A 56237-nucleotide genomic window follows, 5' to 3' on the forward strand; every position below is an offset into this window, starting at 1 on the left:
AGGTTTTTCTTTGCTCGCCACCGATCCAGTATCGCAGCCAGTTCTTCGACCGACAGAAAGCACCCATCGGCGATGATCTGATCGATTGTATAGGACGGGGTGGCCTCCTCCGTGACTTCTTCCGCATCCTCAATGGAAGCGGCTTCGTTCTCGCTATGCGCAGCAACAAGGCCGACGCGATCGCCGTACTTCTCTTTCCAGTAAGGCTGGGCCAGGAACGATGCGTAGTCCTGTGCGGCCCCCTTGAACGTAAACTCGATCAGGCGGCGTCCGTTCTCTACTTCGAGATCGACTTGGGCAATTGTGTTGCGGTACGTGTAAAAGAACCAGTCACGCGGCGCGCTCACCGGGTCCCAGGCTACACGGACCGTGCGGCCGTCGCCCATATTTTCCAGAACGGTGCCCGTGGCCTTGATCCGCATCGCCGATACGGACTTGCCTCCGACATCAAATGGTAAGCGCCGCTTCTGGACAAAGGCGGCCTTGATGGCGATTTGGTCACCCGGCCTGATTCTGCGAACCTGATCGAGGAATTGATCTGTGTATCCGTTTTGCCAGATACTCTCGCTCAGGAAACGTTGGAGTTGATCATCCTCCCATCGCGCCCCGACAAACCAGTAAGCCTTGCTGTCCTCCGAATCTTCCCCAAGATCAGGGGCGGAAACCTCATCTTCAGGAGCTGCATTTCCAGGGCGGTTCGCATCGCGGATACGAACGTATAGATCCCATGTCTCGTCGGGCGTCAATTGGGTGCCACGACCTTCGGGCGTCAGCGCCCAGACACCGCGTTTTGCATTGCTGATGAGCCCACCCTTCACGAGGTAGAAACGAGTCCAATGCACATCGTTTTCGAATATTGACTGGCCACTACCTTGAATATGGCGAGCCAGATCCTCCTCAGCGACGACACCCTGCGCTCGAATCCAGGCCAGCGCTTCGGCTGGACGCATTGGATTCGGATCAACCGACCGCAACGCATCCAGCAATAGCGGAAAGTATTTCGTAAAGCGATTCTTTCTTTCTTCTGTAGCGGTCGTCACAAATTAACCCCGTATGGTCGCACTAAATCGGCGCCCCCATCTTCAGTCCCGTACGATGGCGGCGCGACTGCAATCACCGCGCACTAATACGCCCAGTCCTCGTGCCTGACTGGCAATCGGTTCACCTCGTCGCGCATCTGCCGCCACTGCGGCATGAACCGATCCATCAACGACTGGAACCGCGCGTTATGGGTCGGCTCCATCAAGTGCAGCAGCTCATGCACGAGGATGTATTCCAAGCATTCTGATGGTTTACGTGCCAGGTCCGTATTCAGGCGAATATTGCCGGTCACCGGGTTACAACTTCCCCACTTCGTCTTCATGTGCTGAACGAGGATACGTCGGGCCTTGATGCCCAATATCGGCTCCCACTTTTCCAGCAAAGTGGGCACAGCGGCCCGGAGTTGCTCCCGATACCATGCTTCAAGCATCTCGTGGCGCTTGTTTGCGTCACTACCGGGGCGCAAACCTAGCTCCAGCGTAGAGTGCTTCAGCTTCACCGTCGGTGCTGCGTCGACTTCCACGATACGCAACAGGTAACGCTTCCCCCAGACGTAGTGGCTCTCGCGGTCCAGATATTCACGGGCCGTCTCCCGTTCCTGCGAAAGCAGCTTGCGCTGCTGTCGTCTGATCCAGTCCAGCCGGGTGATGGCATAGACACGGATGACGTCCGGCGCCATGTGCAGGGGTGCGGAAATACGGACATGGCCGTCTGGCGGATACACGCTCAAATGGACATGCTTGATGTCCTTCCTGACCACATCGACGTGAAGGTCGCCCAAGTCGATGCTACTGCGCAACTCCACGGTCAATACTCCTGCTTCTGGGCTTCGATGATCAGGAAGATACGCTCAACCTCCTCATCATTCTTGAGAATGTCCCACAAGGCCTGTTTTATAACATTCTCGCGCGGCAGCACACCACGCCAGCCGTCCGGACGCACGCGCTTGACGGCCGCATCCAGTTCGAGTGACAGCGCCAGCGCCTGTTCTGGAGAATGACCGTTGGCAACTGTCAGGTTATTGAACAACGCGCGCTTGCCAGCCGTGTCCAGGGCCACTGGCGTATCTTCCGACTTACCCGCCTGCACCTTGGTCGCGAGGTCGGCCATCTGCTTCAGGTATTCCTCGTAGTCAACGGCCTTTTCCTTGCGCTTCTTGATGATCTCATCGAGCAGCGCGGACATCTTTTCAAAGTACGCCGGATCGGTCAGGTGATCCTTGACGATCTTGCTGCGGACGTTATTCTCGATGGTCTCGGCAACGGATTGCCGATCTTTCATCTCGCTGAGCTTCTTCGCGATTGCATCGGCAATTCCGGTCTTCACGATCAGGTCGAGCAAGCCGATATTCTCAAATTCGGAAATCTTGCGCGGCTCACTGGCCTGGATGTACGTGTCAATCAGGTGGCGCATGTCCGCCTCATACGGCTTGAGATCCAGCGTCTCGCCGCTCGCGAGGCGGATCGTCTCGCGCAGCTTCACGTACTGCTCCAGTTTCTGCCGGATCGACGCCTGTTGCGCGGTGCTGTAGCCGGCTTCATCCAGCTCATCGGCAATACAGGCATAGGCGCGGAGCAAGCCTACCACTCCGGTATAAAAGGCGACCCGCTGCGGCTCGCGGGCTTTCAAGTCGTCCGCGATTTCGGTGTTTCCGCAGAAGTAGTGGATGTATTCCAGCTCGCCCTTGGGTGGTTCCACCTTCTCTACCAGCAGCGCCAGGGCTTCCAGTGCAGCGTCCAGACGCTCCCGGCCTTTCTGGACCCGACTCTCGAGCAGGACTTCCGGTTCGACGCCGCCCGCGCTGTGGTCAAGCTCAGACGAATACACGGCGATGGCGTTTTCTACCTTCTTGAATAGGTCCTTGTAGTCAACGATGTAGCCGAAATCCTTGTCATCTGTATCCAGCCGATTGGTGCGACAGATGGCCTGAAACAGGCCGTGATCCTGCATGGACTTGTCGATATAGAGGTAGGTGCAGGGTGGAGCGTCGAATCCGGTCAGCAGCTTGTCCACGACGATCAGCAGCTTCATGTTGGCCGGTTCCTTGATGAACCTAGCCTTGGCCTGATCCTCGTACGTCTCGGTTTTGGACATGCCCGCCTTCGGCTGCACGTCTTTCAGAAGTTCGGTGTACGTGTTGTAGATGAACTGCTTGTCGGTTTCGGTATTCGCCCCGGTCTCTTCAAGAGTCACATCTTTCGCCAGCGGGTTGTACGAAGTGACAACCGCGCACTTGCCCTTGAATGGGGTTTTCTGGAACAACGCGAAATATTTACACGCCTCGTAGATACTCGATGCCACAAGCATCGCATTGCCGCGTTCGTCGGATATCCGAGGCTTGGTGCTGAAGTCGTAAATAATGTCTTCGACAACGCGATCCATGCGCGAGCGCGAACTGAGCACGTGCTGCATCGTGCCCCACTGCTTCTTCAGTTCGTTTTTCTGCCAGTCGTTTAAGCCCTTGGTTTTGGCTTCGAACCACGTATCAATCTTGTCTTGAGAGCCGAGAGTCTGGTCAATGTCCCGCGCCTCATAGACCAGATCGAGCACAACACCGTCCTCGACAGCCTCGCTGAATTTGTAGGTGTGGATGTAGCTGCCGAACACCTCCAGGCTGGTCGCTGCGTCCCGCTTCAGCAACGGCGTGCCGGTGAAGCCGATGAACACGGCAGACGGCATCATCGCTTTCATCACGCGGTTGAGGCGGCCGCCCTGGGTGCGATGGCACTCATCCACGAACACAAAGAGGTCACCCACCGTCTTGCCGGGCTGGGCTTCGAGCTCCTTGATGAAAGCATCGAAATCGCCATCGCCGAGCCCCTTGCCGGCGCCGAACTTATGCACCAGCGAACACAGCAGGCGCGGTGTCGGTTCGCTCAACCGGGTCATCAGGTCACGTCCGCTACTTGTACGGTGGATCTTTTCCCCGCTGCTCTCGAAAACACGCTTGATCTGTTTGTCCAGTTCGTCGCGATCGGTGATCACGACGACACGAGCGTGCGAGTTGTTTTCCAGAATCCACTTGGCCAGCAGTACCATCAGGATGCTCTTGCCCGCCCCCTGCGTGTGCCAGATGATCCCGCCCTGACGTTTGCGCACGTGTTCCTGCGCAGCCTTAATGCCGAAATACTGGTGCACGCGCGGCAGTTTCTTGATGCCACCGTCGAACAGGATGAAGTCGTGCATCAGCTCGATGAGTCGAGATTTCTCGCACATCTTCAACAGATACTTGTCCAGCTTGTAGCCGCCGTTATCCGCCTCGTTCTCTTTCCACTGGAGGAAGAATTTTTCCTGCGTGCCTGTCGTGCCGTATTGCAACCCCTCCGAGTCGTTCCCGGCGAAGACGAACTGCACGGTACTGAAAAACCATGCGTTGAACTCGGGCAGCTGGTTAGACAGGTTCTGCCGAATGCCATTGCCGATACTGACCCGGCTGTTTTTCAGTTCCAGCACGCCGATGGCGATGCCGTTGACGTAAAGAACGATGTCAGGACGGCGCTCGTGCCCGCCTTTCAGGGTGACTTCCTCGGCAACGGCGAAGTGGTTTCTGGCCGGCTGCTCCCAGTTGATGAGCCACACGGTTTCCGCCACCTTGTCGCCTTCGACCTTTACCGAAATGCCGTAGCGGAGCAGCTGGTAGACCGCCTCGTTGTTGGCGTTCAGTTCGCGCTGCGGATGGTTTGCCTCGGTCTTCAGTTTGTAGATCGCCTGGCTGATCTGGGCAGGGCGATAACCAGCCTCAATCAGGTAGGCTGTCAGCAGACTATCATCGATGTTGCTGTTGCTGGTGCGATCCGTCCAGTCACCGAGATAGGCATAGCCTAACTGCTCAGTGAACAGCTTGATGACGCGGTTCTGCGTCGCCTTTTCTGATTTGCCGATCTCGTCTGTCATTGGAGTCCCTTACACCAGCCGCGTCTTGCCGGTCAGCAGTTCGTGCATCATGCCCTGTTTCAGCAGATGGGTCTTGTCGCGCCGCGCCTCCAGCGCTGCGAGTTCGGCGTCCATGTCGGAGAGTACTTCGGCGATGGCAGTCTGCTCTTCAATCGTTGGTGGTACTGCGATCATGAAAGCTTTAAGCCATCGAAACTCAATACTTTCCACTGTCGTTCCGGCCTTCAAACAGGTTGCAAGTATTCTGCGACCACTACCAATCAATGAGTGAAGGAGAAAGGATGCGCAAAACCCGCACGATGGCATCAACGCCTTAATATCTTGGTTGATTGCCATAGGAACAACGTTCATCGCCACAGGCAGGTACTTTCTGAGAATTCCACTTCTAGCAACAACAATAATAGATTTCTCGGGAAGCAAAGTAGTCGCCCCGTGGCTTATGGCTGCGGATGTGATCGAGAATCCTGTTTTATCAAGAAGCACAGTCTTCACATCTCCAGATGAAATCCACGGCACGTCCCCATTCTCCCAATAAATGGGATTCTGCATCGAGGGAGTCATACCTCCCTTCCATACGCCTAATTCATCAAGCCTCTTCATAACCCACTCCCCACCAAACCCAGGCAGCCGCGTCTTCCCCGTAAGCAACTGCTGCATGGCAGCCTGCTTGAGGTCGCGCTTCTTGGCGATGAGCTTGTCCAGGCCGGACAGCAGGTCGTCTACATCGCTCAGGGCTTCGGCAATGGCAGATTGTTCCGGAAGAGGCGGAACAACTATCAAGTACCCCCCTATTTGCGGTGCTGTAAGTTGCGGAACGCCCGTGCTCTCAATGGCGAACTCCACTTGGCCATTGATGTACTCCGCAAAGAAAGAACCTACGCATTCGCGCTTTGGCTCAAGCACTAGGACGCGACCAATCGCAGTGTATTTCTGGCCACGGTACGTTGCGACGCCTAGCGTTCCACGTGCAGTGACAGTTATCGACTTCGCCGGATGATCGGCATATGAACAATACCCGTAAAGCCCCGCATCAGTTAACGAATTGGAATAGATTGGAAAACAATGAGCCTCGTCCTGGTATGAGGATGAGAGTTTTTGGTTTACGTCACCGCCCGCGGAAATACTGAACTGTTCCTTGAACGTAACAACATCCCAATCCTCCGGGATAACGCCCACTTCTGTTTGCTTATATCCCGGCTTCAGCTCCATGCCACCCCCATATTCGCCAGATGCGCTTTCACCTTCTCCGAAAATGCGGCGACTTCATCAACCAACACTGGCAATGGGGCTTCGTAGCGCGATGCCAAGTCGCGCACACGGCTGGTGAGCGTTTGCGATACACGCTCCAGTTCACCAGAGACGGTCGCAGACAAAGCCGCGAGCCACTTGTCTTCCACAACCAGTGCCTTGATTTCGTCGACGGTGAGCTTGGGGTATTGCGCGTAAGCCTTGGCATCCAGCTCGACCTCCAGCGTCTTGAGCGTCTTCTTCAGCCCGGCTTCCTTATCGGACAATGACTTCCATTGCTTCAACACCGCGAGTTCTTCGGCAGCGTCTTCGTCTTTGCCAATCTCTTTGATACGTTCCTTCACTGCCGCCGCATTGATTTTGTCGAAGCCGCTGAACGCAGCATCTTCGCCGCTGTGCTCTTCTTCGAGTTCGGCGAGAGCGCTGCTGGCCGCTTCGAGCGCGGCGCTGGTTTCATCTATCGCCTTCTGCTCGTTGGCGAAATAACGCGCCACAATGTATTGCTTCGGCACCAGATCGCAGGCCCAACCCTTGTCCTTCTCGACCACCTTGGCGTTATCGCCCTTGCCTTTCTTGGTCTTTTCGATGACGCGATAGGTCTGCGCCACCCAACCGTCGGCTGCCAGCAGGTAGGCATCATCCTGCATGGTTTCCGCCCAGTAATCCATCAGGTGCTGGTACACGTCGTAGGCGTCGATCAGCGGCTTTCCTTCGTAGTGGTTCAGCAGGCCATCGGCCAACTCCACAACGAGCTGCTTCGGGTGAAAGCCCTTGTCCAGCGCCTTCAGTTTGGGAATGGCCTGTGTCCGCCAAGCATCGAAGTGTTGCCCCATGTTTTCGAGGTAAGCAGCGAACTGCGGGTGCTGGAAGATGGTGAGCTTGATCGCGGCCTTGTCCACGGCCAGCGTGACATAGCCTTCCCGCAGCGGCTTGAACAGTGCGTCTCTCAACTGCGGGCAGACCGCCCAATAGTCGCCCAGTGCTTCCACGTCTGCCAGAGGGATGCCACCTTGCAGGTGGCCGTGAATGTCCTGAATATCCTCGGCCACGCTGCTGTCGATATAGCGTGGCAGGTTGAGGTTGAAGTCGTTCTTCTCGATCTCGTCCAGACCCACCATACGGGCGAAGCGCGGATCGCTCTCGTCCTGGCGATTGAACACGTCGACGATGCGATGGATGTCCTGCTCGCGCAAGCGGTTCTTGGGACCGTCCTTGATAAATCCCTGGCTGGCATCGACCATGAAGATACCCTTGCGTGCCTGGGCGTTTTCCTTGTCGATGACGATGATGCAGGCGGGAATGCCCGTGCCGTAGAACAGGTTGGCCGGCAGACCGATGATGCCCTTGATGTAGCCGTGGCGAATCAGGTTCTTGCGAATTTCCGCCTCTGCGTTTCCACGGAACAGCACGCCGTGCGGCAAGATGCAGGCACCTTTGCCCGTGCTCTTGAGTGAGCGAACGATATGCAGCAGGTAAGCGTAATCGCCTTGCTTCGCCGGTGGCACGCCGAACGTATCGAAACGGCCATAAGGGTCGTTGAGCGGATCAAGGCCCGTGCTCCAGCGCTTGTCAGAGAACGGCGGATTGGCGACCACGAAATCGAACGTCTTGAGCCCATCGCCATCCGTGAACTTCGGATCGGTCAGCGTATTGCCCTGGGCAATCAACGCTGTGGGGTTGTCGTGCAGGATCATGTTCATGCGCGCCAGACCACTGGTCGCTGAATCCTTTTCCTGCCCGTACAGGGTGACGGCCGTTTGAGCCGAGTCGCCCACCTTCAACAATAGGGAACCGGAACCGCAGGTGGGATCGTAGACCGTGGTATCGGTGCTTGTCTGGGCGCTGCCAATGCCAATGACCACCGCCAGAATGCGACTGACTTCGGCCGGCGTATAGAACTGCCCCTTACTCTTGCCACTTTCCGTTGCGAAGTGGCGCATCAGGTACTCGTAGGCGTCACCGAGGATGTCATCGCCGTCGGCGCGATTCTTCGAGAAATCCAGATCCGGGTTCTCGAACACGGCGATCAGGTCGGTCAGACGCTTGACCATCTCCGCACCGGTGCCGAGCTTGCCGGTATCGTTAAAATCCGGCATGTCCGACAGCTTATTGGCGGCTGCCAGCGGTCCGACAATCTTCTTGTTGATCTGATCACCAATGTCCGGCTTGCCTTTCAAGGCAACCATGTCGGCGAAGCTAGCGCCTTCGGGAATGGTGATCGGGGCGTACTTCTTACCCGCGTACTTGTCGCTGACGTACTTGATGAACAACAGGACCAGCACATAGTCCTTGTACTGGCTCGCGTCCATCCCTCCGCGCAGCAGGTCGCAGGATTCCCAGAGGGAAGAGTAAAGCTCTGATTTCTTGATTGCCATTGGCTCGTATGGGAACGTCGTCTGATATCGGCCTGACAGATCAGGCGGTGGATTGCTCCAGATTTTAAGACATGGCAACCCTGCAGCGCTTCCCCAATAGCTTGATTGCTCTCTGGGCGGTCCGCACAACGTTGCGAAGCACATGGGGTGTGCTCCAAAAAATTTCAGTCACATATCACATTGTTGATGCAGGAAAGTGCGGCCCAACCCTGGCCGCTCAACGACATTCAACAAGGAGATTCCGTGACTATTCCCTGCCCTCGCTGTCGGTCCATCGGGACTGAACCCCTCAACCACGCAACCCGGATCGGCGGTGCAGCGGGCACCGTCGCCGGCGCGGCCGGCGGCGTTGCCATGACGCTGGCTGGCGCCGAAACCGGTGCTGCCATCGGCATGCTGGCCGGCCCGATCGGCTCTGCGCTCGGTGGACTGACCGGCGCCATCCTCGCTGGCCTGATCGGCGGTACGACCGGCTGTGCGGCTGGCGCAGCGCTCGGCGAAGCCGTTGATACGCACGTGCTCGACAACACCCGTTGCCTCCATTGCGGGCACACGTTCAGCCAGCGCTGATTCCGTCTTTCCCTCTGCCTTCAACCTCCATAGCGCCCGGTCACGCACCGGGCTGTATGCCGTTTACATACAGGAGATTCACATGCACCTCGTCAACACCATGGCCTACGTCGGCCAACAACCTTGGCATGGCCTAGGCAACCAGCTTTCCCCGAAGCAACCGATCGAAGTGTGGGCCAAACAAGCCGGCATGGATTGGCAAATCGAAGAAACCGAAGTCCGGTTCGTCTCCGGCAGCGCAGGTTCCAATCTCGGCTCGATCCATTCGTTTCCGGAACAGAAGGTGCTGTACCGATCGGATACGAAGGCACCGCTGTCCGTCGTGTCCTCGCGTTATCAGGTCGTGCAGCCGCGCGAAATCCTCGAGTTCTACCGTGACCTGACTGACGTTGGCGGCTTCGAGCTGGAAACGGCGGGCGTCCTCAAGGACGGCAAGAAACTGTGGGCGCTCGCCCGTACCGGCCAATCCACCGCGCTCAAGGGCAAGGACACGGTGAACGGCTACCTGCTATTGGCGACTGCCTGCGATGGGACGCTCGCGACCACCGCGCAATTCACATCGGTTCGGGTCGTGTGCAACAACACGCTCGCGATTGCGCTGAACGATGGCGCGGGTGCGGTCAAAGTGCCGCACCGTAGTCAGTTCGACGCCCAGGCCGTAAAGCGCCAACTGGGCATCGCCATCTCGTCGTGGGATGGATTCATGGCGAGGATGAAAGCGCTGGCCGACTGCAAGGTGAACGACACGGCGGCCGAAGCCTTCTTCCGTCGGGTGTTGACGTATCCGACCGGCTCCAGTCAACCGGTGCAAGCAATCAACGACAGCGCAATCAAAGCCGTGCAATCCCTGTACGCCGGTCGCGGCATGGGTGCCACGCTGGCCTCCGCTTCTGGCACGGCCTGGGGATTGCTGAACAGCGTGACCGAGTTCGTCGATCACCAGCGTCGTGCGCGCAGCGACGATCACCGGCGCGATGCCGCCTGGTTTGGCACGGGCGCAGCGCTCAAGCAAAAGGCATGGGACGAAGCGATGAAGCTGGTCGCATGAGTCCATTTCTTTACGGCATATCAGCCCGGTCGGGATTGCTCCCACCGGGCATTTTCATTTCTGGAGGTTGCGATGGCGTTACCGGAATCCATCAGGGAGAGTCGGCATCGACCGGCGCTGCGGCTCGTGGAGACGAAATCCCTCTCGCGTGACGAGTGGCTTGAGGTGAGGAAAAACGGCATCGGCGGATCGGATGCGGCCGCTGCGGTGGGGCTCAATCCTTACATGAGCGCACTGGAACTCTGGCTTATCAAGACCCGCCGTGATGCGAATCTGCCGAAGCCGGATGCCGACGACATGACCGAGCCGGTGTACTGGGGCACGCTGCTGGAGCCGATTGTCGCCGCCTCGTACACGACGCAGACCGGCAACCGGGTACGACGCGTGAATGCCGTGCTTCAGCATCCCACCATTCCGTTCATGCTCGCGAACATCGATCGTGAAGTCGTCGGCAATCGAGAGGTGCAGCTTCTCGAATGCAAGACGGCAGGCGAATTCGGTGCGCGACTCTGGCGGGACGGTGTGCCGGAATACGTCCAGCTTCAGGTTCAGCATCAGCTCGCGGTGACCGGCAAACAGGCGGCGGATGTGGCCGTGCTGCTCTGCGGGCAGAAGCTGGAAGTGCATCGGGTCGTTCGCGATGATGCGCTGATCGCCCGCCTGATCGAACTCGAAGCGGCGTTCTGGCGCTATGTCGAAACCGATACGCCACCGCCAGCGGATGGTTCGGAATCGGCGGACCGTGCGCTGCGCTGTTTATATCCGGGTGCGGGCGGCACGGTCGACTTCACCGGCGACCGAAACCTGTCGGCGGCGTTTGCCGATCTGGTGGCGGTACGAGCCGAGATCAATGCTCGCCAGCAGGTCGAGGCCAAGCTGAAACAGTCGATTCAACAGGCCATGGGCGAGGCTGACCGGGCGATGTTCGAGACCGGCGAGGTTTCGTTCAAGCGCAGCAAAGACAGCGCTGGCGTCGATCTGAAACGACTGCTTGCCGATCACCCCCATCTTGCCGCGCAGTACGCCGTCACAAAACCGGGTTCTCGCCGGTTTCTCGTCTCGACCTGACTGCGGTGTTTCCGGTCGCCCGCGCGGTTCCCATTGCAGTTCCGTTCCTTCGATTTACTCCCTCTGTTTATGTATCCAGGAGAAGCGTCATGCTGAAAGGCCTGAGCATTACCCCGCCCGTCGTCGGACGGATTTCGATCGGCCGCGTGGTCGAGAAGAACGGGAAGCGTCTGCCCGAGAAAGACGACCAATTCACGATCACCACGCAGGTGCAGAACCGCGACGGCTGGCTGCTCCATCCACTCAACGAGGAACTGCGCAAGCTGACCCCTGGCAAGCTGCGCTCGATTCCGGTCCGCTTCCTGTTCAATGATCCGGATTTGAATCTCCGCGCCGAGTATTCGTGCTTCGACCGCAACAATGGACGCCCCGTCTGCGTCGGCAACGGCGCGACTTGCCGCCGTGTGGGTAACGCCGGTATCGAAGAGCTGCCGTGCCCGTCGCCCGATGGCTGCACCTTGGGTCAGGGCGGTGCCTGCAAGCCCTACGGACGGTTGAATGTGCTGATCGGCGATGAAGACGAGATGGGCTCGTTCATCTTCCGCACGACTTCGTATAACTCGATCCGGACGCTCGCCGCTAGGCTGCACTATTTCAGTGCAGTGTCTGGCAACCTGCTTGCCTGCCTGCCTCTCGAACTGAAGCTGCGCGGCAAGAGCACCACGCAGAGCTACCGGTCAGCCATCTACTACGTCGATATCGGCGTGCGATCCGGCGGTTCGCTCGAAGAAGCCATCGTGCAGGCGCGTGAGTTGGATGCGCGTCGTCGGGCAGCAGGTTTCGACCAAGTGGCGCTCGATGCCGCGGCGCGTACTGGGTTCGGCAACGGCGCGTTCGAGGAGAGTGACGAGGATGCTGCTGCGGTCGTGGACGAGTTCTTCCCGGCTGAGTCGGGTGACGAGGAAAGTCACGGCGAAACCCGCGCCGAAGTCACGCCCAGTCTGAAAGACCGTCTGGATCAGCGTGCCGCGTTACTCGGTGGGGAAGCGGCATGACGAAGCTCCGTCCCGTCCTGTTTCTGGCGATTACGGCGACGGGAACGTCGGTGTGCATGTCGGTGCTCGCCGGCTGGCAACGCGGCGGGTGGTTGTCGGAACGGCTGGTGTGGATCGCAACGGGTGTCGTGCTGGTCGCTGGTGCGCACCTGTTGCCCGCCCTATGCCGTTCGGTTCCGCCCGCGATCCGCCTTGTCGGGGGGCTGCTGTGGTGGGCCTGCATGGCCGCTACGGCCTACGGACATGGCGTGTTCTTCCTGTTCGCGCAGCAACACGCGGCGGCTGTCCGGCAAGCGTCGGTCCCGGTTGTTTCCGTCCCGGTGCACCGCGCTCTGCCGGTCGTCATGGGGGAGCGGGCAGACGTCGTGGCGTCTCTGGCGACTGCCAATGCCCGCCGATGTGTCGGCAACTGCGCAACGCTGCAAATCCGGCGCACGTCTCTGACAGCAAGGCTCGATGCGCTCGATGCCGAAGCAGCTCAGGTGCGGCGGTATCAGGCCATCGAGGACCGTAACGTCGCGCACCGTGACTCGGCACGTGACGATCCGGTCACGACGCGACTCGCTGCCGTCATCGGCTCGACACAAGCCAAGCTCGATCTGCTCGCCGGGCTGATGTTCGCTACCGTGCTGGAATGCGTGGCGTGCCTGTTGTGGTGGCTTGCCTTGGTGCCGAGGGAGCACAAGCCCCGAATCGCGGATCGTCGAAAAGCAACTCCGCCCGTCACTGCAACACCGCTGGTCACGAAACCTGCGCCGACCTACGTTCCAGAGCCTGAAAGCGAAGTCACGAAGCTGAAGCGTGACATCGAGGCCGGGATCGTGAAACCCACTGTCGTCAACATCCGCCAACACCTCGGCTGCTCCCAGGCGAAAGCCGCTGCACTTCGCAAGCAGGTCATCCAACTGTCGTAACCGGGCGCGTTCTGCGCTCGACACGCCCATCAGATCATGAGTGACGCATCCGGTTCGCCGGAGGTCGACGCTCGTCTATACGTCGGAGAACAAGATGCACTCAAGTACCCGCCTGAAACCGCTGTTCCATCCAGGAAAGTTGCTGGTCACACCGGACGCAATGGAAACGCTGCGAACGAACAAGATTCCGGTCATCAGCGTCATGCTTCGCCATATCGCTGGCGACTGGGGCTGCGTCTCGGATGACGACGCGCGGCAAAACGATCTGTCGATTGCTGCCGGCTTGCGTCTGCTGTCGATCTATCCCCTGCCGGATCGCACACGGATCATCGTCGTAACGGAATGGGATCGTTCGCAGACCACCATCGAACTGCTGGGTCAGGTCGTGTTCGGAGGCAAGCAATGCCAGACTGACACGACGGAGCGCGTGCAGTATCCGGCGTGGCGCGTCATCGACGGTTAGCGTGGACCGCCGCCAGACAGAGCAACAGTTCTCTATTACGTTTCAGTTCGCGACTACCGCCGAATGTACCGCAAGGTACATTCGGCCTCTTCATCCTGTTCTTTCTTTGCTTGTCTGCAGCGACGGACTCAAAACGACCTTCTGCCGTCATTCGGGTCGCCTCGACGGCTACGGCCGCTCACGCGAGGTCGCCTGCGGCTTGTCACACTTAGCGGACGGTTACAACGGTCACCTAACCTGTTGCCAGTGACTCCCTTGAATCTGACCCAGTGGAGTCATATTAAAGATAGCAAATGGGTAATTCCAAGGCAGGGGACTCGCTCAGGTCTCCACGACCTCATCGATAATTTTGCCTGTGATGAAGATGTCACGTGCGGTATTGCCAATCATGTTGGTCACCGTCGCATCAAACGCCCCGCCGATCACGCCCCCGACGAACGGCACCATCTTCGTCAGATTGACGACGCCTTGGCTGCCCGCTTTCGTCACAAGCCGGAACCCGATCGCCTGGTTGATCTTCGTGATCACGGCACCGCTGATCTTGTTGATCGCCAGCTGCACGGCCTTCTTCCCGACCTGAACACCCACGTCTCGCAGAATTTCCATCGTTGCATCGCCTGCGAGACACGCGAGTACTAACGTGCGGACCTTGTCACTCCTGAGATCATGTCCGCCCATCTTTGCGATGGCCGCGATCATCCGAATCTGCAAATACAGCACGGAAACAAGATTAGCCGGGATCGCTACCGGCAACGTGGTGAATCCACCCAATCCCGTGACAAACCCCGCAGCCCCCGCTTTCGTGTTCTGCCAGCGGATCAGCGAATTCACCTTCTCGACGAGGGTTCCGTCCTGCTTCATGTACTCCGCGGCCATTTCGTTGGCTGAATCGGTACCCATCGCACCGCCCACGGCCTTGTCATAGGACCAGTGCAGCACTTCGATGATTTTCTCTTTTGTTATCAGGTCGCCCATACTCATTCCCATTATCTTTCGATTATTAAGGTAGACGGATTCCGCTGTCCGTCGCTCTCATGTACCACTAGCGGCCCCAGTCGACGCGAAATCTTGCAGACTCATCGCATCAAAGGGAAAAACCTCGATCACACTTCGGCAGCGGCATTACAGCCGTGCTTGCTCAAGCATTCTGCGCCTCATGCCGTACCGAATCAATGTACTTGCCCGCCGCTACCGTCATCCGTTCTGCGGCATGTTGTTCGCCACCCCAAACGGCACATGCACCATCGGAATATCACCGGCCGGCGATTGCAAATGACCAAGCTGGTCGTCAAAAAACATATGCGGCCTGAGTATCGACAGAATACGCGCCTTATCCATCCCGCCCAGAAAGAAAGACTCATCCGGCGACACACCCCAGTCCTTGAGTGTGGTCACCACACGCTCGTAGGCGGGTGTATCGCGCGCTGTCACAATCGCGGTCCGGATAATTTTCTGGTACCCCGGCTCGCGAACCGCCTTCTGCTCCTCCAGACGCCGCAGCAGCGAGAGTTTGCGGAACAGATCGGCCAGTAGTCCGGGCCGATGCGGTATCGCGCGCTTCTCGGTTTCGTGTGCACGAAACTCTTCCAGATTGTGGTTGCGCTTATAGACAGCTTCAGCTTCGTCATCTGCGATAACGCCGTCAAAGTCGAAGGCAACGCGTAGCTCGTGGTCGGACTCATCGTCACACACTTGCGAAGGCAGCACCGCACCGGCCGGATAGTTCTCGTCTATCGCGCGGCGCACGTCACGCTGATTCGCGCTCAGGAACAGCGAGGCATTGAACGCGGGCAGATATTCGTGAGGCGAACGCCCCGTCAAGAACGCGGCCCGCGTCAAATCCAGCCCGTAATGCTGAATTGACCGGAACACACGCAAACCGGTCTCCGGTGAATTCCTCGAGAGCAACACGACCTCCACCGGCTTCTCGTCGGGAAAGGCCCCGTTGATCGATAGAAAACGGCGGACAAACGGAAAGGCGACGCCCTTTGGAAACGGTAAGTCGAGATTCTGCTCCTGATGAAGACGGTATTGCTCCACCCCTTGCGTCTCGTAAACACTGTGCGATTCCGCGAGATCGAACAATGCGCTCGATGCCACGCCAATCACCAGCTTGTCCTCTATCGGAAATCCCATGCCTCTCTCAATTCGTCATTGTCTACGCCCCCCATGGGCGTGGCACTTCCATCACGTGCGCAGCCAGACCTCTCTTAACCGGGCGGAAACCAGCTCGATCAGATTCGGCCGCAACCGAGCCAACACATATGCACCACACCGTGGGCAATGGGAACGGATATCCACGTTCGGAATCAGAACATCGCTACGCGGGGCAAATGTATGCTTCCACCCACATTGACTACATTTCAACGTAACGGGTGCTGGGTGTACTGGCATATCGCTTCCGTCTGCTTGTTCGTCATACGGGGCGGGTTTGAAATAGCCCGCCACCCTATACAAGTCGATTTATCCCTGCTGCGCATCAGACTTGACCGAATCGGCATACGCTCCAACTGCCACTGTCCCCACCACGGCAACCACAAACACAATCGCAAACGCAGCCAGATGTTGCAGGGGAGAGGAATTACAATTCGTGTACATTGTTTCTCCTGTCAGAGGGTGCAATAGGACGGCATCAACATGCCGCCCTCTCAAGATAACCGCCCTTTCAGTCAAACCATGTCCGAGCACCCTCAACAGACATCGGTCAAAGCTCCCTACTCTTCGTAAATCGCAGCCATTGCCCGGGCCTCGGCCGCCAGCTCCGAGCGCAGGCTTTCCGGGCCCAGCACCTCGACGTTTGGCCCGAACGCCCTCAACCACCACCGCAGTCGCTGGCTCAACAGCACCGTTCCGCGCACATCAAGCGTGTCGTCGCCCTGTCTGACCTGCTGATCGTCGGACAGCGGCGCTTCGAGCAGGTGGTTCCCTGCTCCGTTCCTGAAACGCAGCCTCAGGTCAATCTCGCCCTCGACCATGAAATCGAACTGACGCTGCTTCCGCACGTACTCTGAGAGCCGGAACCCGCGCGGGTAGCCAAACGACTCGGGTAACATGGTCCCGCGTGCGAGACGGTCCAGCCGGTACATCGCCGGATTCGGATGGCGAGGCATCGCCGCCACGAGATAAACTAGCCCGCCCACTTCAACCAACCCAAGCGGGTGGACGACCTTTGCATCGGTGTTATCGACCTTTGTACGTGGCTGGTAAACGATTTCAAGTTGCTGCTCGTAAAAGAGCGCTTGTGAAACTTGAGCGAAGACGTCGGAATCGACCTCAGGATATTGCAGCGCGAAGCTGCCGACCTCGACCTCGATCTTGTCGATCCATTTGCGGTAGCGCCGCTCATGTTCGCTGTTGACAGCAGCCAGCCGCTTGCCGGCTACATCGAACAGCGGGGCTAACGTGTCAGCTACCAACGTCGGAATACGCCAAGTGGAAAAACGACGTAACGTCTGGAGCGCCAGCGCCTCGTCGTGTGTCATGATGCCGGCTGCCTTCGCTGCGAGGCCACTCGCTCCTGCAACCTTGCGCCAATACTTGGTCCGCCCGCGCCGCTCCATTACGACGAGCCCGCTTTCGAACATAACTTCCAGCCAGCGCTGCACCGTCTTCACAACCGGAGGATCAATCAGCGTGGCGCTGAGCTTGCGGTGTACATCCGGCGTGGAAAGTGGTTCTTCGTCTCTGCCTGCATCGGGCAGAACCTGCATGATTTCTCGATCCAGCATATCGGGATATGGAATCAGGGGAAATGGCTCACGGCCCCATCGTTTTATCTAACGACATTTTTTGGTGATTCTTGACTGCTACCTACGAGATATTATTCGAGGGACGCGTAGTCGTCTGCCAAAATATTGCTAACGCTCGGGAGCAGGACCGTGCAAAGAGTGCGGCAACACGGGCGCCTCTTTTTTGTCACCGCATTCGATGTCAGCAACCGGGGGCCCTTCAATCGGAAACCCTTGATGGCATAGTCGCCGCATCAAGGCGACGATGGGCAAGCGAAGCCAATGTCAACAGATCTTCAGCGTCGCCTTGCGAAAGGCCCAGGCACTTGACTGTAACAATCGCGAGACGTTGGCCATCGGTCTCAAAATAGTTGTTCTTCAGGAAATCGGCCAATGACCGGCACGACCGAACTGCTGACGGCTGATGTGAGCGTTTTGTCGGCGGTTTTCAAGGGCTGAACTGTCATTCGAATGACTCGGCCGGCGCAAGGCCGAAGGTCCCCTCGTGGTTGATCTGCGACATCCGGCGACCGTCCGGCGACAAGAACTTGGGGGCGGGGTTAAGGGTGGGGAAATCCGAACCAAAGCGTCGAGCGCTCCGCTCCACCGCGCAAGCCTCGCCACCCACTCGAATTTAAACAGCCCCTTTCTACTACTCCCAGGGAAGTCGCTCCGCACATTGCACCTCCCCGGCTCTATTAGCCGGATTAGCAACGTTGCCAGCACACGCTGTAGATGTGCGAGGGCGACCCGATGCCAGCCTCTTCGGAACCTGACTCGTGCCAAAGACGCGAACGTTCACATTGCCCTTTTCGAGCAGGTATTGATCGGCCTTGGCAAGGTACTCGATGTTCTTGCGCAGCGAAATTTGCTCCGGTGATCCATCATTGATCTGACCTGTTCCTACGCCGTGACCATGCTTACGGTGAAAGTCTTTCTGCGCATTGCTGTTCCAGTACGATCCGATGCCCTTCGTCACCCCATGCTCCCAATACTCGCCAAGCATCCTTGCGAAGTAAATATCGCACCGTGATGCGGACGTGTAGAAGATGATGACGTGCATGTGCAACCCGGAAAGTTCACCGAATTCAATCTTCCAGATATAGCCGTTGATCCCCCGTAACAAAGCGTTCATGCGACGATCTTTGAGAAAACGGCCACGGAACCTGCGCATGTCATCGAGCGTCACACTGTCTCGATACTCTGGCTTGATGCCGAGCGTCAAACTGAGAATCAGATGCCGAGAACGCCACTTGAACATCTCTCGCTCAAATTCCAGACCTGTCTCGATGTTGCGTCGTGAGTTTGTTTCTCGGTTGCTCATCTGTTTCCGGTATTCGTGCGTTTGGCAACGCTTCCTTACGCGGTCGATCAGTTCATTGAAGATGTCGGCATGCGTCTTTCCTGTACAGCCATACAAGCCTTCCGGCTGAGACGTGTGAAAACTTGAATCACCGATGACTCCCATATCGGAGCAGACATCGAAGAACGCTTGAATCGGAGGGGCGTACCAGCATCCAGGACGCACAGCAGTCAGCATGTCTCCCATGTGCCGATGGAAACTCGAAGCGAGAGCAAGCCTAGTGTCAAACGCATTTGAAATCTGAGCCACTTCGCGCCTGATCGCGCAAAGTAAAACTGAGCCAGTCGTTACTTCTTCGATGTCGGGACGTGCCCGGCTTTGCGTTGCTGTTTCAGTCTGTAGCTGTCTCCTTTGATCTGGATGATGTGGGCATGGTGGAGGATGCGGTCGAGCATCGCTGCAGTGAGGGTGGTGTTGCCGCCGAAGGTTTCGTCCCACTGCGCAAACGGCAGGTTGCTGGTCAGGATCATCGAGCCACGCTCGTAGCGCTTGGCGACGATCTGGAAGAAGTGACTGGCCTGATCGCCCGAGAGCGGTAGATAGCCGATCTCATCGACGATGAGCAGCCTCGGGCCGAGAATGTTGTGCCGAAGAACGGCGTCGTATCGCTCCTGTCGGCGTGCAGCCTCGAGCTGTAACATCAGATCCGCCGCCGTGATGAACTTCGTCTTGATGCCGGCCTGCGTCGCTGCATATCCGATGGCGATCGCGAGGTGCGTCTTGCCCACGCCCGACGGACCAAGCAACACGGCGTTCTCGCCTCGCTCGATGAAGCGTAGCGTGGCAAGCTCGTCGATTGCCTCGCGCGGGACCCCGACGGCGAAGCTGTAGTCGTAGTCATCCAGTGTCTTGATGGCGGGAAACCCGGCCATGCGCACCAGTGTTTGCCGCGAACGAACTTGCCTCGTCTCTCGTTCGTGCGCGAGCGCGTTCTCGAGGAAGTCGAGGAAACTCCATTGCTTGGCCGCCGCGTCGCTGGCCAGAGCGACGTATCGGTGCATGAGTCCCTCGAGCTTCAGGCTTTGGCAGTGCCCGTCGATGCGTTCCTGCTGCAAGTTCATGCGCGCACCTCGGTCAGTAATTGCTGGTAGACGGACAACGGGTGCTGGATCGACATCGCGGGATCAACGCGCGGCCGAGCGACGGCGCGAGCCGGCAATCGGGGCAATGTGTAGCCAGGCATATCGAGCAAGCAAGCCCGTTCTCGTTGCTCCAACAGAATCGCGGGTGCCTGCCCGGTAACCGGATGCACGCGCTGGTTGGCCACGTCGCGCAGCCATTTACTCACCTCGACGTTCGCAGTCGCGGCATCGAGCATCAAGCCGGATTGTTTAAGCTGGCTTGCCAGCGGCACATAGAAATTGCCGCGCAGATAGCGGTGGAATCGCTCGACCTTGCCCTTGGTCTGCGCGCGGTACGGTTGGCACAATCTGGGCAGGAAGCCGTACCGCTTGGCCAGATCGAGCAGGCCGGCGTGCCAGCGATGTTGGCCGTCGCCATAAGCATCGCGTTCGACAACGATGGTCTTGGCGTTGTCGTAAAGGATCTCGCGAGGAATGCCACCCAAGGCTTCGAACAGCGCATGATGACAGGCAACCAGCGTCTCGGCGCGTTCATCGGTGGTGAAGTGTGCCCAGCGCCAACGACTGAAGCCGAGCGTGGCGGTGAAGGCGTAAAGCGGGTCGGTGCCTCGTCGGAAGACAACGAAATCGCACTGCATCTGCCGACCGGGCTCGGTCTCGAACCTTACGACTGGATCGGGCTTCGGCATGGGCTTATGCGTGTTCATGAAAGCCTGCAGGCTTCGCAGTTGGCCCTCGTAGCCGCGCGCCCGCAACTCGCGCAGCAGCGCCGGCGCTGCGATGATCTCCGGTGCTGCGGCCCTCATGCGCTCGATGATGTACGCCTCGAACGCTCCGAGCTTGGTTGGCCGCGGTTCACGCGGCTTGTAGCGCGGCACTTCCTCAGCCGACAGGTACCGCGCCACCGTGTTGCGAGAAATGCCCAGGCGCCGCGCGATCTCGCGCTCCGATACGCCTTGGGCTTTGAGCACATGGATTTGCATCCACTGTTCCTTCTGGAGCATCGCCAGCCTTTGCGCGCAAAAGGCTGACTGTACTGAAAGGTGGCTTAGATTTACTTCGCGCGAAGTGGCTCATTATTACTTTGCGCCCAACACCTAGTAGCCTTCTGGCCACCTTGCCGATTCGTCTCAATCGTGAATCCAGTCTGATCTGTTTTCTCGATGGCCTGTACGAACCCCTCAATATTCTGCAAAGATCCGGTGATCGATCTGTCGTGTTCATCTTGAACCGCCAATACAGAGCCTGGATTCGTATCATGGCTTGCATTATCGGTTACTGTCACGATTGGACTATGTGCATCCTGTCCGAGAGACGATGCCTTGCTCGACGGACGCTTCGATAGCGTCGTTGCTGGTCTCTTTGCTGTTTCGATGATCTTGTGTGATCGATATGCGCGCTTAATAGGGGTATGAGTTTGCTTGTTCATGCTGAGTCACGTATCAGATAGATTGCTTGTGGTTAATAGTTGATAAATATTTCTATTACATAGGAAGCAATAGGCAAGACATTTACAAAGACGAGCGTTGCCTACGAACAGAAAGTTCGATAGCGCGGAAATCGTAGGAAACACTTTTACTTGCCCGCATACAGACTTATGCAGCCTGTAAAAATTTACAGAGACATCACCGATCGAACACGCTCCAGCCGATCCCAGCCATCAATTCCCATACCGTCAACGAGACGGGCATGACTGGACTGATGCATGTCGAAAGAGACTCGGGATCAGTGCAGCGCATAGCGACAAGCGCATGTCCGAAGAACGCGGCTGTGCGAATTTAGGCAAGATCGTTGGAACCCTGCCGAGCGGCATACGGTTGATCTGTGAGGGGATCGCTACGCAGAAACCAGTCGAGAAATTTCTGCAGAACGGTTCCGATATGCGACGTCATCGCGTATACGCACGGACAGCAATTTTTTTGCACAAAATCTGCGCCGAATTCTGCAAATCCTAATGCACCAGCTTCCTTCGATACCCCGCATGTCGCAGTTTCGGCACTTGCCGTCCGCTGGTTTTATCACGATCAGATGTTTTTACAAATCAATATGTTAGCCACTTTGGATATTGATTTCCGAGCGAATAAGCTATGCGTGCTAGCCGTGTCAGTCCATGATCGCTGCCGCAACGGCGGGTCGGGATAGGCGTCACGATTGGCGATTGGGCATGCCAAAGTACGGACCTTTCGGCTCATTTTTCAGACGCACCAAAGCCCGACGCCTGGCCAGATAGCCAAGCGTTTCAGTGAGCCTTTGACGCCCCGCCAGATCATCGGCACGCACCTCGCCATCCACCCAATCCGGACCGTAGAAGCCGACGATTTTGTCGCCTCGCTGATAGCATCCCAGCCCTCCGGTTGCCCTCTCTACCCAGTACACTCCCACCTGGTCAGCGTGATCCTGAAGGGCGGTACGGGCCTGCGTGGCTTCTACCCGTTTGTCGTCGAGTACCTTGTGCAAGGCAACGGTACTAAACAGCAATGTGAGATGTAGGGCATACCCGCCATCCAGCGTCGGGAGGATCGACCATACGTACCCTGGATCTTCGGTGAACAGGGCCGGCTTCCGTCTCATGCAATCGAAGAACTTCGCCCGGCATGCTCGCAGTCCCCGAAGATCATTGTGCTGGCCCTCGACAGTGGCTAGGACGAGATTAGAACGTGTCCAAGCGTGGAATAACGAGAAGTGCTGTACCGTCAAAGTGCCGTGCTTCGCGAACAGGCCGTCAAGGTATGAATTCAGGTTTGGAACGTTCTCGTCGCTACCCAGATTCCAATTATGCAGCTCGCGCCGCATCAGGTTCCTGGCCCGCATTTCTTGCCGGAATCGCGCAACAAAATCGTTATAAATTTCAGCCCGGATCCTTCCTTGAGAGACAATTCGATTGAGATCTAGCCCGCGGCCAATGTAGTCCCGGATGGGATGCCGGTCGAACAGATCCAGCAACAGCCGAATATGCGGCGCGAAGAGCAACTGGTTGACCGCAGAGTGTGTAGGAGAAGGGAATGCGCTACGGTTGGAAAACTGCTGTATTTGATCTGCCAATTTACGTGCAGCCGGGTTCGACACATTCGGGGACGCGGTCTTTGGAAACCCTATGACTGGAACAGTATAGGGTGGCCCGGGCGTATCAATGACCGGCTCGCGCCACGTGCGTTTCACGACCCGGATCTGGAACGGATCGTCAGTGGTTTGTAGCATCGCCCAGATGAAACGATCGAGATTCGTGAGTGCGTCTAGATCAGCGTATGTCGCGCCCTCAATCGGCGCAAGAAAATTCAGGCAGCGGGCGATGTGGCGGCGGAATTTGTCATCGATTCGGTATGCCGGCATTGCGACCGATTTTGGCGAGGTCATGATGGTACACGGTCAATCAGATGATCGAATTTCTGCGCAGCATAGCTGCGACATGCAGTGAGAAAGAACCCCATCCGTCTGACGGCGGATGGGGCGTATAGAACGCTCAAACCAGATCCGTCAAGTCACCGTAGCCGCCAGGCAAATAGCCTGCTTGCGGCATTATCAGTTCAAGCTTGATAACCCGGCGACCATGCTCGATACGCGGCACAACCTGAGCGAATCCGGCCCCGCAGATCGACGTGATTGCCGATTTCATCTGCGCGCGACTCCACCCAAAATTGGGGGCCAGCGCCACGATGTCAGCTTCGCGCCAACTTAGCGACTGCATCCCAGATTGTCGCGCCTGGTTGCAGAGCACATCCAGTAAACGCTGGCCACGCAGCACCTCTTCCGGCGGCGCCTTCGGCGGGAAAACCGTCGCCAGCCAGCTCGCCCCGAAGTATTCCGCAATTGTCACCGCCCGAGTCATCGTGTCGGGCAATACTGGGCCGGGATAGCGCTCGAAAACGTGCATGCACCCGGCAATCCGACGAGCGTTAGCGACCAGACGAACGACAAATACCGTCGCGTCGCGCGGCGACAGTACAGCGCTCGCCATGAATCGAAAGCGCCCCTGTGCTTGTCGCAGGATCTGCTCGGCTCCCGACTCCACCTCGATCTCGGGCAGTTGACTCGCCGACATCGACTGGAGCTTGTGCCGTGCACTTGCGATCAGCTCGACGATCCGCTGGTCGTAATCGAGAAGCGCATACTCTGGCTGCTGCCCACCTGCCCCTTCGATCGCAAGCTCATCGGTTTCGATCATGAGGAGCCGGAACAGGTAGCCTGACGCCATCGCGTCCTGAGCATACCGATCGAGCCACTTACGATGCGCGTCGTCCTGCACATTGACGCAGGTGACAAAAATCGCGCTATCCACGGCATGCTCGACAAGCGCATCATCGTCGTCATCGGCGCGGTCGAACGACGGCACATTACTGTCATATAGGTCGCTCAAGTCTTGGAAAGAGCGGCTTAGCGGACCGGCCAGATAGCCGCGGCCTTCGGGCATGCTGAACATGGTCAGAACCGAGCCTGCACGAATCTTGCGCAGCAGCGTCGGGGGCCGCACGTTGTCGAACAGCCATCGCTTTTCCCAGCCTTTCATAGCCTCGACAATCGGCGCATTGAGTCGATCATGGGCCGCCGACTTGCCACTCAAACGAGCGCCGGCGAACTGGATGTGCAGACTGAGCGGCGTAGCCCGGCCACTTCGATCTCGGATACGAGCGTTGCCGGAAGCCGCGAAAGATACCTTGCCCAGGGTGTTGGCCAAAATAGCACCGTAGCCAGCCCCATGGATGGCATGGCATTCGCAAGCCGCTCGGTACAAGCCCGGAGTCAATGCTTGGATCGCCTGCCAGATCGACGGAGCGCTGGAACCGGACTGAGGAACACGGAGATATTGCGGGAAAAAGCCCTGTTGGAACGGCAAGGGCATAATGCCCCCGCCCGCGTAGGCGGAGGCATTCATCACGCGCCCTCCGTTTTCTTCGATTTCTTGGCAGTATAGTCCGGCACCGGATCACCACGGCGCGTTGCTTCTGCTGCAAGCAGATTATCGAATTGATCGTAGGTGAGCGGCAGACCATACTCGGCGAGCTGATCCAAAATCTGGCGCTTCGATACATCGCGATCGAGTCGGCCGAGGATCACATCGTACAAACCCGCGAACAATGCTTCGCGCTCACGCTCGCGCTTGGCCTTGGAGGACTCCAGTGCACCAATGGCCTTCTTCAGGGCATCGACATCGACCTTGTCAATTTCGGGGGACATTTTCTTAGCCACGTTCGCCCCACCCATTACGCCGCAGCGCTCAGTTGAGCACGCGAGGCCAGCCATGCATCAACCTCGTGCTCGTAAAATCCCACCGTGCGCTGGGTCAGCGCGATCTTGCGCGGAAACGTCGAGTCGGTGCCCATGAGCACATACAGCGTCGCGCGGGACAAGCCGATACGCGAAACCAGATCCTTGACTCGGAGAACGCGCAACGACGTGTTGGGCTGGTGAGCTACGGAGTTCACGTCGATAGACGTGCCGCAGCGGCGGGGTATGGGACGCACCTGATTGGCGCCCGGGACTAGCTTGGTCATCGAGACCCTCCTGAATAAAGGCAGACGGATCATCGAAGCCCGCCCACCGGGTTACGGCCAACGCCGCATCGGTGGACATCGTTCTATTTACATCGTGTTGTAACCATAGGCTTGCTCAGATGCTGATAGACATTGCCGAACGCAGGGGAATTTTCAACGAATTTTCATCTCTTCCGGGAAAATGCATTTTCTAGCGTTGCATGCTTTTCTTTCGTAGGTCGCCCCCGCGAACCCTTCTTGGGCCAGCCAAACTTTTGCGCCCACTGACTTATCTTACGAGGCTTGATGCCGAACTTCTCCGCTGTCACCTTCGCGGTATGACCTTGCAGGTAGTAGGCTTTTACTTTCGATCTCAGTTCCGCTTCGTCATCGGAAACTTCTTTCACCGAGATTTGCAAGCTACCCAGATAAGCAATTGCAGCCTGCCGAGGAATATAAGCCTCAAGCTCCAGGGAATTAACACGATGACGATCGGCATCGCAGGCACTGAGTCGACCGTCTCTTACGGCTTCCGCAAGCTCCACCTCCCTACGGGCGCTGTGCGCGTCTTGACGTTGTAGTACTACTTGCTCATTGACGAGATCAGGCACCCAGTTAAGCCCAGCAGTCTTGGCGTGCTGACAAAAAGCCAGAAGAAACTCATCATCCCGCCCTTTTGGCAAGGGCCACGTCAAAGTCGGCAAATCACCCAGAATCCCCTCAAGCAAGCGGTGTTCCTCCACCGATAATCTGCTCGGGATACCGTATGTCCGTAGGCTGATCTCCGTATCCGAATTTCCGCACTTTGCTTGGTTTGCCTTGTCATAAATCTGCCCCTCTTTCAGGTCAACAACTGACCGCTCCTTGGCCATAGCCGTGGCATGCACTGCACGCCCACCCACGTACGTGCTTGGATGCAGTTCTTCCGGGAGTTCAATCGTTGTTTGAGCGTTTTCGGGCGATTCTGACCAATACCGTTTTACAGGAATGAACCGCGTCTTTGTCGAACTCGCTGCTGGCATTGAAGGCACCGGTACATCGTCTGGCAAAACTGCCCAAGCGCGCTTTCCTATGATGCACTGCATACCTATTGCACCCACCTCGATCATCGGGTGGACAGCCTCAGAAATTGCACGAGCAAATGCACGCCACTCGATCAAATCACCTTCGGGCAGAACAACAATCACATCCGGCATACATCCCCCCATCCTCTCAAGCTGCTTCGCCACCAAGCTGTACCGCGTCAGCCCCTTCTTTCAGTTTGTCCAGATAATCTGCCCATATCTGCATCATGACTTTACGTTCCTTAATGAACTTTGTGCGGTTATAGGCTTTCCCAAGCGTATCGGGAACAGCATGGGCAAGCTGATGCTCGATCACCTCGGGTTTCTGCTCCAGCTCTTCATGAAGAATCGTGCGAGCCATCGCTCGGAAACCATGGCCCGTGATTTCGGTTCGGGTGTCGTAGCCCAAGCGCCGAAGAGCAGCATTGATCGCGGCATCGCTCATCGGGCGCTGAGCCGAACGAGCGCCCGGAAAGACATAACGCCCATTGCCGGTGAGTGCCTGAAGCTCTCGCAAAATCTGAACAGCTTGGGCTGCGAGCGGAACCAGATGCTCAGTTTTGGTCTTCGTGACAAGGTATCGCCACTCGCCCTTATCGAGATCAAACTGAGCCCATTCGGCCTTGCGCAACTCGCCAGGTCGAGTAAACAACATGGGCGCAAGCTTGAGCGCACAAAGGACAGGAAACGTACCGGAAAACCCGTCGAATGCCCGAAGCATGGCACCAACCTTCGCTGGCTCGGTAATCGAAGCGAAGTGCGTTGTCTGCGCCGGTGGAATGGCATTAACTAAATCGCGAGCCGGGTCAAACTTACAATAGCCTTCTTTGATTCCATAGCGGAATGCGCGACTGATCTCACCACGGACCTTGTGAGCCGTGAAACGGGCACCACGACTGTCGATCCGCTTAAGGACCGTCAGCACTTCAGGCGCATCGATTTCCGCTACCGGTCGTTTGCCGATCCACGGGAAAACATCCTTCTCGAAACGAGCCTTGGTCTTCGCCATCGACCCAGCCGTGACATACGGCTTGAGTTCCTCCATCCAGCCAAGTGCAACCGCCTCGAAAGAATTGGTCGCGGCCAAAAGGGCGGCCCGCTTATCAGCCTTCTTCGCTTCGCCAGGATCGACACCAGCCGCAAGTTTCTTCCGGGCGTCGTCACGCTTCTCCCGAGCAACCGCTAACGAAACATCCGGATAAACACCCAACGCTAGCCGCTTCTCTTTGCCCAGAAAACGGTATTTGAGCCGCCAGTATTTCCCGCCGGACGGTGAAATCTCAAGGTACATGCCGCCGCCATCAGCAAGGCGGTACGGCTTTTCACGGGGAGAGGCTTTGCGAACAGCAATGTCAGTCAACGGCATAAGGCACCTACCTTACAACGCCAGGGGGCATTTTTCGCGGGGGCATTACCGTGAAGCAAAAATTCCCCCGGTAGTGCCCCCACATGCCCCCGGATTCTAGCGGGCACCGTTAGACAACATCGGAATAAAAAAACCCGCGAAGCCTTATGCTATCACGGGTTTCAAGATTTCCAAGGACGCCCTTGGATAGGTAATTGGTGCCGGCTGCAGGACTCGAACCCGCCACCTGATGATTACAAATCAACTGCTCTACCAGATGAGCTAAGCCGGCGTAAGCCCGCGATTCTACCTCATTTCACGATCTTGAGGCGAGGTCTGCTACCGCCTTTCGAGCCGTCGCCGTCGGTGTTCGGCGGCTCGTCGGCGCCTTCGGACGGCTCCTCGTTCGCCCCGCTTTCAGCGACCGGCGTCAACGGCGACGCAGCGTCGTCGCTCGGCGTGCCCTCGTCTTCGGCCACGCCCGAATCCTCGCCCTCGCCCGCCACCGCATCGACCTGGAACGCCATCCCCTGCCCGTTTTCCCGCGCATAGATCGCGAGCACGTTGGCCACCGGAATCTCGATCTTGTGCGCCTTCCCGGAAAACCGGGCGGTGAACTCGATCCACTCGTTACCCATCTGCAACTGGCTCGTGGCCTCGAAGCTGATGTTGAGCACGATCTCGCCGTCACGCACGAACTGGCGCGGCACGCGCGTCGACTGGTCGACCCTCACCGCGATATGCGGCGTGTATCCGTTATCGGTGCACCACTCGTAAAGCGCGCGCAACAGATAAGGCTTCGTTGAAATCTCTTGCATCACAATCCTCGAACCCGGAGCGGGCACGCGGCACGCCGCGCCGCCCGCTCCGTCATGCACTCATTGCACCATCAGCGACGCATGACCTTTTCGGACGGCGTCAGTGCTTCGATATACGCGGGACGGCTGAAGATCCGCTCGGCATACTTCATCAGCGGCGCAGCGTTCTTCGACAGCTCGATGCCGTAGTGATCCAGACGCCACAGCAGCGGCGCGATCGCGACGTCGAGCATCGAGAACTCCTCGCCGAGCATGTACTTGTTCTTCACGAAGATCGGCGCAAGCTGCGTCAGGCGATCGCGGATCGCAAGACGCGCCTTCTCGTGATTCTTCTCCGCTGCCTTGCCCTTCTCGTTCTCGAGCGTGCTGACGTGAACGAACAGCTCCTTCTCGAAGTTCAGCAGGAACAGGCGCGCGCGTGCGCGCTGCACCGGGTCGGCCGGCATCAGTTGCGGATGCGGGAAGCGCTCGTCGATGTATTCGTTGATGATGTTCGATTCGTACAGGATCAGATCGCGCTCGACCAGAATCGGCACCTGACCGTACGGGTTCATCACCGAGATGTCTTCCGGCTTGTTGAACAGGTCGACGTCACGAATTTCGAAGTCCATGCCCTTCTCGAACAGCACCAGCCGGCAACGCTGGGAGAACGGGCAAGTTGTGCCGGAATACAGAACCATCATATTTGCGTTTCCTCAAAAAAGCCGAGGGCCGGCACGCGGCGCAACCCCTTTCACGGGTTCCGCCTTGCGCCGGCCCCACGCCGGTCAGGCGTGTTTACTTGATATCTTTCCAATACGCGGCATTGAGCCGCCAGGCCAGGAAAGTCAGGACGCCGAGAAAGATCAGCACCCACACGCCGAGGCGTTTGCGGGTCTGCTGAGCCGGCTCGGACATCCACGTCATATACGCCACCAGGTCGGCCACCGCAGCATCATAATCCGGCGACGACAGTGTCCCCGGTGTGACTTGCTGGAAGCCGACGAGCGTATGGACCTTCTCGCCCGTCTCCTCGTTCGTCTTGTCTTCGAATTTGGCAGTGCGCTGCCCCTGCAGCTGCCACAACACATGGGGCATGCCGACGTTCTCGAACACCGCGTTGTTCCAGCCGGTCGGCCGCGTATCGTCGCGGTAGAAACTGCGCAGATACGTATACAGCCAGTCGCGGCCGCGCGCCCGCTCCTCGACAGACAGGTCGGGCGGCATGGTGCCGAGCCAGTTCTTCGCGTCTTCGGGCCGCATCGCGACGGACATCGTGTTCCCGACCTTGTCGGTCGTGAACAGGAGATTCTTTTCGATCTCCTTCTGGGATATGCCCAGATCCGTCAGACGGTTGTAGCGCATCAGGTTCGCGCTGTGGCAGTTCAGGCAATAGTTTACAAACAATTGCGCGCCGTGCTGAAGCGAAACGAGATTTTCCGTGTTATCGGGCGCCCGGTCGAGCGGAAAATTACCTTCCGCGCGCACGGCCGGCGCCGCAAGCAGCGCCACGGCCGTCGCACCGATCAGCGCGAGCGTCGAAAGCAGTTTCTTCATGTCGTTCTCTCCTCGCTCACGTTAATGGGGCTTGAAGCGCACCCGTTCCGGCGGCTGCTTGAACGTGCCAAGCGGCGTCCAGACCGGCATGCCGAGGAAGAACGCGAAGTAGATCAGCGCACAGCCCTGCGCAATCAGCGTTGCAGCCGGCGACGGCGGCCGCGTGCCGAGGAACGCCAGCGTCAGGAACGCCGCGACGAAGATCCCGAGGAACACCTTGTGGAACAGCGGCCGGTAGCGGATCGACTTCACCGGGCTGCGGTCGAGCCACGGCAGGAAGAACAGCGTGATCACCGCCGAGCCCATCACGACGACGCCCCAGAACTTCGATTCGGTCAGGAACATGAACACGACGATCGCCGCGGCCAGCACCGGCAGGCCGAGCTTCCACTTGCCGCGCGCGCGCACCAGCGCGAGCACGCCGAGCAGCGCGATCACGATCATCAGCACGATCTTGAACGGGTCGGTGGTCGCGCGCAGCATCGCGTAGAACGCGGTGAAGTACCAGACCGGCGCGATCTCCGGCGGCGTCTGCAGCGGGTTCGCGGGGACGAAGTTGTTCGACTCCAGGAAGTAGCCGCCCATCTCCGGCGCGAAGAACACGATCAGCGCGAACACCATCAGGAACACGCAGACGCCGAAGAAATCGTGCACCGAGTAATACGGATGGAACGGGATGCCGTCGAGCGGAATGCCGTTTTCGTCCTTCTTCGCCTTGATCTCGATGCCGTCCGGATTGTTGGACCCGACCTCATGCAGCGCGACGAGGTGCGCGACGACGAGGCCCACCAGCACGAGCGGAATCGCAATCACGTGGAATGCGAAGAAGCGGTTCAGCGTGACGTCGGACACCACATAATCGCCGCGGATCCACAGCGACAGGTCCGGGCCGACGAACGGGATCGCCGAGAACAGGTTCACGATCACCTGCGCGCCCCAGAACGACATCTGGCCCCACGGCAGCAGATAGCCGAAGAACGCCTCGGCCATCAGGCACAGGAAGATCGCGCAGCCGAAGATCCACACGAGCTCGCGCGGCTTGCGATACGACCCGTACATCAGCCCGCGGAACATGTGCAGGTACACGACGACGAAGAACATCGACGCGCCGGTCGAGTGCATGTAGCGGATCAGCCAGCCCCACGGCACTTCACGCATGATGTACTCGACCGACGCGAACGCCAGCATCGAGTCGGGCTTGTAGTTCATCGTCAGGAAGATGCCCGTGACGATCTGGTTGACGAGCACCAGCAGCGCGAGCGAGCCGAAGAAGTACCAGAAGTTGAAGTTCTTCGGCGCGTAGTACTCGGAAACGTGCTTCTTCCAGGTGGACGTGAGCGGGAAGCGCTGGTCGATCCAGCCGGTGACACCTGTCGTGGACACTTCGTTGTTGTCGGCAGCCATCACGCTTCTCCTTTCTCGTCCTTGCCGATCACGAGGGTCGTCGCCGACGTGAACATATAGGGCGGGATGTCGAGATTCTGAGGCGCCGGCTTGTTCTTGAACACGCGGCCGGCGAGGTCGTAGGTCGAACCGTGACACGGGCAGAGGAAGCCGCCCGGCCAGTCGTCCGGCAGGTTCGGCTGCGGACCGGGCGTGAAGCGTTGGCTTGGCGTGCAGCCGAGGTGCGTACACACGGCCATCACGACGAGAATGTTCTTGCGATCGGCCCGCGCGCGATACTCGTTCGCACAATACGCGGGCAGCGGCATCGAATAGGGGGATTTCGAGGTCGGGTCGGCCACTTCCTTGTCGGCCTTGACGACGTCGGCCAGCATGTCGTCGGTGCGGTTCAGGATCCACACCGGCTTGCCGCGCCACGGCACGGTGACCATCTCGCCGGGCTTCAGGTTGCTGATGTCGACCTCGACCGGCGCGCCGGCCGCTTTCGCTTTCGCGGACGGCGCAAGCGACGCCGCGAAAGGTATGACGGTGGCTACGCCTCCCACGCCACCTGCTACGGATGTCGCAATCAGCCAGGTACGGCGGCCGCTGTCGACGCGTTTGTCTTCCTTGTCTCGCATCACACGCCCCACTTCTGAGTTGGATTTTCCGTCACGACTTTGCATTCCGCCGCTAGTGTGCGCGAATGGAGTCGCCATTTACAAGGCCCGGAGACGAAAATCCCTTCGAAGTAATTGATAGTTAAGGGTTTTCCCCCACTATCGGAGCAATTAAATCATTTCACTTTTAAGCGCCTGCTTCATTGTGAAAATTCGATGCACCGCCGCAAAATCCGCGATTCAAACCGGATTATGAATATCGATAAAAAGGTGCTCGATATCGAATTCCTCCGACAAGTGGCGGCCCAGCGCCTGGACGCCGTAGCGCTCGGTCGCATGGTGCCCCGCCGCAACGAACGCGACGCCGCTCTCGGCGGCCGCGTGCGTGGTCGATTCCGACACCTCGCCGGTCAGGAACACGTCGGCGCCCGCGTCGATCGCCGCGTCGAAATAGCTCTGCGCGCCGCCGGTGCACCACGCGACACGGCGCACCTGCATGTCGGAATCGCCGAGCACGAGCGGCGTGCGTCCGAGCGTGTTCTCGACCTTCGCGACGAAGTGCTCGAGCGTGACGGGCATCGGCAGCGTGGCCATCCAGCCGAGCTCGCCGTCGCCGAAACGCTGGTCGCCGATCAGCCCGAGCTTCTCGCCGAGCTGCGCGTTGTTGCCGAACAGCGGGTGCGCGTCGAGCGGCAGGTGGAACGCGAACAGGTTCAGGTCGTTCGCGAGCAGCAGCTTCAGCCGCCGGTACTTGCGGCCGGTGATCTGCGGCGCCTCGTTGCGCCAGAAGTAGCCGTGATGGACCAGCACGGCGTCGGCGCCCCATTCGAGCGCGGCTTCGAGCAAGGCGACCGAGGCCGTCACGCCGGTGGCGATCTTCTCGATCTTGCGCCGCCCCTCGACCTGGAGGCCGTTCGGGCAATAGTCCTTGAAGCGCGCGGTTTCAAGGGTATTGTTCAAGTACAATTCAAGTTCGATCCGATCCATATAAACCTCTAATCCATTCAGATGCTTAGACGCTTCTGGCTGTTCTTCGCGCAGGCGGTCACCGTACTGCTCGCGCTGATGTTCATCGTCGTGACGCTCAAGCCGCAATGGCTGCAACGGCAAGGACAGCTCGGCAAGCAGCTCGCCACGCCGATCGTCGCGCTGCGGGAAGTTGCGCCGGGCATCGGCGGCGGTCCGGCGACCACGTCGTACGCGGAAGCCGCGCAAAAGGCGATGCCCGCCGTCGTCAACGTGTTCTCCAGCAAGGACGGCTCGTTGCCGCCCGATCCGCGCGCGAAGGATCCGCTGTTCCGCTATTTCTTCGGCGATCGCAACAACGCCCGCAAGCAGCAGGACGAACCGGCCGCCAACCTCGGCTCCGGCGTTATCGTGAGCCCGGAAGGTTACATTCTAACGAACCAGCACGTCGTCGATGGTGCCGACCAGATCGAAGTCGCGCTCGCCGACGGCCGCACGGCCACCGCGAAGGTGATCGGCAGCGATCCGGAAACCGATCTCGCCGTGCTGAAGATCAACATGACGGACCTGCCGACCATCACGCTCGGCCGTTCGGACCGCTCGCGCGTCGGCGACGTCGTGCTGGCGATCGGCAACCCGTTCGGCGTCGGCCAGACGGTCACGATGGGCATCATCAGCGCGCTCGGCCGCAATCACCTCGGCATCAACACGTTCGAAAACTTCATCCAGACCGACGCGCCGATCAACCCCGGCAACTCGGGCGGCGCGCTCGTCGACGTGAACGGCAACCTGCTCGGCATCAACACCGCGATCTACTCGCGCTCGGGCGGCTCGCTCGGCATCGGCTTCGCGATCCCCGTGTCGACGGCCCGCACGGTGCTCGAAAGCATCATCACGACCGGCTCGGTCACGCGGGGCTGGATCGGCGTCGAGCCGCAGGACGTCACGCCGGAGATCGCCGAATCGTTCGGGCTCCAGCAGAAGTCGGGCGCGATCGTCGCGGGCGTGCTGCAGGGCGGCCCGGCCGACAAGGCCGGCATCAAGCCGGGCGACATCCTGGTCAGCGTGAACGGCGACGACATCACCGACACGACCAAGCTGCTGAATACCGTCGCGCAGATCAAGCCCGGCACGGCGACCAAGGTGCACGTGGTGCGCAAGGGCAAGGAGTTCGACGTGAACGTCGTGATCGGCAAGCGCCCGCCGCCGCCGAAGCAGACCGTCGACGAGCAGGACAGCGACAGCGAATGAACGCGCGCTGGCGGGTCGCAGCCTGCGGCCCGCAGCAGCGGTAAACGACGAAGGGCAGCCATTGGCTGCCCTTTTTGCTTTGTATCGACGTGGATTCGTCGTCCTGAAACCGCATTCGGCGGGCGCTTGGCGCCCGCGCCGCGGCTCAGGTGGCCGTACCGTTTTCCGCTTCCGGTTCCTCGCCGGGCTTCGGCACGAAGAATCGCGCGGCCAGCAGCCCGATCTCGAACAGCACGACGAGCGGCAGCGCGAGCATCAGCTGCGAGAACACGTCCGGCGGCGTGACGACCGCCGAGACGACGAAGGCGCCGACGATCACGTACGGCCGCATTTCCTTCAGCTTCTGCAGCGACAGCACGCCCATCCGCACGAGCAGCACGACGACGATCGGCACCTCGAACGTGACGCCGAACGCGATGAACATCCCGAGCACGAAGCTCAGATAGTTGTCGATATCGGTCGACATCTCGGCGCCGAGCGGCGCGTTGTAGTGCGCCATCACGCGGAAGATGGTCGGGAACACGAGGAAGTACGCGAACGCCATCCCGCACAGGAACAGCACGTAGCTGCTGCCGACGAGCGGCACGACGAGCTTCTTCTCGTGCTGGTACAGGCCCGGCGCGACGAACGCCCAGATCTGGTACAGCACGATCGGCAGCGCGATCACGAGCGCGACGAGCATCGTGACCTTCATCGGCACGAAGAACGACCCGGTGACGTCGGTGACGATCATCCTGCCGCCCTTCGGCAGGTTCTCCATCAGCGGCCGCGCGAGCAGCCGGAAGATGTCGGGCGCCCAGTACACGAGCCCGAGGAACACGACGATCACGGCCAGCCCCGCGCGAATGATGCGATCGCGAAGCTCGACGAGATGGGAAATGAAGGTTTCTTCCGGGGCGTCGCCCGGATTCTGCTGCGGGTCGCTCACGCCGGCCCTCGGTAGGATTGACGAGCGAGCATGCGCTCGGCTCAGAAGAAACGCGTCGGCCGGCGCAGGCTGGCCGGCTGATGGCGCGCGACTCGCGCGGCGCCCGACTGCACGTGCGTGCGGCGGGCCGTCGCGCGCTTGTACCAGACCGGCATGCTCGCCTGCTTCACACGCCAGTTGCGGCGCTTGCGCGCCAGCGCGATCGTGCTGGCGCGCCACGACGACGGCGCGGCGGGCGAATCGCTGCCCGACGTGCCGGCATCGACCGAGCCTTCATGAAGGCCGCCGACCGCGGAATTCCACGTGTCGTTCAGCTCCTTCTCGTGCTCGCGCAGGTTGTCGTGAATGGTCGTCTCGACATTGCGCGCGGCCGCCTCGAAATCGGTCTTCATCGTCCGCAGCGCGTCGAGTTCGATTTCGCGCGAGACCTCGGCCTTCACGTCGTTGATGTACCGCTGCGCGCGGCCGAACAGCGCGCCCGCCGTGCGTGCGACGCGCGGCAGGCGCTCGGGGCCGAGCACCACGAGTGCGACGACGCCGATCAGCGCCATCTTCGAAAGACCGAGATCCAGCATCGCGAATGCCTGTCAGCGTGCCGGCGTTACGCCTTGTTCGAGTCGGAACGCGTCGTTTCCTTCGCGTTGACGTCGACCGTGCCCGTGCGCGGCAGTTGCTGCGCGTCGGCCGGCGTTTCGCCTTCCTTCATGCCGTCCTTGAAACCCTTCACGGCGCTACCGAGGTCGTTGCCGATATTGCGCAGCTTCTTGGTACCGAAAACCAGCGCGACGATCAGCAGCACGATCAGCCAGTGCCAAATGCTCAATCCACCCATGATCAAACCTCTCCTCAACCACGCCGCGTCGCGGCACAAATCGCCGGCGGCGCGCCGGCTTCGACTATCGATGCGGGGAAAACGCCCCGCGACGTCAACCCATCCGCTGCCACGGGCGCGGGCCGGCCAGAATGTGCGCGTGCAGGTGGTAGACCTCCTGCCCGCCGCCCGGGCCCGTATTGATCACCGTGCGAAACCCCGTCTCGCCGCCCGTGTACGCGACGCCCAGCTGATCGGCCAGACGCGCGACCAGCAGCATCAGCCGGCCGAGCATCGGCGCATCGGCTTCGCTCGCCGCCGACAGCGTCGGCAGGTGTCGGCGCGGAATCACCAGCACGTGTGTGTCGGCTGCCGGGCGGATGTCGCGGAACGCGACGAATTCGTCGTCCTCGTGCACTTTCGTGCTCGGGATCTCGCCCGCCGCGATCTTGCAGAACAGGCAATTCGGATCGTGACTCATGTTGCTCCTGCGAAACGCCCGCGCACCGTCAGAGCCAGGCCTGCGGATCGAGCGTCTTGTTGTCGTTCAGGTACAGCCAACCTTTGATGATACGGTACAGCGTCCAGATCCACGTGACAAACATGACGGCAAACCCCACCACGACAAACATCAGCGCGAAGCCGATCACGTACGCGATGAGCGCGCGCCAGAACGTGCGGATCTGCCACTCGAAGTGATCGGCGTACGGCGTGCCGGCCACGTCGTCGCGCTTCACGTAGTTGATGATGATCGCGATGATGCCGGTCACGCCGCCGGTCAGCCAATGAAACGCGTAGAGGCCGTACAGCACGTGCGTCAACGTGCGCAGGCCGTTCAGTCGCTCGGCTTGCGCTGCGTCCGGCACCGACGGTGTCGGAAACTGGCTCGGCGTATCGGTCATGATGCTACCCCCGTCAGATGACAATTCTTACAGCTTACCGCACGGCTGCATGCGCGGCACGCCGCGAATCGTCAGCCGCCGTCAGCCGCCGTTCGCCTCGCGCTCGCGGCGCTTGCGCAGCGCCTTTTCCTCGATGCCCGACAGGCCTTCGCGACGCTCCAGCTCGGCGATCACGTCGGCCGGGCTCAGGTCGAAATGCGACAGCATCACGAGGCAGTGGAACCACAGATCGGCCACTTCGCCGACCAGCGCCGTCGGCGCGCCGCCCTGGCGCACGTCCTTCGCGGCCAGCACGACTTCGGTCGCCTCTTCGCCGATCTTCTTCAGCACCGCGTCGTCGCCCTTGTGGAACAGGCGCGATACATAAGATTGCTCGGGGTCGCCGCCCTTGCGGCTATCGATCACGGCCGCGAGGCGCAGCAGCGTGTCTTCGGTCGATTGCGTCATTTGTAGATGTGTTCGGGGTCTTTCAGCACCGGCTCGACCGCGACCCAGTCGCCGTTCTCGACGGTGCCTTCGAATTTCTGGAAGAAGCATGAATGCCGGCCGGTGTGGCAGGCGATGCCCGACACCTGCTCGACCTTCAGCAGCACGACGTCCTCGTCGCAGTCGAGCCGCACCTCGTGCACGTGCTGCACGTGGCCCGACTCCTCGCCCTTGAACCACAGGCGCTTGCGCGAGCGCGAATAGTAGACGGCCCGCTGCGTCTCGATCGTCTTCGCCAGCGCTTCGCGGTTCATCCACGCGAACATCAGCACGTCGTTGGTCGCCGCTTCCTGCGCGATCACCGGCACGAGGCCGTTGTCGTCCCAGCGGACCTTGTCCAGCCATGCAGGCAGGGATTGCGTGTCGGTCGTCATCACAGCCTCACCGCGATGCCCTGGTCGGCCATGAAGTGCTTCGCCTCGCCGACCGTGTGCTCGCCATAGTGGAAGATGCTCGCCGCCAGCACCGCGTCGGCGTGGCCTTGCTTGATGCCGTCCGCGAGATCCTGCAGGCAGCCGACACCGCCCGACGCGATCACCGGCACCGGCACCGCGTCCGACACCGCGCGCGTGAGCGCGAGGTCGAAGCCCGACTTCGTGCCGTCGCGGTCCATGCTCGTGAGCAGGATCTCGCCCGCGCCGAGCTCCGCCATCTTGCGCGCCCATTCGATCGCGTCGAGGCCGGTGGCCTTGCGGCCGCCGTGCGTGAAGACTTCCCAGCGCGGCGCTTCGTTAGGCGCGGACACGCGCTTCGCGTCGATCGCGACGACGATGCACTGCGAGCCGTACTTGTCGGCCGCGTCGCGCACGAGCTGCGGATTGGCGACGGCCGACGAATTCATGCTGACCTTGTCCGCACCCGCGTTCAGCAGGCGCCGCACGTCCTCGACGGCGCGCACGCCGCCGCCGACGGTCAGCGGAATGAACACCTGCGACGCGACCGCTTCGATGATCGGCAGGATCAGGTCGCGCTGGTCGGAGGTCGCGGTGATGTCGAGGAACGTCAGTTCGTCGGCGCCCTGCTCGTCGTAGCGGCGCGCGATTTCGACGGGATCGCCGGCATCGCGCAGCTCGACGAAGTTGACGCCCTTGACGACACGCCCGGCAGTCACGTCCAGGCAGGGGATGATGCGTTTAGCTAGAGCCATGATGTTGCGCCATTGGCCGCGGTGGGACGGCCGGTTGCGAGCGTCTCGCGCGAGACGCCCGATCGGGGCCGCCCGGTGGCGGCCCCGGCGAACGGGACGGGCGCGCTTACGCGTCGTCGAGTTCGCCGTTCAGTTCGTCCGCGCGTTTCTGCGCGGCCGCGAAATCGAGATCGCCGGAGTAGATCGCACGGCCGCAGATCACGCCTTCGACGCCGTGCTCTTCCACTTCGCAGAGATTCTCGATGTCGGTCAGGTTCGACAGGCCGCCGCTCGCGATCACCGGAATGCCGACCGCCTGCGCGAGCTTCACGGTCGCGTCGATGTTGATGCCCTGAAGCATCCCGTCGCGGCCGATATCGGTGTAGACGATCGATTCGACGCCGTAATCCTCGAACTTGCGCGCGAGGTCGATCACTTCGTGGCCCGTCAGCTTGCTCCAGCCGTCGGTCGCGACCTTGCCGTCCTTCGCGTCCAGCCCGACGATGATGCTGCCCGAGAACGCGGTGCACGCGTCCTGCAGGAAGCCCGGATTCTTCACGGCGGCGGTGCCGATGATCACGTACGACAGGCCGGCGTCGAGATACTTCTCGATCGTCTCCAGGCTGCGGATGCCGCCGCCCAGCTGCACGGGGATTTCGTCGCCGACCTCTTCGAGGATCGCTTCGATCGCCTCGAGATTCTTCGGCTTGCCGGCGAATGCGCCGTTCAGGTCGACCAGGTGAAGCCGCCGGGCGCCGAGATCGACCCACTTGCGGGCCATCGCCGCCGGGTCCTCGGAGAAAATCGTGGCCTGGTCCATATCGCCCTGTTTGAGGCGCACACACTGACCGTCTTTGAGATCGATGGCCGGAATCAGCAGCATAGCAATCGGGTGTCGTCGTGGAAGATGAAAAGAATCGGGCGCGTACCGGCCAAACCGGTGCCGCGCCGTCTCGCTAGTTTAGTACAACTCTTTCGGTGCAGACGCGTGCGAGCCCCGCGCGACGGGCGTTTGCCGCCCGCCCACTGTGGCTCGGACGCGACGTTCACGGCTGCCAGTGCACGAAGTTGCGATACAGACGCAAGCCGACCTCCGCGCTCTTCTCCGGATGGAATTGGGTCGCGAAGATGTTGTCGCGCGCGACCGCGGACGTAAACGGCGCGCCGTAGGCCGTCTCGCCCACCGTGTGCTGCGGGTTCTCCGGGCTCACGTAGTAGCTGTGCACGAAGTAGAAATACGCGTCGTCGGGCACGCCTTCCCACAGCGGGTGCGAGCGCGACTGATGCACGCGGTTCCAGCCCATCTGCGGCACCTTGAAGCGCGAGCCGTCGTCCTGCAGCCGGCCTTCGAGCTCGAAGCGCAGAACCTTGCCCGGCAACAGGCCGAGGCCCTTCGTGTCGCCTTCCGCGCTCCAGTCGAACAGCATCTGTTCGCCCACGCACACGCCGAGCAGCGGCTTCGTGCGCGACGCCTCGAGCACCGCCTCCTGCAGTCCCGATTCGCCGAGGCAGCGCATGCAGTCGGGCATCGCGCCCTGGCCGGGCAGCACGACGCGGTCGGCCGCGCGAATCGCGGCCGGCGTGTCGACGATCGCCACGTCGGCGGCCGGTTCGGCCTTCTTGAGCGCCTGCGCCACCGAGCGCAGGTTGCCCATCCCATAATCCACAATCGCAATCGAAGTTTTCATCTCAGTGCAGGCAGTAGCGCCCTCAGTCCATTGACGATGAATTCCACCGCCAGCGCCGACAGCATCAGACCCATCAGCCGCGTGGCGATGTTGATGCCGGTGCGGCCGATCCAGTTCGCGATCGGCTCGGCAAGCCGCATCGCGAGGAAACACAGCAGAGCGAGGACCGCGCCGATCGCGACGAGCCCCGCCCGTTCATACCAGTGATGCGAGTTCGCCGCATAGATGATCGCCGTGCTGATCGAGCCGGGGCCCGTCAGCAGCGGAATCGCCAGCGGCACGACCGCGATGTTGTCCTTCAGCTCGGCCTCGTCGCGTTCCTCGGGCGTCGATCGCGTATTGCCGATCTGCGCGTTCAGCATGTTGATCGCCATCAGCAGCATGATGATCCCGCCCCCCACTTCGAGCGAGCCGACCGAAATGCCGAAGAAATCGATGATCTGCTGGCCGAGCAGCGTCGTGATCGTCATCACGCAGAACACCGACACCGACGCGATCCGGATCGTGCGGCGCCGCTCGTGCTCCGTCTGCTGCGCGGTCAGGCTCAGGAAGAACGGCACCGCGCCGACCGGATTGATCAGCGCAAGCAGCGAAATGAACGATTTGAGCAGATCCATCGCGAACCGGCGCGGCGCGCCGAAGCCGTCAGGTTGTCGTTGGCGTCCTGTCCGTCCGGAAGTTAGAGGCTGCCCTTCGTCGACGGAATCTGCCCCGCCGCGCGCTCGTCGAGCTCGACCGCCGCACGCAGCGCGCGACCGAAGGCCTTGAACACCGTTTCGAGCTGATGGTGCGCGTTGATCCCGCGCAGGTTGTCGATGTGCAGCGTGACGCCCGCGTGGTTCACGAACCCGCGGAAGAATTCGATCGACAGGTCGACGTCGAAGGTGCCGATGCGCGCGCGCGTGAACGGCACGTGGAATTCGAGGCCCGGCCGGCCCGAAAAGTCGATCACGACGCGCGACAGCGCCTCGTCGAGCGGCACGTACGAATGGCCGTAGCGCCGGATGCCCTTCTTGTCGCCCACGGCCTTCGCGACCGCCTGGCCGAGCGTGATGCCGACGTCCTCGACCGTATGGTGGTCGTCGATATGCGTGTCGCCATGCGCTTCGACCTCGAGATCGATCAGACCATGGCGCGCGATCTGGTCGAGCATATGGTCGAGAAACGGCACGCCGGTGGCCAGCTTCTGCCGGCCCGTACCGTCGAGGTCGAGCTTCACACGGATCTGCGTTTCGCTGGTATTGCGAACGACTTCCGCCACACGCATGGCAATTCCTTGAATGAGTCTGATGTAAATGGGGGTTGATCGTTGCGCGCCGCGCGCCCGGCTCAACCGGGCAGTGCGAGTTTCAGCGCAGCCAGGAGGCGTGCGTTTTCGTCCGGGGAACCGACGGTCAGTCGCACGCATTCGGCCAACAATGGGTGCATTTTACTCACGTTTTTGATCAACACCCGCTCGGTGAGCAATGCATCGAACACGGCGGCCGCATCGGGCACGCGCACCAGCAGGAAATTGCCGGCGCTCGGGAACACGGTCACGCCCGGCAGCGCGGCGACCGCCTGCGCGACGCGCGTGCGTTCCGCACGCAGCTCGGCTGCCTGCGCGTCGAGCACGTCGAGGTGGTCGAGCAGGAAATCCACGGTCGCCTGCGTCAGCACGTTGATGTTGTACGGCGGGCGCACCTTGTCGAATTCGGTCAGCCACGCGGGCAGCCCGGCGAGATAGCCGAGGCGGATCCCGGCGAGCCCGAGCTTCGACACCGTGCGCATCACGACGACGTTGTCGAACTCGGCCGCGCGCGGCAGCCACGAGTGCTGCGCGAACGGCTGGTACGCCTCGTCGATCACGACGAGGCTGTGCCGCGCAGCCGCGATGATCCGCTCGACGTCGGCTGCGTCGTACAGCGTGCCGGTCGGATTGTTCGGGTACGCCAGATAGACGAGCGCCGGCCGGTGCTCGGCGATCGCCGCGATCATTGCGTCTGCGTCGAGCGTAAGGTCGGCCTTCAGCGGCACGCCGACGAACTCGAGCTGCGCGAACTTCGCCGACAGCTCGTACATCACGAAGCCCGGCACCGGCGCGAGCACCTTCGCGCCGGGCTTCGCGCAGGCGACCGACATCATGCTGATGATCTCGTCGGAGCCGTTGCCGAGCAGCACGTCGCACGCGGCCGGCACGCCCATCGTGCGGCGCAGCTTGTCTAGCAGCGCACCGGGGCGCGGCGCCGGGTAGCGGTTCAGCGCGACCTGCGCGAGGCGCTCGCCGAGCGCGGCGGCGAGCGGCGCGGGCAGCGGATACGGGTTTTCCATCGCGTCGAGCTTCACGAAGCCGCTCGCGTCGGGCACCGGGTAGCTCGTCATCGCGAGCACGTCGCGGCGGATGATGTCTTGTGGCGTGGTCATGGTGTCCAGCCGGCGTGCGTCGCGCCGGCATCAAATGGTCGGCAAGGCGGCGGCTGCCGCCCTGCACGGAGTCTCCTCACGCTGCGGCGCCGATGCGTTCGCGTCGGCGCCGGCGCGCGTCATCCCCTCATCCGCAGTTCGGCGCTGCGCGCGTGCGCCTGCAGCCCTTCGCCGTAGGCGAGCTCGGAGGCGATCTCGCCGAGCGTCTGCGCGCCTTCGGCGCTGACTTCGATCACGCTCGAGCGCTTGATGAAGTCGTACACGCCGAGCGGCGACGAGAAGCGCGCGGTGCGCGAGGTCGGCAGCACGTGGTTCGGGCCGGCGCAGTAATCGCCGAGGCTCTCGCTCGTGTAGCGGCCGAGGAAGATCGCGCCGGCATGGCGGATCTGCTGGCCCCATTGCTGCGGCTCGAGCGCGGAAATTTCGAGGTGCTCGGGCGCGATGTCGTTCGCGATCCGGCACGCTTCGGCCATGTCGCGCACCTTGATCAGCGCGCCGCGCCCTTCGAGCGACGCGCGGATCACGTCCTGACGCGGCATCGTCGGCAGCAGCTCGTCGATCGCCTTCTCGACGCGCTCGAGGAACGCGCCGTCCGGGCACAGCAGGATCGACTGCGCGAGCTCGTCGTGCTCGGCCTGCGAGAACAGGTCCATCGCGACCCAGCTCGGATCGGTCGTGCCATCGCACAGCACGAGGATTTCCGACGGGCCGGCGATCATGTCGATGCCGACCGTGCCGAACACGCGGCGCTTCGCCGATGCGACGTACGCATTGCCCGGGCCGCAGATCTTGTCGACCGGCGGCACCGTGGCCGTGCCGTACGCGAGCGCGCCGACCGCCTGCGCGCCGCCGATGGTGAACACGCGATCGACGCCGCCGAGCAGCGCGGCGGCCAGCACGAGGTCGTTCTTCACGCCGTCGGGGGTCGGTACGACCATCACGATCTCGCCGACGCCCGCCACGCGCGCCGGAATCGCGTTCATCAGCACCGACGACGGATAGGCGGCCTTGCCGCCCGGCACGTAGAGCCCGACGCGGTCGAGCGGCGTGATCTTCTGGCCGAGCACCGTGCCGTCGCTTTCCGTGTACTGCCAGCTGTGCGTGCCGCACTCGATCTTCTGCTTCTCGTGGTACGCACGCACGCGTGCGGCCGCGGCTTCGAGCGCCGCGCGCGCCTTCGGCGCGAGGCCGTCGAGCGCGGCCTGCAGCGCGTCCTGCGGCAGTTCGAGCGCGGCGACGCTGTCCGCGTCCAGCCGGTCGAAGCGGTTCGTGTATTCGAGCACCGCGGCGTCGCCGCGCGATTTCACGTCGGCGAGGATCTTCGCGACCGACTGCTCGATCGCTTCGTCCTCGCTCGCCTCGAAGGCGAGCAACGTACGCAGCTCGGCGTCGAAGCCGTCGCGCGTCGAATCGAGTTTGCGGATGGTGATGGCCATGGGAGTTCCGTTACGGTGATGCGCTCAGTTGCCATTCTGCGACGCGCGTTCGAACGCGTCGAGGAACGGCTTGAGCGCCGTGCGCTTCAACTTCAGCGCAGCCTGGTTCACGACGAGGCGCGACGAGATCGACATGATCTCCTCGACCTCGACCAGATTGTTCGCCTTCAGCGTGCCGCCCGAGCTGACCAGGTCGACGATCGCGTCGGCCAGCCCGACGAGCGGCGCGAGCTCCATCGAGCCGTACAGCTTGATGAGGTCGACGTGCACGCCCTTCGCGGCGAAGTGTTCGCGGGCCGTCTCGACGTACTTGGTCGCAACCCGCAGGCGCGCGCCCTGGCGCACCGCGTTCGCGTAGTCGAAACCGGCCGGCACCGCCACCGACATCCGGCAGCGGGCAATGTTCAGATCGATCGGTTGATACAGGCCCGAGCCGCCGTGCTCGACCAGCACGTCCTTGCCGGCCACGCCGAAATCGGCCGCGCCGTATTCGACGTAGGTCGGCACGTCGCTCGCGCGCACGATGATCACGCGCAGGTTCGGGTCGGTCGTCGGCAGGATCAGCTTGCGCGAGGTTTCAGGGTCTTCGGCCACCTGCACGCCGGCGGCTGCCAGCAGCGGCAGGGTTTCCTCGAAAATCCGGCCCTTCGACAGGGCGAGGGTCAACGGCGCGCTCATGCTTGGCTCCCGGAGAGGCGGCGCACGTTGGCGCCGACGGCGGTCAATTTCGTTTCCATGCGGTCGTAGCCGCGGTCCAGATGATAGATGCGGTCGACGAGCGTCTCGCCTTCCGCGCGCAGCCCGGCGATCACGAGGCTCGCCGACGCGCGCAGGTCGGTCGCCATCACGTTCGCGCCGGACAGCTTGTCGACGCCCGTCACGAGCGCGGTGTTGCCGTCGATCGTGATGTTCGCGCCGAGCCGGTTCAGTTCCTGCACGTGCATGAAGCGGTTCTCGAAGATGGTCTCCACCACCTGCGCCGTGCCCGACGCCACCGTATTGAGGGCCATGAACTGCGCCTGCATGTCGGTCGGGAACGCCGGATATTCGGACGTGCGGATCGTCACGGCCGACGGGCGGCGGTCCATCCGCACGCGCAGCCAGCTGTCGCCTTCGTCGATCGACACGCCTGCCTCGCGCAGCTTGTCGATCACCGCGTCGAGAATGTGCGGGCGCACGCCCGTCAGCATCACGTCGCCGCCGGCCGCCGCGACCGCGCACAGGAACGTGCCGGCCTCGATGCGGTCGGGGATCACCGAATGGCGCGCGCCGTGCAGGCGCTCGACGCCCTGGATCACGAGACGGTCGGTGCCGATGCCGTCGATTTTCGCGCCCATCGCGACCAGCAAGTGTGCGAGATCGCTCACTTCGGGCTCGCGCGCCGCGTTCTCGATCACCGTTTCGCCGTCGGCGAGCGTCGCGGCCATCAGCAGGTTTTCCGTCCCCGTGACCGTGATCATGTCGGTGACGATGCGGGCGCCTTTCAGCCGCTTCGCGCGCGCCTCGATGAAGCCGTGCTCGATGCTGATCTCGGCGCCCATCGCCTGCAGGCCCTTGATGTGCTGGTCGACCGGGCGCGCGCCGATCGCGCAGCCGCCCGGCAGCGACACCTTCGCCTCGCCGAAGCGCGCGAGCAGCGGCCCCAGCACGAGGATCGACGCGCGCATCGTCTTGACGAGCTCGTACGGCGCGACCAGGTTGTCGACGCGCGACGCGTCGAGCCGCACGCGGCAGCCGTCCGTTTCGCTCTGCACGCCCATCTGGTTCAGGACCTTCAGCGTGGTGCGCACGTCCTTCAGGTTCGGCACGTTGTCGAGCTCGACGGGCTCGGCGCTGAGCAGGCCCGCACAGAGAATCGGCAGCGCCGCATTCTTCGCGCCCGACACGACGATCTCGCCGGACAGCCGGCGACCGCCTTCGATCACCAGCTTGTCCATCCCGTGTCCCTGCGATTCCCCGTTGGCGGCCGGGTGTGCCGTGGCGACGCTCTCGACGGCGTCGCGCTCGTTGGCGGTGACTTGCACTCAGTGGTTCCGGTTATGCGTTCTGCCATTCGGCGGGCGTCAGCGTCTTCATGCTGAGCGCGTGGATTTCCTGCTTCATGCGATCGCCGAGCGCCGCATAGACGAGCTGGTGCCGCTGGATCGGCCGCTTGCCTTCGAAGGCCGTCGACACGATCGTCGCGAAGAAATGCTGGCCGTCGCCTTCGACTTCCAGATGGGTGCAGGCGAGACCGCCGGCGATGTATTGCTTGACCTGTTCGGGAGTCGGCAACATGAGGGGCTCCTGTCGGCGCGCGCCGCCCGCGGCGGCCGCTGCCTGTCGATATCAATGACGCAGTTTGTAGCCGGTCGCGAGCAGCCGCATCGCGAACATCGCGAGCAGCACGAAGAAACCGGTGACGATCGCGAGGCTCTCGAGCGGGTTGATGTCGGACGCGCCGAAGAACCCGTAACGGAAGCCGTCGATCATGTAGAAAAACGGGTTGAGACGCGAGATCTCGCGCCACACGGGCGGCAGCGAGTGCGTCGAATAGAACACGCCGGACAGGAACGTCAGCGGCATGATCAGGAAGTTCTGGAACGCGGCGAGCTGGTCGAACTTCTCGGCCCAGATCCCGGCGATCAGCCCGAGCGTGCCGAGGATCGCGGATCCGAGCAGCGCGAACGCGATGATGAACAACGGCGCCGCGAAATGCATCGGGATAAACCAGATCGTCACGACGAACACGCCGGTGCCGACCGCGAGCCCGCGCACGACCGAGGCGAGCACGTACGCGCCGAAGATGTCCTTGTAGGACAGCGGCGGCAGCAGCATGAACACGAGGTTGCCGGTGATCTTCGACTGGATCAGCGACGACGAGCTGTTCGCGAATGCGTTCTGCAGCACGCTCATCATCACGAGGCCCGGCACCAGAAAGCTCACGTATTCGACGCCCGGATACACCTCGACGCGGCCCGACAGCGCGTGGCCGAAGATCGTCAGGTACAGCAGCGCCGTGACGATCGGCGCACAGACCGTCTGGAACGACACCTTCCAGAAGCGCAGCAGTTCCTTGTAGAACAGCGTTTGAAACCCGCTCATGCCAAACCCTCGATGACCTCGGCCCCGTTCATCACCTGGACGAACACATCCTCGAGATCCGCCTTGCGGATCTCGATCTCGTCGAACGTGCAGCCGGCCGCGCGGCATTGCGCGAGGATGCGTTCGACATCGTCGTAGTTGGTGAGGCGCAGCAGATGCTCGCCCGGCGCGCGCGCGGCCGGATCGGTCTCCAGCCCGCGCAGCTCGGCGGGCAGCGCGCCGGTCGCGAGCCGCAGATACAGCTGCAGCCCCGCGAAGCGGCGCAGCAGCGCGTCGGTGCGGTCGAGCGCGACCACTTCGCCGCGACGCAGCATCGCGATGCGGTCGCACAGCGACTCGGCTTCCTCGAGGTAATGGGTCGTGAGGACGATCGTGTGGCCCTCGCGGTTCAGCCGCGAGATGAACTTCCACAGCGTCTGGCGCAGTTCGACGTCGACGCCGGCGGTCGGCTCGTCGAGCACGATCACGGGCGGCCGATGCACGAGCGCCTGCGCGACCAGCACGCGGCGCTTCATCCCGCCCGACAGCGCGCGCATGTTCGCATCGGCCTTCTCGGTGAGGTCGAGATTGGCCATCACCTCGTCGATCCAGTCGTCGTTGCGGCGCAGCCCGAAATAGCCGGACTGGATCCGCAGCGTCTCGCGCACGGTGAAGAACGGATCGAACACGAGCTCCTGCGGCACCACGCCGAGCGCGCGGCGCGCGCCGCGGAAATCCTTGACGACGTCGTGGCCGCGCACCGAAATGCTGCCTTCATCGGCCCGGGCGAGCCCGGCGAGGATGCTGATGAGCGTGGTCTTGCCTGCGCCGTTGGGGCCGAGCAGACCGAAAAACTCGCCTTCCTCGACCGACAGGCTGACGCCCTTGAGCGCCTGAAGCGACTTGTAGCGCTTCTTGACGTGACGGATTTCTATGGCTGACATGACTGTGCGCGGCGCAACGGCCGCGACGCCTATTCTGTGCTTGCTGCGAATGAAAACGGGGCCGGACGCCGATTGGCAGCCCCGCAAAACGCTTGATTATAGGGCAAACCGGCTGGTGGAGCCGGCGCCGACGGCGCGCGGCCCGAAGCGTGCGCGCGCCGGCTGGCGCCGCAGGCTTCGATCGGACAGCGTCAATGTCGGCCGGTGCCGTCGAGCAGGGCGTCGACGCCGTACGCGCGCGCGAGGCTCGCGAGCTTGGGAGGAAGGTTGACGATGTCGAGCGTCGTGCCGCGCGCTTGGGCGGCACGTTGCCAGGCGAGCAACACGGCGAGCGCCGACGAATCGAACTGCGTCAGCGTCGCGCAATCGACGGCGCTCGCGCCCGCGTCGATGCGCGCAAGACCGTCCGCGAGCGCGGCCTTCGCGCTCGCGACGGTCATCGAGGAGCCGGCTTGGAAGCCGCTCACGACGCCTGCTTGCCGGCGGCAAGCTCCTGGTTGCGCTGCGTGAGGAACTTGATCAGGCCGTCCACGCCGCTTTGCTGGATCTTCTCGTTGAACTGCTGCTGATACGTCTGGATCAGCCACGCGCCGAGCACGTTGAGGTCGTACACCTTCCAGCCGTTGGCCGTCTTGTACAGGCGGTAGTCGATCTGCACCGGCTGGCCGTTGTTCATCGCGACCGTCTTCACGACGACGTCGGTGTCGGCCGGATCGGCGCGGAACGGCGGGTACTGGATCTGCTGGTCGGGCTTGAGCTGCGCGAGCGCGCCCGAGTACGTGCGGATCAGCAGCAGCTTGAACTGCTCCTGAACCTGCTGCTGCTGCTCGGCCGTCGCGGCGCGCCAGTTGCGGCCCATCGCGAGCTGCGTGGTGCGGCGGAAATCGGTGTACGGCAGGATGTCCTTGTTGACGATCGTGATGATGCGGTTGGTGTCGCCCTGCTTGATCGTCTGCTGCTTGACTTCATCGAGCACCTGCTGCGTCGCCGTCTTGATCAAACCCTGCGGATTCGACTGGTCGACTTGCGCGTGCGCCGCGCTGCCGAACGAGAACAACGTCGCGAATACGGGGATCAGGAACAGTTTTTTCATCGTAATGACCTGCGTGAATGAGTCGAGGCAAAGCTTTGAGCCGGTAGCTTACGCGCAAGTTCGCGCGCGCCACCGACTGAATCGTTTCCGGCTGTAACGAATGTAAGCGGCTCAGTGCAGCTTCTCAGTGCAGCTTGATGCTCGGGAAGCGGAAGCCGCCCGGCGACGGCGGCGTCATCTGCATCGCCGGCACGTTCGTCGCGCTCGCCGGGTTCGGCGCCTCGGCGGCGCCGGATGCCGGTGCCGCAATCGCCGCGCCCGACGCACCGGCCGGCGCGGTCGCGCCGTCGTCCGGCAGGTCGTACTTCGGCAGCGCATCGCTGCCCGACGCCGTGGCGGCTTCGCCGCGAGCGTTGTTGATCAGCATCTGGCGGCGCTGCAGATACGCGTTGCGGACGAACGAATACTTGTCGAGCGCGGCCGCGTCGAGCACGTCGCCTGCGCCGAGCAGGTTCGCACGCGTGTTCACGAGGTTCACGCCGAACAGGCCCCAGCTCAATCCGTCCGGCTTCACGTAGGTGAGCGGGTTGCCGATGTAGTCGACGCCGAGGCCGGCCGTGTCGCGCAGCGTGCTCGGGCCGAGCAGCGGCAGCACCAGGTACGGGCCGGCCGGCACGCCGTAGCGGCCCATCGTGACGCCGAAGTCGGCCGTGTGCTTCGGCAGTTTCGCGACCGTCGCGACGTCGAACAGGCCGCCGACGCCGAACACCGTGTTGATCACGACCCGCATGATGTCGCCCACCCCGTCGGCGATGCGCAGCTGCACGATGTTGTTCGCGGCGATGTAGACGTCGCCGATGTTCGAGAAGAAGTTGGTCACGCTGTCGCGCACCGGCTGCGGCACCACGTATTGATAGCCCTTCGCCACCGGCTTCAGCGCGTACGTGTCGACGGTGTCGTTGAACTTGTACATCGACCGGTTGAAGCCCTCGAGCGGATCGCCCTTGGTCGGCGTCTGCACGGTCGCGCAACCGCTCAACGCGGCGACTGCCGCCACGGCCAGCGCGGCATGTCTGATGCGGATCGTCTGCATGGTCATTACCCTCTTCTCTTGTTCTCGTGTGGTTATTGGGCGGCCGAGCCGGACACCGCGGAGGCCGGCACCGCCACCGGTGCAGGTGCGGGCGCGGCCGGTGCAGCCGGCGCCGCGGCGGCGGGCTTCGCGCCGCCCGCGTCGGCCGCCTTGCTGTACAGGAACTGGCCGATCAGGTTCTCGAGCACGATCGCCGACTGCGTCATCGTGATCGTATCGCCCGACTTCAACATTTCCGTGTCGCCGCCCGGATCGAGGCCGATGTACTGCTCGCCGAGCAGCCCGGACGTCAGGATCTTCGCCGACGAATCCTTCGGGAACTGGTATTGGCCGTCGACGTCGATCGTCACGACCGCCTGGTACGTGTTGGTGTCGAAGCCGACCGACTTCACGCGGCCGACCACGACGCCCGCGCTCTTCACGGCCGCGCGCGGCTTCAGCCCGCCGATGTTGTCGAATTTCATCCGCACCGAGTAGGTCGGCTGAAACGACAGCGAGCTCATGTTGCCGACCTTGAGCGCAAGGAACAGCACGGCAAGGAAGCCCACCACCACGAACAGGCCGACCCAGAAGTCGAGAGCAGTCTTTTTCATCGTCATTCCAAAATTTGGCTTGGCTGAGGCTTAGCTGAACATCAGCGCGGTCAGCAGGAAATCGAGGCCGAGTACGGCGAGCGACGCGAACACGACCGTCTTGGTCGTCGCGCGCGACACGCCCTCGGGCGTGGGCTTCGCTTCATACCCCTGAAACAGCGCAATGAAGGTGACGGCGAATCCGAACACGATGCTCTTGATCACGCCGTTGCCGACGTCGGCCCAGACCTCGACGCCGCCCTGCATCTGCGACCAGAACGCGCCCGGATCGACGCCGATCAGCACCACGCCGACGAAATAGCCGCCGAGCACGCCGACCGCGTTGAAGATCGCCGCGAGCAGCGGCATCGCGATGATGCCGGCCCACAGGCGAGGCGCGATCACCGTCTTCAGCGGGTCGACGGCCATCATCTCGAGCGCGGTCAGCTGTTCACCGGCCTTCATCAGGCCGATTTCGGCGGTCAGCGACGTGCCGGCGCGGCCCGCGAACAGCAGCGCGGTCACGACCGGCCCCAGCTCGCGCACCAGCGACAGCGCGACGAGCAGCCCGAGTGCCTGCTCGGACCCGTAGCGATTCAGCGTGTAGTAGCCCTGCAGCCCGAGCACGAAGCCGACGAACAGCCCCGACACGGCGATGATCACGAACGAGTAGTTGCCGAGGAAGTGGATCTGCTTGGTGACGAGCCGAGGCCGGCGCAGCAGCGGGAAGAATTCCAGCACGAGGCGCACGAACAACCGCGTGCCGTAGCCCGCGCGCTCGAGGCCGCCGATGACGTAACGTCCGATCGCGCTGATCATGCGCGTCCTCCGCCGAGCCCGAAATCCGCCGCCAGCGGCGCGCTCGTGTAATGAAATTTGTACGGGCCGTCCGGCGCGCCGTCGATGAACTGGCGCACGCTCGGATCGGTCGATGCGCGCAGCTCGGCCGGCGTGCCCTGCGCGAGCACGCCGCCATTGGCCAGGAAGTACACGTAGTCGGCGATCGCGAACGATTCGGGCACGTCGTGCGTGACGAGGATCGACGTCGCGCCGAGCGCCTCGTTCAGCGTGCGGATCAGGTTCGCGGTGATGCCGAGCGAGATCGGATCGAGGCCGGCGAACGGCTCGTCGTACATGATCAGCTCGGGATCGAGCGCGATCGCGCGCGCGAGCGCGATGCGTCGCGCCATCCCGCCCGATACCTCGGACGGCATCAGGTCGCGGGCGCCGCGCAGCCCGACCGCGTTCAGCTTCATCAGCACGAGATCGCGGATCAGGTCGTCGGGCAGGTCGGTGTGCTCACGCAGCGCGAACGCGACGTTCTCGAACACCGACATGTCGGTAAACAGCGCGCCGAACTGGAACAGCATGCCCATCTTGCGGCGCAGCGCGTACAGGCCGTCGCGCGTCTGGGCGCCGACGTCGGCGCCGTCGAACAGCACCTGGCCGCGGCTCGCGCGCACCAGGCCGCCGATCAGCCGCAGCACGGTCGTCTTGCCGCAACCCGACCCGCCCATCACGGCCACGACCCGGCCGCGCCCGAAGCGCATGTTCAGGTTCGACAGCACGAGGCGGTCGCCGTAGCCGAAGTCGACGTCGCGAAGTTCCAGCAGTGTGTCGGGAGGAGTGGGGCTCACGGAGCTGACAGTCCTTTTACGCAGAACGCCGAATTATAGGGCCTGCATCGGAATGATGTCGCGACGGCGTTTCGAGCCCTGCGGTCAACGATTGTCAAATTGTCGGGCAAACCATTGCTGCAACGCAATAACCGCCGCCCGATAATCGGCCGCGCCCGTGATGGCGCTGACCACCGCGACGCTGCCGACGCCCGTCGCCAGCACGTCCGGCAGCACGTCCAGGCTGACGCCGCCGATCGCCACCAGCGGCGCGTGGGCCGCCGCGAAGCGTGCATAGCGCGCGATCCGCGCGAGGCCCTGCGGCGGCGCGGCGACCGCCTTGGTCGCGGTCGCGAACACGGGGCCGAGCGCCAGATAGCTCGGGCGCTCGTGCAACGCGCGCAGCATCTCGTAATAACCGTGGCTCGACAGTCCGAGCCGCAGGCCGGCCCGCGCGATGGTCGCGAGATCGGCCGTGTCGAGGTCTTCCTGGCCCAGATGTACGCCGTACGCGCCTTCTTCTACGGCGATCTGCCAGTGATCGTTGATGAACACGCGCGCATCCGGATAGCGCCGGCCTGCCGCCACCGCGCGCGCGATCTCGCGGCGCAGCGCGTCCGGCGCCGCGCCCTTGACCCGCAGCTGCACGGTGCGCACGCCGCAATCGAGCAGGCGTTCGACCCATTCGGCGTCGGGCACCACCGGATACAGGCCCAGTTGCGCCGGACACGGCGGGAACGCGGGCTCCGGCGCGGCCGGCAGGCCGGCTACGCGCGGGAATCGTGCCGGGTCGACGGGCCAGGGGTCCGCGTCGCCGGTTTCGTCGCCGTCGCGCCACGCCAGCGCGAGCACCAGCGCGTCGAGCGGCGCGAAGCCGCAATCGAGGAACGCCGCGAGCGCGGCGATCCAGTCGTCGGCGAGCGGATGGGCACCTTCGAGCGCATGGCGCGCGCCGGCGGCATGCAGCACCGCACCGCGCTCGTCGAATTCGATCGCGACCGCGTCGGCGGACGCCGGGCGCGATGCGGCCGACGCGCGCACCTGGGCCGCCCGGTCGCCGGCCGACACGATCAGCACGTCGCCGTCGGCCGGCACGTCCGGCGCGGCGACGCAGATGCGCCACGGCGTCGCCGCGGCCGGCCAGCCGCCCAGGCGCGCGCGAATCCGCTCGGCCGCCTCGGCCAGTTCGTCGGCCGGCGGCCAGAACGCGTCGGCGAAGCGCGCGCTCATGCGCCGCCTCCGTCCTGGTGCCAGAACGGCATGCCGACGACCGGCGTGCTCGCATGCGCGGTCTCGCGCGCGTCCATCGGGCCGGCCAGGTATGCGGCGCGGCCGGCTTCGACGCCCTGGGCGAACGCACGCGCCATGATCTCCGGATGCGTGGCCTGCGACACGGCCGTGTTCAGCAGCACGCCGTCGAAGCCCCACTCCATCACCTGGCACGCATGCGACGGCACGCCGAGCCCGGCGTCGACGATCAGCGGCACGTCGGGCAGCCGTTCGCGCAGCACGCGCAGCCCGTACGGGTTCACGACGCCCTTGCCGGTGCCGATCGGCGCGCCCCACGGCATCAGCGCCTCGCAGCCGACGTCGAGCAGGCGGCGGCCGATCACGAGATCCTCGGTGCAGTACGGAAGCACCTTGAAGCCGTCCTTGACCAGTTGCGCGGCCGCCTCGATCAGCCCGACCGGGTCGGGCTGCAGCGTGTAGTCGTCGCCGATCAGCTCCAGCTTGATCCAGTCGGTGTCGAACACCTCGCGCGCCATGTGCGCGGTCGTCACGGCCTCGGCGACGGTCTGGCAGCCGGCCGTGTTCGGCAGCAGCGGCACCGCGTGGCGCTTGAGCAGATCGAAGAAGCCGGCCTCGGCTGTGCCGCCCGTCATCTGCCGGCGCAGCGCGACGGTCACCATCCCGGGGCGCGACGCGTCGATCGAATCGGACAGCGACTGCAGCGACGGATAGCGCGACGTGCCGAGCAGTACGCGGCTTGCGAAGGTTGCGCCGTAGAGCGTGAGTGCGTCGGCGGAAGTGTGGGACGTCATGTCGTTTTCCTGGAAGAGCGGGGGCAACGCGGCGACGCTCAGCCGCCTGCGACGGGATGCACCACGTCGAGCTTGTCGCCCGCCGCGAGTGCGCGCGCCGCATGCTGCGTGCGCGCGACGAACGTGCCGTTCAGCGCGACCGCGTACGGCGGGCGCGCGCCGTACGCGGCGAGCGCATCGGCGACGGTCGCGCCGTCGGGCAGCGTCAGGGTCTGCTGGTTGATCTGGATATCCATGAGGCTCGGTCGGATTCGGTCGGCGGCGCGCGTCAGGCCGGCTGGCGCGCGTCGTCGCGGTGATGAAGGAGCGTCGGCCAGCGCGCGGCGTCGCGCCACGCGGCAAACGCGTCGGCATCGGCGAACGCGCCGCCGAGCGCCGCCTGCGCGAGCGCGGCGGCCGCCTGCGCGACTTCCGGCGCGATCATGAAGCCGTGCCGGTACAGGCCGTTGACCGCGAGCGTCGTCGCGCCGTCCCAGATCACCGCGGGGCGGTGATCGGGCAGCGTCGGGCGGCACTGCGAATTCAGTTCGAGGATGCGCGCCTCGCCGAACGCCGGGTGCACGGAGAACGCCGCGCTCAGCAGCTCGAGCGCCGAGCGCACGCTGACGGGCGACATGTCCTCGCCTTCCACCTCGGTCGCGCCGATCACGTACAGGTCGTCCTGCTTCGGCGCGATGTACAGCGGATAGCGCGGATGCAGCAGCCGCACCGGCCGCGTGAGGCCGATGCCGGGCGCGTGCACGCGCGCGACTTCGCCGCGGATGCCGCGCAGCGCCGGCAGCGCCGGTTTCGCGCCGAGCCCGCGGCAATCGATCGTGAAATGCGCGTCGGGACGGTTCGCGTCGTCGATCGTCGCGTGCCAGTGCAGCTCGACGCTGCGTTGCGCGAGGCCGGCCGCCAGCGCGTGCAGCGCCTGCCGGTTGTCGAGCTGCCCTTCGCGCGGCAGCATCAGGCCGCGCGCGAAGCGGCCGGCGAGCGCGGGCTCGGCCGCATCCACCTGCGCGCCGGCCAGCGCCACGAAGCCGCCGTCGAACAGCTCGGCCGGCGCGTTCGCGCGCACGCGGCGCTCGAACAGCGGCGCTTCCGCGCGATCGGCGTGATGCCAGACGACCAGCGTGCCGCGATGCTGGAAGAACACGGGTTCCGGCAACTCGGCGAGCCATTGCGGCCAGCGCGCGAGCGACGCGACACCGAGCTCGGTGATCAGCAGCTCGGCGCTCGCCGCCTCGGCGACGGGCGCGAGCATCGCGGCGGCGATCCATGCGGCCGACTGCTCGCCGTCGGGGCCGCCGCGCTCGTACAGGGCGACGCGATGCCCGTCGCCGGCGAGTCGCCAGGCGACCAGGCGGCCGACGAGGCCGCCGCCGAGTACCGCGAAATCCGGGCGCGACGCGCCGAGGTTCGACGTGCGGAGATTCATCGTGCGCCCTCCATGCGAAGCGCGCGGGCCTGAACGGCCGACGCAGGCGCGTGCGCGCCGCCTCGTGCAGACGCACGCGGCAGCGGATCGGGAACAGCGAAAAAGACTGAAGATTGAGCGGTCATCATTCCTTCCGTAACGCGCGATGCGCGTACCCAAAAGGACGAAACCGGCAGCAAAGGCCGGCCGGGCGGGACTCGGGCGCTGACCATGTGGGATGGCGGCCAGCGCGGCCCGGCGGGATCAGAAACTTCCCTCGCCGGTATTACCCGGATCGGGTGCGAAGGGTCTTTCTCAGCCTCGCAGCGCTGCCCGGAACTACCCGCGGCCGCACTCGAAGCACCCCTGTTTCGTCGTCGGCCATTAGACCATAAAAGCGGAAAGCGCCGCAAACTGTCCCCGTGCGGCAAATTCGCCCGTCGCAGCGCGCCGCT

59 protein-coding genes, 1 tRNA gene and 1 riboswitch (1 of these 61 only partly in view) are annotated in these 56237 nt (G+C 62.2%); of the genes, 7 read left to right on the forward strand and 53 right to left on the reverse strand.

All coding sequences use genetic code 11. The features are described from left to right. The 5 genes from MBR110_RS00235 to MBR110_RS00255 all read right to left on the reverse strand — a co-directional run. A protein-coding gene (locus MBR110_RS00235) for an AAA family ATPase (RefSeq protein ID WP_081055528.1) crosses the window boundary here: on the reverse strand, window positions 1-1040 show its 5' portion. 796 nt of this gene lie to the left of the window's left edge; 1040 of the gene's 1836 nt are visible here — the first part of the coding sequence; the start codon lies at window positions 1038-1040; the stop codon falls past the left edge of the window. A gap of 83 nt (window positions 1041-1123) precedes the next feature. Beyond that, entirely contained in the window at window positions 1124-1840 is a 717-nt protein-coding gene (locus MBR110_RS00240; protein ID WP_059735975.1) for a M48 family metallopeptidase, read from the reverse strand. An 8-nt stretch (window positions 1841-1848) separates the two neighbouring features. Then, window positions 1849-4935, reverse strand: coding sequence for a type I restriction endonuclease subunit R (locus MBR110_RS00245; protein ID WP_059460815.1), 3087 nt, complete (start codon window positions 4933-4935; stop codon window positions 1849-1851). Window positions 4936-4944: 9 nt separating this feature from the next. Then, window positions 4945-6144, reverse strand: coding sequence for a restriction endonuclease subunit S (locus MBR110_RS00250; RefSeq protein ID WP_081055530.1), 1200 nt, complete (start codon window positions 6142-6144; stop codon window positions 4945-4947). Further along, window positions 6135-8558, reverse strand: coding sequence for a type I restriction-modification system subunit M (locus MBR110_RS00255; protein ID WP_059460817.1), 2424 nt, complete (start codon window positions 8556-8558; stop codon window positions 6135-6137). The genes MBR110_RS00250 and MBR110_RS00255 overlap by 10 nt, the downstream gene beginning before the upstream one ends. Before the next feature lie 147 nt (window positions 8559-8705). On the opposite strand from MBR110_RS00255, the gene MBR110_RS00260 reads away from it, so the two are divergent. The 6 genes from MBR110_RS00260 (at window position 8706) to MBR110_RS00285 (ending at window position 13616) form a co-directional block, all read left to right on the forward strand. Further along, the gene (locus MBR110_RS00260; RefSeq protein ID WP_224056782.1) at window positions 8706-9128 is read left to right on the forward strand and encodes a complement resistance protein TraT; all 423 of its coding nucleotides are present in this window, start codon (window positions 8706-8708) and stop codon (window positions 9126-9128) included. An 82-nt stretch (window positions 9129-9210) separates the two neighbouring features. Next, window positions 9211-10176, forward strand: a complete 966-nt coding sequence (locus tag MBR110_RS00265; protein WP_059460819.1) for a DUF932 domain-containing protein — start codon at window positions 9211-9213, stop codon at window positions 10174-10176. A gap of 72 nt (window positions 10177-10248) precedes the next feature. Beyond that, a complete protein-coding gene (locus tag MBR110_RS00270; RefSeq protein WP_059735969.1) occupies window positions 10249-11244 on the forward strand; it encodes a YqaJ viral recombinase family nuclease in 996 nt (331 codons plus the stop codon). Window positions 11245-11333: 89 nt separating this feature from the next. Further along, a complete protein-coding gene (locus MBR110_RS00275; RefSeq protein ID WP_059460821.1) occupies window positions 11334-12239 on the forward strand; it encodes a recombination directionality factor in 906 nt (301 codons plus the stop codon). Beyond that, window positions 12236-13153: a hypothetical protein gene (locus MBR110_RS00280; RefSeq protein ID WP_059735970.1), complete on the forward strand. Its 918-nt coding sequence runs from the start codon at window positions 12236-12238 to the stop codon at window positions 13151-13153. The genes MBR110_RS00275 and MBR110_RS00280 overlap by 4 nt, the downstream gene beginning before the upstream one ends. Before the next feature lie 94 nt (window positions 13154-13247). Continuing rightward, window positions 13248-13616, forward strand: a complete 369-nt coding sequence (locus MBR110_RS00285) for a hypothetical protein (protein ID WP_230948600.1) — start codon at window positions 13248-13250, stop codon at window positions 13614-13616. Between the two features lie 321 nt (window positions 13617-13937). Here MBR110_RS00285 and MBR110_RS00290 read toward each other — a convergent pair whose 3' ends face one another. The 19 genes from MBR110_RS00290 to MBR110_RS00380 form a co-directional block, all read right to left on the reverse strand. Continuing rightward, complete coding sequence (locus tag MBR110_RS00290) at window positions 13938-14591, reverse strand: EcsC family protein (protein ID WP_059735977.1); 654 nt, start codon at window positions 14589-14591, stop codon at window positions 13938-13940. Window positions 14592-14810: 219 nt separating this feature from the next. Continuing rightward, the gene (locus MBR110_RS00295; RefSeq protein ID WP_059735972.1) at window positions 14811-15752 is read right to left on the reverse strand and encodes a 5'-nucleotidase; all 942 of its coding nucleotides are present in this window, start codon (window positions 15750-15752) and stop codon (window positions 14811-14813) included. A 578-nt stretch (window positions 15753-16330) separates the two neighbouring features. Continuing rightward, window positions 16331-17326 (reverse strand): helix-turn-helix transcriptional regulator, encoded by a 996-nt coding sequence (locus MBR110_RS00300; protein ID WP_230948601.1) that lies wholly within the window; start codon window positions 17324-17326, stop codon window positions 16331-16333. Between the two features lie 670 nt (window positions 17327-17996). Then, window positions 17997-18893, reverse strand: coding sequence for an inovirus-type Gp2 protein (locus tag MBR110_RS00305; RefSeq protein WP_181709118.1), 897 nt, complete (start codon window positions 18891-18893; stop codon window positions 17997-17999). A 101-nt stretch (window positions 18894-18994) separates the two neighbouring features. Continuing rightward, entirely contained in the window at window positions 18995-19768 is a 774-nt protein-coding gene (gene istB, locus MBR110_RS00310) for an IS21-like element ISBcen13 family helper ATPase IstB (protein WP_011881749.1), read from the reverse strand. After that, complete coding sequence (gene istA / locus MBR110_RS00315) at window positions 19765-20793, reverse strand: IS21 family transposase (RefSeq protein ID WP_041494180.1); 1029 nt, start codon at window positions 20791-20793, stop codon at window positions 19765-19767. Before istA ends, istB begins: the two co-directional genes overlap by 4 nt. Before the next feature lie 1141 nt (window positions 20794-21934). Next, window positions 21935-23143, reverse strand: a complete 1209-nt coding sequence (locus MBR110_RS00320) for a hypothetical protein (protein ID WP_181709119.1) — start codon at window positions 23141-23143, stop codon at window positions 21935-21937. A gap of 106 nt (window positions 23144-23249) precedes the next feature. Beyond that, complete coding sequence (locus MBR110_RS00325; protein ID WP_181709120.1) at window positions 23250-24659, reverse strand: DUF3987 domain-containing protein; 1410 nt, start codon at window positions 24657-24659, stop codon at window positions 23250-23252. Continuing rightward, window positions 24659-24961 (reverse strand): hypothetical protein, encoded by a 303-nt coding sequence (locus MBR110_RS00330; protein WP_258569959.1) that lies wholly within the window; start codon window positions 24959-24961, stop codon window positions 24659-24661. Before MBR110_RS00330 ends, MBR110_RS00325 begins: the two co-directional genes overlap by 1 nt. Before the next feature lie 26 nt (window positions 24962-24987). Beyond that, window positions 24988-25278, reverse strand: coding sequence for a helix-turn-helix transcriptional regulator (locus tag MBR110_RS00335; protein ID WP_181709121.1), 291 nt, complete (start codon window positions 25276-25278; stop codon window positions 24988-24990). 164 nt (window positions 25279-25442) lie between these two features. Then, entirely contained in the window at window positions 25443-26453 is a 1011-nt protein-coding gene (locus MBR110_RS00340) for a hypothetical protein (protein WP_181709122.1), read from the reverse strand. A 16-nt stretch (window positions 26454-26469) separates the two neighbouring features. Beyond that, window positions 26470-27687 carry a tyrosine-type recombinase/integrase gene (locus MBR110_RS00345; RefSeq protein WP_176315611.1) on the reverse strand — a complete coding sequence of 406 codons (1218 nt, stop codon included), beginning with the start codon at window positions 27685-27687 and terminating at the stop codon, window positions 26470-26472. Between the two features lie 195 nt (window positions 27688-27882). Next, window positions 27883-27958, reverse strand: a tRNA-Thr gene (locus MBR110_RS00350). A gap of 19 nt (window positions 27959-27977) precedes the next feature. Continuing rightward, on the reverse strand, window positions 27978-28484 hold the full coding sequence (locus MBR110_RS00355; RefSeq protein ID WP_011883070.1) for a ClpXP protease specificity-enhancing factor: 507 nt from the start codon (window positions 28482-28484) through the stop codon (window positions 27978-27980). A gap of 71 nt (window positions 28485-28555) precedes the next feature. After that, window positions 28556-29167 (reverse strand): glutathione S-transferase N-terminal domain-containing protein, encoded by a 612-nt coding sequence (locus tag MBR110_RS00360; protein WP_006400565.1) that lies wholly within the window; start codon window positions 29165-29167, stop codon window positions 28556-28558. 94 nt (window positions 29168-29261) lie between these two features. Next, complete coding sequence (locus MBR110_RS00365; RefSeq protein WP_011883069.1) at window positions 29262-30020, reverse strand: cytochrome c1; 759 nt, start codon at window positions 30018-30020, stop codon at window positions 29262-29264. Between the two features lie 21 nt (window positions 30021-30041). Beyond that, the gene (locus MBR110_RS00370; RefSeq protein ID WP_011883068.1) at window positions 30042-31424 is read right to left on the reverse strand and encodes a cytochrome b; all 1383 of its coding nucleotides are present in this window, start codon (window positions 31422-31424) and stop codon (window positions 30042-30044) included. Further along, a complete protein-coding gene (petA, locus tag MBR110_RS00375; RefSeq protein ID WP_011883067.1) occupies window positions 31424-32044 on the reverse strand; it encodes a ubiquinol-cytochrome c reductase iron-sulfur subunit in 621 nt (206 codons plus the stop codon). The genes MBR110_RS00370 and petA overlap by 1 nt, the downstream gene beginning before the upstream one ends. 219 nt (window positions 32045-32263) lie before the next feature. Beyond that, window positions 32264-33010: a Nif3-like dinuclear metal center hexameric protein gene (locus MBR110_RS00380; RefSeq protein WP_011883066.1), complete on the reverse strand. Its 747-nt coding sequence runs from the start codon at window positions 33008-33010 to the stop codon at window positions 32264-32266. Between the two features lie 21 nt (window positions 33011-33031). On the opposite strand from MBR110_RS00380, the gene MBR110_RS00385 reads away from it, so the two are divergent. Continuing rightward, entirely contained in the window at window positions 33032-34240 is a 1209-nt protein-coding gene (locus tag MBR110_RS00385) for a Do family serine endopeptidase (RefSeq protein WP_011883065.1), read from the forward strand. 145 nt (window positions 34241-34385) lie between these two features. Here the strand turns inward: MBR110_RS00385 and tatC are convergent, their stop codons facing one another. The 29 genes from tatC to MBR110_RS00530 form a co-directional block, all read right to left on the reverse strand. After that, window positions 34386-35168, reverse strand: a complete 783-nt coding sequence (tatC, locus tag MBR110_RS00390; protein WP_011883064.1) for a twin-arginine translocase subunit TatC — start codon at window positions 35166-35168, stop codon at window positions 34386-34388. A gap of 41 nt (window positions 35169-35209) precedes the next feature. Further along, entirely contained in the window at window positions 35210-35743 is a 534-nt protein-coding gene (tatB, locus tag MBR110_RS00395; RefSeq protein WP_011883063.1) for a Sec-independent protein translocase protein TatB, read from the reverse strand. Between the two features lie 26 nt (window positions 35744-35769). Beyond that, window positions 35770-36000, reverse strand: coding sequence for a Sec-independent protein translocase subunit TatA (tatA, locus tag MBR110_RS00400; protein ID WP_006751795.1), 231 nt, complete (start codon window positions 35998-36000; stop codon window positions 35770-35772). A gap of 94 nt (window positions 36001-36094) precedes the next feature. After that, window positions 36095-36460 carry a histidine triad nucleotide-binding protein gene (locus MBR110_RS00405; RefSeq protein WP_011546602.1) on the reverse strand — a complete coding sequence of 122 codons (366 nt, stop codon included), beginning with the start codon at window positions 36458-36460 and terminating at the stop codon, window positions 36095-36097. 28 nt (window positions 36461-36488) lie between these two features. After that, entirely contained in the window at window positions 36489-36881 is a 393-nt protein-coding gene (locus MBR110_RS00410; RefSeq protein ID WP_011883061.1) for a DUF4870 family protein, read from the reverse strand. 81 nt (window positions 36882-36962) lie between these two features. Then, window positions 36963-37328 (reverse strand): phosphoribosyl-ATP diphosphatase, encoded by a 366-nt coding sequence (locus tag MBR110_RS00415; RefSeq protein WP_011883060.1) that lies wholly within the window; start codon window positions 37326-37328, stop codon window positions 36963-36965. Continuing rightward, window positions 37325-37741, reverse strand: a complete 417-nt coding sequence (gene hisI / locus MBR110_RS00420; protein WP_011883059.1) for a phosphoribosyl-AMP cyclohydrolase — start codon at window positions 37739-37741, stop codon at window positions 37325-37327. Before hisI ends, MBR110_RS00415 begins: the two co-directional genes overlap by 4 nt. Beyond that, window positions 37741-38514 (reverse strand): imidazole glycerol phosphate synthase subunit HisF, encoded by a 774-nt coding sequence (hisF, locus tag MBR110_RS00425; protein WP_011883058.1) that lies wholly within the window; start codon window positions 38512-38514, stop codon window positions 37741-37743. The genes hisI and hisF overlap by 1 nt, the downstream gene beginning before the upstream one ends. Before the next feature lie 106 nt (window positions 38515-38620). Further along, complete coding sequence (gene hisA / locus MBR110_RS00430; protein WP_011883057.1) at window positions 38621-39376, reverse strand: 1-(5-phosphoribosyl)-5-[(5-phosphoribosylamino)methylideneamino]imidazole-4-carboxamide isomerase; 756 nt, start codon at window positions 39374-39376, stop codon at window positions 38621-38623. A 163-nt stretch (window positions 39377-39539) separates the two neighbouring features. Then, window positions 39540-40181, reverse strand: a complete 642-nt coding sequence (gene hisH / locus MBR110_RS00435) for an imidazole glycerol phosphate synthase subunit HisH (protein ID WP_011883056.1) — start codon at window positions 40179-40181, stop codon at window positions 39540-39542. Next, entirely contained in the window at window positions 40178-40798 is a 621-nt protein-coding gene (locus tag MBR110_RS00440; RefSeq protein WP_011883055.1) for a YchE family NAAT transporter, read from the reverse strand. The genes hisH and MBR110_RS00440 overlap by 4 nt, the downstream gene beginning before the upstream one ends. A gap of 62 nt (window positions 40799-40860) precedes the next feature. After that, window positions 40861-41448, reverse strand: a complete 588-nt coding sequence (gene hisB / locus MBR110_RS00445; RefSeq protein ID WP_006765368.1) for an imidazoleglycerol-phosphate dehydratase HisB — start codon at window positions 41446-41448, stop codon at window positions 40861-40863. A gap of 62 nt (window positions 41449-41510) precedes the next feature. Next, window positions 41511-42584, reverse strand: coding sequence for a histidinol-phosphate transaminase (hisC, locus tag MBR110_RS00450; RefSeq protein ID WP_011883054.1), 1074 nt, complete (start codon window positions 42582-42584; stop codon window positions 41511-41513). A 119-nt stretch (window positions 42585-42703) separates the two neighbouring features. Next, window positions 42704-44020: a histidinol dehydrogenase gene (gene hisD / locus MBR110_RS00455; RefSeq protein WP_011883053.1), complete on the reverse strand. Its 1317-nt coding sequence runs from the start codon at window positions 44018-44020 to the stop codon at window positions 42704-42706. 24 nt (window positions 44021-44044) lie between these two features. Continuing rightward, window positions 44045-44698, reverse strand: a complete 654-nt coding sequence (gene hisG, locus MBR110_RS00460; protein WP_011883052.1) for an ATP phosphoribosyltransferase — start codon at window positions 44696-44698, stop codon at window positions 44045-44047. Further along, window positions 44695-46044, reverse strand: coding sequence for a UDP-N-acetylglucosamine 1-carboxyvinyltransferase (gene murA, locus MBR110_RS00465; protein WP_011883051.1), 1350 nt, complete (start codon window positions 46042-46044; stop codon window positions 44695-44697). Before murA ends, hisG begins: the two co-directional genes overlap by 4 nt. Before the next feature lie 13 nt (window positions 46045-46057). Then, the gene (locus MBR110_RS00470; RefSeq protein WP_059460389.1) at window positions 46058-46297 is read right to left on the reverse strand and encodes a BolA family protein; all 240 of its coding nucleotides are present in this window, start codon (window positions 46295-46297) and stop codon (window positions 46058-46060) included. A gap of 51 nt (window positions 46298-46348) precedes the next feature. Continuing rightward, the gene (locus MBR110_RS00475; RefSeq protein WP_011883050.1) at window positions 46349-47104 is read right to left on the reverse strand and encodes an ABC transporter permease; all 756 of its coding nucleotides are present in this window, start codon (window positions 47102-47104) and stop codon (window positions 46349-46351) included. After that, on the reverse strand, window positions 47101-48027 hold the full coding sequence (locus MBR110_RS00480) for an ABC transporter ATP-binding protein (RefSeq protein ID WP_011883049.1): 927 nt from the start codon (window positions 48025-48027) through the stop codon (window positions 47101-47103). Before MBR110_RS00480 ends, MBR110_RS00475 begins: the two co-directional genes overlap by 4 nt. 191 nt (window positions 48028-48218) lie before the next feature. Further along, a complete protein-coding gene (locus MBR110_RS00485) occupies window positions 48219-48494 on the reverse strand; it encodes an STAS domain-containing protein (RefSeq protein WP_034193997.1) in 276 nt (91 codons plus the stop codon). Next, window positions 48491-49120, reverse strand: a complete 630-nt coding sequence (locus tag MBR110_RS00490; protein ID WP_011883047.1) for an MlaC/ttg2D family ABC transporter substrate-binding protein — start codon at window positions 49118-49120, stop codon at window positions 48491-48493. Before MBR110_RS00490 ends, MBR110_RS00485 begins: the two co-directional genes overlap by 4 nt. Window positions 49121-49244: 124 nt before the next feature. Beyond that, window positions 49245-50153 (reverse strand): MlaA family lipoprotein, encoded by a 909-nt coding sequence (locus MBR110_RS00495; RefSeq protein ID WP_181709244.1) that lies wholly within the window; start codon window positions 50151-50153, stop codon window positions 49245-49247. A gap of 32 nt (window positions 50154-50185) precedes the next feature. Next, on the reverse strand, window positions 50186-50752 hold the full coding sequence (mlaD, locus tag MBR110_RS00500; RefSeq protein ID WP_034193998.1) for an outer membrane lipid asymmetry maintenance protein MlaD: 567 nt from the start codon (window positions 50750-50752) through the stop codon (window positions 50186-50188). A 24-nt stretch (window positions 50753-50776) separates the two neighbouring features. Further along, window positions 50777-51544 (reverse strand): lipid asymmetry maintenance ABC transporter permease subunit MlaE, encoded by a 768-nt coding sequence (gene mlaE, locus MBR110_RS00505; RefSeq protein ID WP_011883044.1) that lies wholly within the window; start codon window positions 51542-51544, stop codon window positions 50777-50779. Next, window positions 51541-52362, reverse strand: coding sequence for an ABC transporter ATP-binding protein (locus MBR110_RS00510; RefSeq protein ID WP_011883043.1), 822 nt, complete (start codon window positions 52360-52362; stop codon window positions 51541-51543). The genes mlaE and MBR110_RS00510 overlap by 4 nt, the downstream gene beginning before the upstream one ends. Window positions 52363-52446: 84 nt before the next feature. Next, window positions 52447-53571: a thiamine phosphate synthase gene (gene thiE / locus MBR110_RS00515; protein WP_081058956.1), complete on the reverse strand. Its 1125-nt coding sequence runs from the start codon at window positions 53569-53571 to the stop codon at window positions 52447-52449. After that, the gene (locus MBR110_RS00520; RefSeq protein ID WP_011883041.1) at window positions 53568-54383 is read right to left on the reverse strand and encodes a thiazole synthase; all 816 of its coding nucleotides are present in this window, start codon (window positions 54381-54383) and stop codon (window positions 53568-53570) included. Before MBR110_RS00520 ends, thiE begins: the two co-directional genes overlap by 4 nt. Window positions 54384-54421: 38 nt before the next feature. Continuing rightward, window positions 54422-54619 carry a sulfur carrier protein ThiS gene (gene thiS, locus MBR110_RS00525; RefSeq protein ID WP_011883040.1) on the reverse strand — a complete coding sequence of 66 codons (198 nt, stop codon included), beginning with the start codon at window positions 54617-54619 and terminating at the stop codon, window positions 54422-54424. A 32-nt stretch (window positions 54620-54651) separates the two neighbouring features. Beyond that, a complete protein-coding gene (locus MBR110_RS00530) occupies window positions 54652-55803 on the reverse strand; it encodes an FAD-dependent oxidoreductase (protein ID WP_045578585.1) in 1152 nt (383 codons plus the stop codon). 234 nt (window positions 55804-56037) lie between these two features. Beyond that, window positions 56038-56160, reverse strand: a riboswitch (TPP riboswitch). Window positions 56161-56237 lie beyond the last annotated feature (77 nt).

The organism is Burkholderia sp. MBR-1 (assembly GCF_013822785.1).
Taxonomy (GTDB): domain Bacteria; phylum Pseudomonadota; class Gammaproteobacteria; order Burkholderiales; family Burkholderiaceae; genus Burkholderia; species Burkholderia vietnamiensis.

Excerpts from the sequence above, each read along its gene's own strand:
- MBR110_RS00300 (WP_230948601.1), bottom strand. The coding sequence starts at position 17,326 with ATGCAGGTTCTGCCCGATGCAGGCAGAGACGAAGAACCACTTTCCACG.
- MBR110_RS00530 (WP_045578585.1), bottom strand. The coding sequence starts at position 55,803 with ATGAATCTCCGCACGTCGAACCTCGGCGCGTCGCGCCCGGATTTCGCG.
- MBR110_RS00480 (WP_011883049.1), bottom strand. The coding sequence starts at position 48,027 with ATGTCAGCCATAGAAATCCGTCACGTCAAGAAGCGCTACAAGTCGCTT.
- MBR110_RS00415 (WP_011883060.1), bottom strand. The coding sequence starts at position 37,328 with ATGACGCAATCGACCGAAGACACGCTGCTGCGCCTCGCGGCCGTGATC.
- MBR110_RS00475 (WP_011883050.1), bottom strand. The coding sequence starts at position 47,104 with ATGAGCGGGTTTCAAACGCTGTTCTACAAGGAACTGCTGCGCTTCTGG.
- MBR110_RS00405 (WP_011546602.1), bottom strand. The coding sequence starts at position 36,460 with ATGAGTCACGATCCGAATTGCCTGTTCTGCAAGATCGCGGCGGGCGAG.
- thiS (WP_011883040.1), bottom strand. The coding sequence starts at position 54,619 with ATGGATATCCAGATCAACCAGCAGACCCTGACGCTGCCCGACGGCGCG.
- MBR110_RS00490 (WP_011883047.1), bottom strand. The coding sequence starts at position 49,120 with ATGAAAAAACTGTTCCTGATCCCCGTATTCGCGACGTTGTTCTCGTTC.
- tatA (WP_006751795.1), bottom strand. The coding sequence starts at position 36,000 with ATGGGTGGATTGAGCATTTGGCACTGGCTGATCGTGCTGCTGATCGTC.
- istB (WP_011881749.1), bottom strand. The coding sequence starts at position 19,768 with ATGAACTTGCAGCAGGAACGCATCGACGGGCACTGCCAAAGCCTGAAG.
- hisA (WP_011883057.1), bottom strand. The coding sequence starts at position 39,376 with ATGCTGCTGATTCCGGCCATCGATCTCAAAGACGGTCAGTGTGTGCGC.
- MBR110_RS00355 (WP_011883070.1), bottom strand. The coding sequence starts at position 28,484 with ATGCAAGAGATTTCAACGAAGCCTTATCTGTTGCGCGCGCTTTACGAG.
- tatB (WP_011883063.1), bottom strand. The coding sequence starts at position 35,743 with ATGCTGGATCTCGGTCTTTCGAAGATGGCGCTGATCGGCGTCGTCGCA.
- MBR110_RS00275 (WP_059460821.1), top strand. The coding sequence starts at position 11,334 with ATGCTGAAAGGCCTGAGCATTACCCCGCCCGTCGTCGGACGGATTTCG.
- MBR110_RS00410 (WP_011883061.1), bottom strand. The coding sequence starts at position 36,881 with ATGACCGATACGCCGAGCCAGTTTCCGACACCGTCGGTGCCGGACGCA.
- thiE (WP_081058956.1), bottom strand. The coding sequence starts at position 53,571 with ATGAGCGCGCGCTTCGCCGACGCGTTCTGGCCGCCGGCCGACGAACTG.
- MBR110_RS00330 (WP_258569959.1), bottom strand. The coding sequence starts at position 24,961 with ATGTCCCCCGAAATTGACAAGGTCGATGTCGATGCCCTGAAGAAGGCC.
- MBR110_RS00280 (WP_059735970.1), top strand. The coding sequence starts at position 12,236 with ATGACGAAGCTCCGTCCCGTCCTGTTTCTGGCGATTACGGCGACGGGA.
- MBR110_RS00495 (WP_181709244.1), bottom strand. The coding sequence starts at position 50,153 with ATGCAGACGATCCGCATCAGACATGCCGCGCTGGCCGTGGCGGCAGTC.
- MBR110_RS00370 (WP_011883068.1), bottom strand. The coding sequence starts at position 31,424 with ATGGCTGCCGACAACAACGAAGTGTCCACGACAGGTGTCACCGGCTGG.
- MBR110_RS00295 (WP_059735972.1), bottom strand. The coding sequence starts at position 15,752 with ATGGGATTTCCGATAGAGGACAAGCTGGTGATTGGCGTGGCATCGAGC.
- MBR110_RS00360 (WP_006400565.1), bottom strand. The coding sequence starts at position 29,167 with ATGATGGTTCTGTATTCCGGCACAACTTGCCCGTTCTCCCAGCGTTGC.
- mlaE (WP_011883044.1), bottom strand. The coding sequence starts at position 51,544 with ATGATCAGCGCGATCGGACGTTACGTCATCGGCGGCCTCGAGCGCGCG.
- mlaD (WP_034193998.1), bottom strand. The coding sequence starts at position 50,752 with ATGACGATGAAAAAGACTGCTCTCGACTTCTGGGTCGGCCTGTTCGTG.
- MBR110_RS00265 (WP_059460819.1), top strand. The coding sequence starts at position 9,211 with ATGCACCTCGTCAACACCATGGCCTACGTCGGCCAACAACCTTGGCAT.
- hisG (WP_011883052.1), bottom strand. The coding sequence starts at position 44,698 with ATGAGCGCGCCGTTGACCCTCGCCCTGTCGAAGGGCCGGATTTTCGAG.
- MBR110_RS00270 (WP_059735969.1), top strand. The coding sequence starts at position 10,249 with ATGGCGTTACCGGAATCCATCAGGGAGAGTCGGCATCGACCGGCGCTG.
- MBR110_RS00320 (WP_181709119.1), bottom strand. The coding sequence starts at position 23,143 with ATGACCTCGCCAAAATCGGTCGCAATGCCGGCATACCGAATCGATGAC.
- MBR110_RS00305 (WP_181709118.1), bottom strand. The coding sequence starts at position 18,893 with ATGGGAGACATGCTGACTGCTGTGCGTCCTGGATGCTGGTACGCCCCT.
- hisD (WP_011883053.1), bottom strand. The coding sequence starts at position 44,020 with ATGGCCATCACCATCCGCAAACTCGATTCGACGCGCGACGGCTTCGAC.
- MBR110_RS00340 (WP_181709122.1), bottom strand. The coding sequence starts at position 26,453 with ATGCCGGATGTGATTGTTGTTCTGCCCGAAGGTGATTTGATCGAGTGG.
- MBR110_RS00380 (WP_011883066.1), bottom strand. The coding sequence starts at position 33,010 with ATGGATCGGATCGAACTTGAATTGTACTTGAACAATACCCTTGAAACC.
- istA (WP_041494180.1), bottom strand. The coding sequence starts at position 20,793 with ATGCTCCAGAAGGAACAGTGGATGCAAATCCATGTGCTCAAAGCCCAA.
- hisC (WP_011883054.1), bottom strand. The coding sequence starts at position 42,584 with ATGACCACGCCACAAGACATCATCCGCCGCGACGTGCTCGCGATGACG.
- hisI (WP_011883059.1), bottom strand. The coding sequence starts at position 37,741 with ATGACGACCGACACGCAATCCCTGCCTGCATGGCTGGACAAGGTCCGC.
- MBR110_RS00335 (WP_181709121.1), bottom strand. The coding sequence starts at position 25,278 with ATGACCAAGCTAGTCCCGGGCGCCAATCAGGTGCGTCCCATACCCCGC.
- MBR110_RS00365 (WP_011883069.1), bottom strand. The coding sequence starts at position 30,020 with ATGAAGAAACTGCTTTCGACGCTCGCGCTGATCGGTGCGACGGCCGTG.
- MBR110_RS00325 (WP_181709120.1), bottom strand. The coding sequence starts at position 24,659 with ATGAATGCCTCCGCCTACGCGGGCGGGGGCATTATGCCCTTGCCGTTC.
- MBR110_RS00440 (WP_011883055.1), bottom strand. The coding sequence starts at position 40,798 with ATGGATCTGCTCAAATCGTTCATTTCGCTGCTTGCGCTGATCAATCCG.
- MBR110_RS00345 (WP_176315611.1), bottom strand. The coding sequence starts at position 27,687 with ATGCCGTTGACTGACATTGCTGTTCGCAAAGCCTCTCCCCGTGAAAAG.
- MBR110_RS00290 (WP_059735977.1), bottom strand. The coding sequence starts at position 14,591 with ATGGGCGACCTGATAACAAAAGAGAAAATCATCGAAGTGCTGCACTGG.
- hisH (WP_011883056.1), bottom strand. The coding sequence starts at position 40,181 with ATGAAAACTTCGATTGCGATTGTGGATTATGGGATGGGCAACCTGCGC.
- MBR110_RS00250 (WP_081055530.1), bottom strand. The coding sequence starts at position 6,144 with ATGGAGCTGAAGCCGGGATATAAGCAAACAGAAGTGGGCGTTATCCCG.
- hisB (WP_006765368.1), bottom strand. The coding sequence starts at position 41,448 with ATGCGTGTGGCGGAAGTCGTTCGCAATACCAGCGAAACGCAGATCCGT.
- MBR110_RS00385 (WP_011883065.1), top strand. The coding sequence starts at position 33,032 with ATGCTTAGACGCTTCTGGCTGTTCTTCGCGCAGGCGGTCACCGTACTG.
- MBR110_RS00255 (WP_059460817.1), bottom strand. The coding sequence starts at position 8,558 with ATGGCAATCAAGAAATCAGAGCTTTACTCTTCCCTCTGGGAATCCTGC.
- MBR110_RS00285 (WP_230948600.1), top strand. The coding sequence starts at position 13,248 with ATGCACTCAAGTACCCGCCTGAAACCGCTGTTCCATCCAGGAAAGTTG.
- MBR110_RS00520 (WP_011883041.1), bottom strand. The coding sequence starts at position 54,383 with ATGACGTCCCACACTTCCGCCGACGCACTCACGCTCTACGGCGCAACC.
- MBR110_RS00470 (WP_059460389.1), bottom strand. The coding sequence starts at position 46,297 with ATGTTGCCGACTCCCGAACAGGTCAAGCAATACATCGCCGGCGGTCTC.
- petA (WP_011883067.1), bottom strand. The coding sequence starts at position 32,044 with ATGCGAGACAAGGAAGACAAACGCGTCGACAGCGGCCGCCGTACCTGG.
- hisF (WP_011883058.1), bottom strand. The coding sequence starts at position 38,514 with ATGGCTCTAGCTAAACGCATCATCCCCTGCCTGGACGTGACTGCCGGG.
- MBR110_RS00245 (WP_059460815.1), bottom strand. The coding sequence starts at position 4,935 with ATGACAGACGAGATCGGCAAATCAGAAAAGGCGACGCAGAACCGCGTC.